The following is a 57,671-nucleotide window of genomic DNA, read 5'->3' as shown; positions in this document are numbered from 1 at the left end:
TACGGTATCCGTTTGGTATATCGACTTGTTCTGGATGCTGTGCAAAAATGACAAGTAATCGGTATCGTCAGAAAAAGCTGTTTCAATATAATTGAAATCGGTCGTCGTATAATAGAAGGAAAAAATCTCGACATCATAGCTTTTGTACAACGTATCGTAACGAAATGTACGATGATTATCGAAAAAATCGCGGTCTCCATAAGCCTTCAGAGCCCCAAACATCGAGCCGTTTTTCATCCGATGTCCATACAATATGGTGTTCATGTCATTCGCCATTATGGTATTGCGATAATCCATAAAAATGCTGCCTGATCTGGAAGCTTCTTTTTTATAATTACGATCCAAATAATAATCGTTGTCCTGCGCCTGAACGATCGGATCATCGACCGATGTCCCCGCTATGTTCAACCAACCTACAGTATCCGTGTTCACATCCAGCAAGCCGCGAAAAGCAGGACGAGTCTCGGGAACAGACACATCCTTTGCAGTTGCTTCAATACGAGTATCCTCCAACGTTTCGCGGTTCGTAACGACTTGCTGGTAGTAAATTTGTCTGGCCTGTGCAGCCAGCTCTTCTTGCTGCTGATAGCCGAGAAAGATACGACCCAGCGCGAACAGGCAAAAAACAAACATGCCCAAACTCAGTATAGTCAGTGCCCTGTGAACACTTACGGTTCTCATCAAGACATAAACCGATTTGTACATATTTCCAGCGCCACCTTCTTAAATGCCAAGCGGCACCATATACAACCCGGCATCTGTGTCCTCTCTGACAATAACATCGACTCCGTATATTTGCTTGATCGTCTCCACGGAAATCACCTCGGCTGGTGAACCTTTCATCACAATTTGTCCGTTCTGCATCACAATGATGCTGTCACTATAACGGATTGCTTGGTTAATATCATGCAGCACCATGACAATCGTCAATCCGTAATCTACATTTAGACTTTTAATTAAATTCAAAACCTCAAATTGGTAATAAATATCCATATAGGTCGTTGGCTCATCGAGAAACAAAAAAGGTGTGCTCTGCGCAAGCGACATCGCTATCCATACTCGCTGCCTTTCTCCGCCCGATAATTGATCAATGGTCAAATTCCTTTTGGCTAGCAGGTTAGTGCGGGTCAGCGCCTGCAAGACTGCTTCAGTATCCTCACCTGAATGGGGAGCAAACATGCTTTTATGCGGCAGGCGTCCAAAACCGACAAGCTTCTCAATAGTTAAATCCGATGGAGCATCGTTGTGCTGATGTACAACTGCAAGTTTTCTGGCGAGTTCCTTGGGTTTGTACGTGTTAATGAACTTGCCATCCAAAATCACATTCCCGCTGCGGGGCTTATGGTTATTGGACATGATGCCAAGAAGTGTCGACTTGCCGCATCCATTCGTGCCGATAATCGTGGTGATTTTCCCGATCTCGATGCTGCTGCTCACGGATTTCAGATGATCGTTTTTTTTGTCATAAGAAAATGTGACCTCTTTAATGTCCATGAGTCTGCCCACTCTTTCTCAGTAAAAATATTAAAAAAGGTCCACCGATTACCGTCATAATAATAGAAGCTGGAACCTCCGAAGGCGCCAATGCGGTACGCCCAAGCGTATCAGCTGACAAAATAAGAAGTGCACCAGCCAGAGCCGAAAAAGGAATCAGCAGCTTATGGTCAGAGCCTACCAATATTCTGGCGATATGTGGAATTAACAAGCCTACAAAGGCGATTAAACCGCCAATGGCTGTTGCGACAGCTGCAAGCATCACCGCTACGATCGAAATCAGCAGACGTGCTTTCGTTACATTAAGGCCAAGGTTCTGGGCGGATTTATCCTGCAGCGACAGCAGGTTGCACCAGGAATACAGCAGCATCGCTAACACCAGTCCGATTGATCCATAGATGACCATGATTTGTACATCGCCCCATGTTTTCATCGCAAAAACCGATGTGGTAGCCTGATTAATGCTCGTAACGGCATAGCTGCCTCTGTAATTGAACGACTGCCCCAGACCCGTAAAGGTTGCATTGACCGCAATTCCGACCAGAATGATTCGAATTGGGGTTAAACCCGATTTCCAGGACAAGGAATACACAAGAAAACAGGCGATAGCCCCTCCTATAAAGGCAGCCAAAGGCAGCCAAAAAAAGAACTGCGGGAACAGGGTTACAAACAGCAGCGACAGAACACCCGCTCCGGAAGAAATCCCGATAACGCCGGCATCGGCCAAGGGGCTCCGCATAACTGATTGCAGCAGCACACCAGACACTGCAAGGGCTGCGCCTACGAATACAGCGATAATAATTCGCGGTAGCCGCAAATCTTTAATGATCTGTACACTTTTATTTGTTCCACTGAACAAGCCCTGTATAAGCTCCATGCTCCCTACCTTGATACTGCCGGTAGTTGCTGATATAAGGGCAGCTGCCACAAGTAAAATGATGACGATAATCATACTCAACCATGCTTTGCTCATTTCAAACTTCCTTTATTGGCAAAATCGTAAACGTTCGTATTCATGGGTACAGCATCGGCATCAAGGCGTCCAGTGCCTGGACAGCAGCTAAATTACCGGTAGTACCAAATAATTCCTCAGGTAAATCGTACACCCTGTTCGTCTGTACAGCTGCAAAATGTTTCCAGATATCATTTTTCTTAAATTCCTTGTCAAACATGATGACCACTTCATCGGGCAGCCCGTGAGCAGCACGTAGAATGACATCGGGGTTGGCCTTCTGCAAATATTCCGTGTTCGAAGCAAGATACTCCACCTTCTCACCCTGAACAATATTTTTGCCTCCTGAAAGCTTGACAAGATCCCCGATATAAGAATTTTCCGTAGCAACCAGGTAGCTGCCTGGAACACCCAGCAATATGAGGACGGAAGGCTGCTTTTTACCCTCAGTTTGTTTCCTAATGGCAGCAAGCTTGTCATTAAACTTCGCTATTATCGCGTCAGCTTGCGCCTTGCGATCATATTTATTTCCAAGCGCCTGAATTGCACTGTTCATTTTGTCAACGCTGGTCAAATCCATAAAGTTCGCTCCGACACCGGCATTTTTAAACACAGGCGCCAAATCATACTCGAGTGTCGTGACCGACAGCACGTCTGTAGGATCAAGCGATTTGACGACTTCCATATTGGGACTCATCGGATTGCCTACCTGTGTTACACCTTCATACCGTTTCGGCAAGCTTTTGTAGCTCTTGGGTATGCCCACCAGATCAACGCCGAGCGCATCCATCATTTCTGTTGCCGCCACGGTTGTCGCAATAACGCGATATGGTGCTGATGAACTCTTGGCATCAGGGGACACTGCTTCCGATACAACATCATTTGTGGAACAGCCTGCGGTTATTAACAATACAAGAGCGATTAATGCTGCGCTTATTCTTGTACGCATTCCAGTTCTTGTCTCCTTTACCGCTGCAGAACGGTCATCGACCCGCCTACAGTTTAAAATTCACGAGGACACCGGATTTCCGGTATCCCCGTTTACTTGCTATTCGCTTTTCAACTTCTATGACTTACTTGGCGTGATCCAACATCGCCAGAATCAGTGTGACAGCTTCCGCTCTTGTCGCTTGATCCTGCGGAGCGAAAATGTTGTTATCCCTGCCGTTAATGATTCCTTTCTTGGCTGCAGCCGCAACCGGGGCAGAAGCCCAGTCCGGAATTTGCCTTACATCTGCAAATGTTGGTGCTTCATTGGTATCAAGTGGGAGCTTTAATGCACGTGCAACCATGACTGCGATTTCCGAGCGTGTAATTTTGCGATCAGCACGGAATGTACGGTCCTCATAGCTGCTAATAATTCCAGCTCCAACCGCTTGTTCCAAATAAGGCTTCGCCCATACTGGGATGTTATTGTTATCAGCGAAGTTGAGCTCTGTACCGCCGCCCTCCAGCTTAAGTGCACGACCCATCATGACAGTAAACTCGGCACGACTGATCTCACCATTAGGACGGAAGCTTCCATCCTCGTACCCGTTGACGATGCCAAGTGATATGGCACGCTCTACGGACGCCTTGGCCCAATGATTCTGAAGATCACCAAAGCTGGAACCAGAAGCTGGCAGTGTACCACCGTTCGGGTTAGTTGCAGCTTGATCCGGTTGTGCACTTACCTTGTTGCCAAGCGCCTCGATATCGAACACAAGATCGATATCTTCCAATTCAACCTTTTTCTTTAGTGTCGGAATATAGCCCTCTTCCGCTTTTTGAGCTTTATCCACCTCGTCCTGGTGCTTCTGCAGCTCTTCTTCTGTATGAGGCACAATGAGACTAAGCTGAGCATGGATAGGCGCAGTCAAGTCCTTAGGTTCAAAGCTGACAACGCGTGAGTCCGCCGATTCGTCCTTGCTTAATACTGCTGCCGCTTGAAGTACCTTTTGCATCGTAGTTTCGGTACCGGATTTGTTAGCAACAGCTTGATCTTCCTCTACCTTGAAATCGTCCACCAGCTTATGCTTGGTTATCGTCAGTTTCACGCTTTTCTTGTCGCCCTTGACTACGAGCTTGGCAGGATACGCGACTACATTGCTATATTTGGATTCAAGGCTGTTCTTGTACTGCAGCATTTTGTAATCCAGATCATATTCACCGTCTTTGAGCGATGCGACAGCCGCACCCGCTCCGCCACCAAGCACTGTATCTGCACTGACCTTCGTCATGCTTGATTTATCAAAAGCAATATCTACATCGTACTCGTGAAAATAGTTCATTTCCGCCCAGTCGATTTTTACCCAGCCTTTGAGCTTCGATGACAAATCCTTCACTTCGAACTGTACAACTCGGGTATTGTTGACATCATCCCTGCTGATCACAGTAGCATCAGTCAATGAACCACCGCTATCCGTCTTAAACGAGGTAATCTCCTTGCTCTGCTTGAGCGTGAATGAAAAATATTGTTTGCCGCCCTGAACGGTCAAAAGTCCTGGTGTGATTACGTAATCCTGCATCACTGAACGTTGGTCGGTTTCATATTTTAAAATCTTATAGTTTACCGTATATTTACCGTCAAGGACCGGATTGGACACGACACCACCGCCGCCACCTCCGGTACCACCTGTGCCGCCCGTTCCTCCGGTACCGACACCACCTGTACCTGGATTAACCGGATCCGGTGTAGTCGCGCTTACCGGAGAAACAGTGCTGAACTGCAGCTTATAGGTTGTTTCTGTTCCGTCAGCAGCCGCCAGTGCAAGAGCATATATAGCAGTCAAATCATCGACTTCCAGCTGTAAGCTGGTCGTAGTATCATTCGCCAACACTTTCACTATACCTGACTGTTTGGCTGCATACTGCGGTGTAATCTCTTTCTTAAAGGTTCCGTCAGAGTTGTATTGCGTAATTTTCTTGGCGGTTACACCGCTTTTTAATTTAAAGGTCGCTGTTTTCTTACCATTCTGTACTTTCAGGCTGCCCGCATTTTCCACATAATTGCCTATCGGGGCCGCCCCAGGATTATCGGAAGTAGCTGAGAATCCGAAGCTGTATTGACCGTCCTTAACTGGCTTCGTCAAATCAATTGTAATGCCCGTGATCCCGATTTCCACATCGTATTCATGATCATAGAGGAAGCTCGGTGTTACTTGCCAGTAGATTTTGACCCAGCCGTCCAACCGCTTTGTCAAATCAGCCACTTCGAATTGTACCACTCTTGTATTTTTCGTTGCATCACTGCTCACCACTACCACTTCAGTTAGTGCTCCATTCTGTTTCGTTTTGAAGCTGGTAATTTCAGCGCTTTGCTTCAGTTCGAACGACGCGATTGCTTTACCGCCTTGAACCGTCAGCTTACCGCTGGTCTTGTCTACATAGTCGTACATAACGGAAGCCTCATCGGTCCCTTTTTTATAAATCTTATAGCTCAACTGGTAATCCCCATCCGGCAAAGTTCCCGATACGTTAATGACCAATGCTTGGAACTGTTCGAATGCACTTTGCAGAGCAGTTTTGGCATCATTCAGCTGCTGCTGCGTTGCCGTCAAATTGGCAGCTACATCCTTTGCTTGTTGAATCGCTGCCAGCAGCGTACTTTTGGAGCCTGCCGGGTATTGACCACCCGCACTTCCCTCGATGGCTGCGTCATGTGCTGACTGGACGCTGGCAATCAGGGAATTCAGTGCGCTTGCTGGTAATGCATCGCTAAACCCAAGCTCAACATCATACTCATTGTCATACAAAAAGGTTGGATTCACCTGCCAATAAATTTTAACCCAGCCGTTTAATCTCTTAGTCAAGTCTTTATTGACTTCGAATTTAATCAAACGGGTGTTGTTAACAGGATCAATACTCACGATTTCCGTTTCCGTCAAAACGCCAGCATTCTCAGTCTTAAACGATTTGATTTCTGCACTTTGCTTTAAAACAAATGAAACATACCTTTTATCACCAGCTACTGTAAGATTCCCGCTTGATCGATCAACGTAGTCATACATAACGGAATTTTCATTGGTGCCTTTTTTGTAAATGGTAAAGTTAATCGGATAGTCACCGTCTGCTAATTCAACGGGTGCAGCGACAACCGATAATTTGAATTTAGCCAAAGCTTGCTGCAAAGCGAGCAGTGCTGTTGCCGTTTGAGCCTGTGTACCCGTAATGTTGGAAGCTTCAGCACTTGCAGCATCAATGGCTGTTTGTATAGCATCTTTAGCAACTGCCGGATACTTACCAGGCTCAGTACCTGCTAACGCTGTTCTATTAAAGGTGGAAGCTTCTGTTACAGCTTGCGATAGCGCACTATTATCCACATTGTTAAAGTTCAAACGAATACTATGGGTTTGATCATAATTTTGTGCTGGTACTACTGCACGCACCTTAGCGTCCAGAAGAGCGGACAAATTATCTGCCTTGAATTTGACTATCCTCGTATTATTCGCTGCGTCCGCACTCACAAGAGTCGTTTCCACGAATTCACCGTTTTGCTTAATCTTGAATTCCGGTACCGTCTTACTATCCTTAATCGTTACGATGGCATAGACAGAGCCGTCTTCCTCGGTTGTTAAGGTAGCCGGGTTCATAAAATAGCTCCCTACAGTCGAAAAGGCGTTATTGGTTGCATGAACGGCTGAGAAATAAATTGTATGCACAGCGCTGGTCTTGAACGCATCGACTGCAGATTGTAGATCTGATGTAGATTTTAAGATTTGCGGCCTTTGAGCAGCTAGGTTGTTTCCAACAATTTCTGCAAGACCGATGGCCTGCTGCAGCTTGGTTTTGGCACTAGCCGGATATTGCCCCATTGCAATGCCTATCACTGCGGAGTTGCTTAACTGCTTAGCAGCTGTGATAGAAGCATTTAAAGCCGTAAGCTGATCAGCGTTGTAGCTGATATAGACATTTTTAGTCACACTGTTAACTGTGTAGTTCAACCATGTAAAGCCTTGCCATTTTGTATCATCGGCAGCACCACTTCTAGAATACACTTGATAAGTTCTATTTTGCGCATCAGAACTTTTATTTACTAAATTTACAGTATAAATATTGCTTAATGCAGTGCCGAACAACCCTGCATCGAGAGGCGTTGGTATTTTTGCAGATGGTTCATTCGCAGGATTTACAAAAGTAATGTTAGAATAGCTTTTAAAATAAGGAGATGTCTGAACAGCCTTATTTCCCACCATTTCCATCATGGTTACTGTTTGCTTAAATTCATTGGAATAAACTGAACGAGTAGCTGTTGCACTGAGCGAGTCGAGAACGATTATACCCGCTGTTACAGCCTTGTATTGCGAATTATTTACTCTATCAATAGCTAATTTTAGGGCATCATATGCATCGGTTACATTTTTGGTGGTAGCACTGATATCATTTACAACATTTGTAGAGTCTATAATATTGCGATAAAGTAAAGTATTAGCTCCGTTAAGAGTAGTAGCCAAAAATGATTTTTCGTATTCGTTGTCGGATACAACGTTCCCTGCTCCTCCTTCCGTTGATCCAAACAATTTCGTAACTGCGACATCAAAAAGCGATTGGGCTTGTATAATCAATTGCTTCAAGCTTTCCTTGTCAACAACGTCTCCGGTAGATGTCGTCTCCAGTTTGCTGATATCCAATTCCAATCCCACGTTATACCAATAGTTATACGTGGGGTTCAGATTAAAAATATTTTCCTTGTCATCGATATGCATTAAAATATCCTGTACTTTCCCGATATCCTCAACATCGACCTGTACAATGATGTTGTTAACATCACTGGCCTGCTTAGTTGTTACGGGTTGATAGCCTTCCATACCGGTAACTACGGGTACTTTACCCGTCTCTTCTTTGATAACTGCCTTATCCTTACCTGCAATACGCGAACCAAAGTACGCAAAAGTGGTGTAGTCCGTCTTCTTAATCTCATGCTCTAGCTTCGCCTTGCCATTACTTACAATTAATTTGCCTGTGTCTTTGATCATAAAATAGTTAGCAGCCGAGGTTTCCGACGTACCGTTCTTGATATATCGGTAGGAAATCGGGTATTCACCATCTGCAACTGTAGTCGCAGCGTTCGCCACCGATACAGGTCCTATATGTATTGTAGACAGCAATAATACGAAGGCAATCAGCATCGCCATTGTTTTCTTAAATAGTTTAGTCAATTCATTTACTCCCCTTAAGTCGTTCTATATGACTCTTGCTCTTACCGGCATAAACGCGAAAAAATCCAATTTTCAAAATGAATCGAAATTCCAACGTACCTTAGTGTAACTGGATAACATCATAAGTAAAGAACGGCTTCAATACTTGCAAGCCATTCTTTACCCCTTACATGGTTACAGCTATTGATTAGCTACCGTATTAGTCTTACAACCATTGAATAAATAAGTCAATATCTCCACTATGAGGACCAGCATTAACTCCAAGCTTCACAGGCAGATTCTCAGTGAAATCAGCAACAGTAAACGTGAACGAAATGACACCGGATACTGATGTATCAGGAGTAAGTGTTACATAACCAGAACCGCTATCTACCTTTAAGCCAGTAACAACAGAGCTGTCATAGGAGACTTTAACTGATGATCCGGTAATAACTGCGTCCGAAGTGAACGAATTAGCATGAGACGAAGGATTTAATGATGAATCCAAAAATTGATAGTTGGAAGCAGCAGCGAAAGCAGGAACAGCCAGAGCAAACACCAGTACGAACAGAGCTAGCATCGATACAACGGATTTTTTCATGGATCTCATCATTAGTAAACACTCCCTTAGATAATTTGGTTTAGTTTTTAATTTGCTACGAATGTACGACGGCAACTGTTATTCTTGCTTTCAAATGAATTTCCCTCTTCGATCCCCCTTTCCTGAATGCAATTATGGATGCCACAGAAAAGTAAGTTTAAAGATAATGATAATCATTATCAACAATGATGTAAAAAAAAACTTCTGCGACTGAGGTACTTGATTACCGCGTTATAAGCAGGCACCTCTTTTACTCATTTCGTCGATAACGTGTACAGCGTCCACCAACAATCCAATTTTATACATAAATAAAATATTATGTCAATCATTAATTTTTTATTGATTTACCTGCCGGATCTTCTTGTTTTTACTGTATACCCTAGGTATAAACCTGACAATAACAGCAGAACAGTCAGTAAAACAACCGGAGCCGTATCTCCAGTCTGGGGATTTGTTATTTGACTACGCGAGCCTGTGGAGTCACCAGCTTCTGCAGTTTTATTGGACGAGTCCTTCGACGAAGCCTGGACCACTGGTGACTTTGGTGCCGGAGTCACTACCTTGGATGGAGCAGTAGTGCTTACGCTGGGCACAGCTGCTGCAGGATTGCTTTGGGGAGATGCTGTTGAGGCCGAAGTGGCCGGAGCTTCCGCCTTGGGGGCTGCTGAACTGTCCGCTGCTACACTTTTAATGCTTTTTTCGTCCACCAAAAAACGAATCGTATAATCATGGTCATAATCGATGGATTCAACAGTCACATGAATTTTTGAAATAATCGGCTTGGACAAATCGGCAACTTGAAAACGGGTGACTCTCTTGTCTTCAGCACTGTCACTACTAATGATTTTCGCATCTGTAAAGCTCGTATTGTTCTGCACCTTAAACTGAGTCACCCATTTGCTGTGATTGATAGTAAGCTGCATTTCGATCTGGCCATTTTTCACAAATACAGTTGCAGGCTTTTCGAAATAATCATTTGCCATCGATGCGGAATCATTTTCCGCTTTGGTTACCGTGTAATTTAACGTGTACGTACCATCCGCCAATGCAGCCTCCGCTTTAGGCAGACTAAACAACATCAACATACTGAGAACTGTAAAGCATACAATTTGCAATCGCCAACTTGTTTTCACAATCTAATCTCCTTCTCGATAATAAAACTTAATAAATACTCACTTTTGGCTGTAGATTCAATTCAATGATACCGATAATCATTATCAATGTAAACACAAAAAAATAACCGATAATCGGTTTATCAGATTTGAATTTATGGTATCAGCCCCCTTATGTACTCATATGTTCACAATATGATACCAGTGGAAAAATAATACAAATTTGATGATAGCTTACTACGCTCTGCCTTGTCAATCCATATCCACCAATATAAATTTGGAACAAATTGCCACAAAACGATTGACAACGATAATGAGATTGATTATCATTCTCCTTGTGAAGGGGCAACGCTACTCGTTTCCCATATTATCATTTGTTCTAATTTTTTGCTAATGAATTCTGAATAGGAGGACGCTTTTTTTATGAGAAAACCTTTGCTGATGCTTGTATTGGCCGCTGCCCTCAACGGACTAACGGCCTGTGCATCGGCTCCGTCTGCGGACCTTGGGTCTGCGCCGGGTGTGAAAGAAGGTTCTACCCCATCGAAGGGGAGTAACCTAATTATCAAGGATTTTGCCGACCGCAGCATAACCTTTCCCAGCGCACCTCAAAAAATTGTCGCTCTAGCAAACGGTGAAATGGATATCGTCTATGCGCTTGGGGGGACGCTGGTAGGACGCCCAACCGCAACAGTTCCCGCAGCGCTGCAAGCGGCCCAAAGTGTAGAACAGGTTGGTTCCACACACGGGCTTGATCTGGAAAAGATCGCGCTCCTCAGTCCGGATGTTGTACTCGGTAATCATCCGTTGAACACCAAAGATATACCGGGTGTTGAGGGTGTAGGCTCCAAGATGGTATTGACCAGCGCCAATTCGATTGATGACATCAAGAAGCAAATCGGTTTGTTCGGTCAGCTGCTGCAGAAAGAAGACAAGGCCAAGGAGTTAACTCAAGCCATTGATCAAAAATTGCAGGAGCTCAAAACCACTCCAAGTACAGCTAAAACGAGGGTACTGATGGTGTATGGGGCACCGGGCACCTATATGGCCGCTCTTAACAATTCATTAAGTGGCGATATACTCGTATCTGCCGGTGGTGAAAATATTGCCGCAGACTACCCCAAGCTTGACAATTATCCCCAGTATGCGCAGATGAATACTGAGAAGATGATGAAATCAAATCCGCAGTTGATCGTTATTATGACCCATGGAAGCCCGGAGAAAGTGAAGGATGGATTTATGAAAGAGATGCAGCAAAATGCGGCCTGGAGCAGTCTAGATGCCGTGAAGAACAACCATATTGAGATACTTCCCGCTGACCTGTTCGGCACGAATCCCGGCACCAAAGTTGTCGAGGCACTCGATCTGATGAGCAAACGGCTGCAGGCGGCCAAGTGACAACGATGAATCAAAAGCAGCGAAGCTCCAGAAGAAAGCTGATCATCATTGTTATTCCCGTTCTTCTTGTCATTGTCTCCTTCTACGGCTTGACCTATGGCTCGGTACCTATATCGCTTCGAGACATATGGGCGGTATTCACCAACGGCGGACAACCGATTCACGAAAAAATCATCATGAATCTAAGGCTGCCCCGTGTATTAATTGGGATTTTAACGGGTGCATGTCTGGCGGTCTCCGGTGCGCTGCTGCAAGGTGTGATGAGAAATCCGTTGGCTGACCCGGGAATTATCGGCGTATCCGCTGGCGGTGGCTTGGCAGCCGTCATCACTATGATCGTACTGCCACAGTTCAGCTATTTGCTGCCGCCTCTCGCCTTTGTCGGCTCTTTTGCGACTGCACTGCTCATTTACGGTCTTGCCTGGGATAAAGGCTCGTCACCACTGAAAATCATTTTGGCTGGTGTTGCAATTAATGCGCTGCTCGGGGCTGTCATGAACGGCATCATGGTATTTTACAGTGATCGCGTTCAGGCCGTTTTGCCTTGGCTGGCAGGGGGACTAAGTGGACGAAGCTGGCACCATCTTGGATTTATGGCCCCGTATGCGATCATTGGGCTTTTGCTGTCGCTGCTGACAATCAAATCGGCCAACCTACTGCTGCTGGGGGATGATTCAGCCAAGCTGCTCGGTATGAAGATTGAGATGCACAGAGTCCTGCTAATCCTGTTGGCTGCTTTTTTATCTGGTATTGCTGTCAGTGTTGCCGGTCTTATCGGTTTTGTGGGTTTAGTGGTGCCACATGCTATCCGCCTGCTTACAGGAGAGGATTACCGCTATTTGCTGCCACTGTCGATGCTTGGAGGCGCCGTACTTGTCGTGTTGTCTGATACGATCGCTCGTTCATGGTTCGATCCCCTGGAGCTTCCTGTTGGTATACTGCTGGCCTGCCTGGGCGCCCCGTTCTTTTTATATTTGCTCAAGAAACGGAGAATCGTATAATGTCGGCAATCCTTACTGACCGAATCCAGCTTGATGTAGGCGCTTTTCAGCTGCAGCATATCACCGTATCGATTCCAAAAGGAAACGTGACTGCCATCGTCGGTCCGAACGGCTCTGGTAAATCAACGCTGCTGAAAATCATAACCCGGCTGCTTGAAGCCGATTCGGGAACTGTGACGATAAACGGCAAACTGGCGCATACTTACAAATCGGCAGAAATGGCGCAAACCGTTGCCATGCTCACCCAGTCGAAAAACGGGCTGCCCGAGATGACAGTCAAGGAGCTTGTCGCTTACGGCAGAGCTCCCTATAAACGATTGTTTGATCGCATGACCGACGAAGACCACGGAATTGTGGACTGGGCTATGCAAACAACCGGAACCAAAAAACACGAGGACCGGATGTTCCATACGTTGTCTGGTGGTGAGCAGCAAAAAGCACGCATTGCTATGGCATTGGCACAAAAAACGACGATTATGTTGTTGGATGAGCCTACCACTTTCCTGGATATTGCCCACCAGCTGGATTTGATGGAAATGCTGCAAACCATCAACCGGGAGTACGGAATAACCATCGTCATGGTGCTTCACGACCTCCAGCAGGCAGCCCACTATTGTGACTACATAATCGCCATGAAAAATGGAAGGATCGCGGAAACGGGCAAACCGACTGAGATTATTTCATCGCATTTTTTGGAAAGTATTTATAACGTTCAGGCGAAAGTCAGATTTGAGGACGACTATCCTGTCATTATCCCTTTAAAAACATTATCAAACTCTAGGAGGCTATAATATGATTATTATTACAAACACATCGCAAATTACGAAAGGAAACGCCCATTTGCTGATCGAACGTTTCGACAAGATCGGTAAAGTGGAGTACATGAGCGGCTTTTTGGGGTTGGAAGTGCTGCTGACTGAAAACACGAAGGAACATGACGAGGTTACGGTCGTTACCCGTTGGGAGAAAAAAGAGGATTTCCATGCATGGACAAAAAGTGACGCCTTTAAAGAGTCGCATGCCCACGGTAGGGAAATTCCGGAATATATCGTCTCCAATAAAATTTCATTCTATGAAGTAAAAATCGTCAGACAGCCGATTGCTGCTGCTCAATAATATGTAAAGTTATCAAAGCCATACAACTTAGATCCTTTCCTAATCAGGAGAGGATCTAAGTTGTATGTTTCTCCAGCAAAATACTAACTTTCAGATTAGCCAATTACTTCACCTTACGTAGAAGATAATCTGACAGCTTCTTCTGTTGGCTCTGTAGTCTCTCCACAATGGCTGCATATTGTACCGCTTTCTCGCCTATATCCTCGGCTGTGTGCACTTGTAATCTTTCTGCAAATTGCACGAATGCTTCTTCTCCTCTTGGAGAAACACCATTCAGCAAATGTTTACAATCGATAAATCCACGCCAAAGCGGCCAAATACATTCCCTTGGATAGCCCATGGAGATCATGGTCTGAATGCCGAGAACATGGTACTCACGCTTAACTAATTGAACCTCTGGGCACAGACTGGCTACATGGGAATATAAATCACTCAACAGCCGATTCCATTCTTCAACCTCTACAGCCGTTATCGCATCTGCTCCCAAACAACGCAATATCGATTCACTAACATCAGGCAAGCCGCACAATAGACTGGTTTGGGTTATTTCCATCAATCCTTTGCGCGCAGCGCTAGGCGGGCGCAAGTCTATTGAATCCAGCAGTCCCACCGTCGGGCCAACAACCGTTCTTACAAAGTCAAATGCATGGTGATTATCTTTATTATTCTTGATATATATGGGGTCTAACCAATTATTCGCATGTACGGTCAACTCCGATAAGGATCGGTCAATCGCTGCCTCTACCCATTGCGCATTTCGCAGCAGCCTTCGCGTTTGTTGCTGAGGATTGGAGAATCTGCCTTCTTTCTCCCACAAAATGTGAGCACGGTTCAAAGATACAATAACCGAAAGACGCATGGTCTCAGGTCGTGACAAATCTCCCCAAAAATAATTGGCCATCTCTATCGTAATTCCCGCCTCCTGAAAGATACTATGTGGATTCAGACGCGGATCGTTGATGCTATCGTTTTTGGTACCATGCCAATTAATATCAATGTCTGAATGGGGCAATTGAGTGTCTGGATTCCAAATGGAACCCGTCAGGATAAATCCGTCGATACCAGGATGAAGTGGAATAATGTCTTGAATTAAGTTCTCGACGAGATGTGCCCGACCAGGTGGTAAAGGTTCAGTGTGGATGAATACTGTCATGTATACTCTCTCCAATTCTAAATGAAAAATATTTTAATTAACTTACTGCCATATGTAACTTCCTTCAATAAACAGCAGTGTACGACGCACTGAACCCGCCTCTTCATCAAGAAAAACATAATTAGAATTCTAACTATATCGCAAAAAAAATTTACTCGGGGCTATTCTTAATGTGTTGAAGATGATTGGACATCTTGTTTAACAACGTGCTCAGCTGTCGCTTTTCTTCCTCCGTAAAACAAGATAAAGGATCAAACTCCTCCTCAGCTTGCAGCGCTTGATTCAAAGACGCTAGCTTGTCTCGTCCTTCCTCCGTGATCGCAATATTAACCATCTTTCTATTAGTCGAATCCTTACTCTTTCTAACCCAGCGCTGCCGCTCCATGTTGTTAATAATGACGGTTGCGGTAGGACGGTCACAATAGAGCAGCTCTGCAATTTGCGAGGGGTTTAGAACCGTTTTAACGACAAGTTTGCGCAGTACATACTGCTGCTTTAATGTGATTTGATGAGGTACAAGCTGCTTTTGTAAATATCGCTGCCACGTTAGGAAATTGACACCTATGCGAGACATTATAGAAAGTTTATCTGACATTTCGTATGGACTCCCCACAGTTAGTGTTCTAATCATAATATACAATATCCTAAATAGGAGAACAAGACGTGAGGAAAAAGAATTGAACGTATAAGCCTGTTTTTACATATATTTAGCCAGTAAAAACTAACTTAAATTGTTAGTCTAAACAGCAAAAAAAGCCTTGATATACAAGACTCTTTTCTTTATATGCGGTCGGCGGGATTTGAACCCGCACGTCCATGGGACACTACCCCCTCAAGATAGCGTGTCTGCCGTTCCACCACGACCGCTTATTCACAATAATGACGAGGATTACCATTTCATCAGTCTGAGCTGTATGCCAAGCGCTGCGCTTACACTTTCTCTTGACCGAATTAGACTATATCATATTTGCTGACACAATAGCAAGGGGACGCATATTAGTTAATGATGGCAAGCCTTTCACACGAATTAGCCCCTGCCTGCCAAACGAACAGGAGGGGCTATCTAATAGTTCCGCTTTATGATGGTCTATCCTAGAATGTGCTATTTGGTGTCGTGCTTGCGCACCAGCGGGAGTCTCGCAGAAATTTCAACAAAATATCCTTAGCCTTATCCGTATTCATACTATATAGAGCATCAACAGCTGTCGCACGTACATATCGATTCTCATCATTCAAAGCATGAGCAATAACCGGTATTGCGTTTTGAGCCTTCGAGCCCATTTTGGTCAGAGCCATCCCCGCCATAAACCTCACTTGGTCGTCCGCATCCTGAATACCAACCTCAAGTCCCTTAACAGATGGCTCGGATGCACTTCCGATGAGACCAATTGCCTCGACTGCGTTCCTGCGGACGATTTCATTCTGGGCATGCATAAGCTCCACCAGCTTCGGTACCGCTTCAGCCGCTGCTTCCCCCATCTCGCCTAGCGCAAACGCCGCGCAGCCCACTGCTTGAACATTGTCGCTATCCAAAATACGCATAAGCCCATTCACAGCCGCCTTGCCTGCCGATGACGCACCATAGGCAGCCGCACGCGATACGTGAGCCGAATCATCAAGCAAAGCCTTAAGCAATTGATTTATTCCCGCTTCGCCAAGACGAGCCAATCCGTAAGCAGCATTCAATGCCACAGGCTCAAAGGCATCATTCAAAGCTTGAGTCAAGCCGTTAATTACTTCATTTGATCCATTACCTGACAAGCCCAATTGATCGGCCGCCCTTACACGAATCGCCTTATCTTCACTTTCTAACTCGTTCAACCAGCCTGCAAGCTGCTCCTGTGAAGCATCACTCAGTGTCACATCGTTCTCTTTGCCAAGCAGCCAATTCCACGTATCCTGCCAGATCACTTCATGCTCATATATGGGAGAGGTGTAGGATTCCGGATTTACCCAAGTGTCAGCATCTTCATGATGATCCCAGCTGGCTTTAGTTGGTGCTAGTCTGCGCATGAATTGGAACTTAAGCATGTAACGATCCTTACCGGCGATGTTAGCATTGGCCCGATGCCATATATCATAATGCACCAAAGCAAAAGTTCCCGCGCGGCCAGTCGCTTTCCGCTCTTCTTGTGTTTCATTTTCGGCAAAGGTCCTGGTTTGATAACACTGTGTACCAGGCATAATTCCGGTAGGCCCCATATCCAGCGTCACTTCCTGCGGATAATAGAAGATCATCGCCCACCAGGGATGATGATTGCGCATTTTGTAATGGCCCCAGTAGCTGTCCTTGTGCCAACCACCCGCTTCCGCGTTTCGGTTAAAATGTCCATGACGGTGCGGATGCATCATATAATCTTCTCCCAGCACACTGCTAAGCGCACCGGAGATCACCGGATGATCGAATACCTTAGCCAAATCCGGAATACGCGGCAAAATATTGTTACCGGGATTGCCTTCCTCTTTATATACCTGATCCAAGGTTTCACTCAGCTTCACATGGAATTCATCAGCAAAATCCGCTTTCAAAAATACATAACCCTCCGTAACAAACTGGCGCATCTGCGCATCCGTTAACAATTGTAAATCCCCCATCGTTCAGCCTCCTATACATGATTAATTCCACAATAAATGAATGAATTCACCATCTGCAACTTATTATAGAACTGCGTCAGCCATAGATAAATTCACAATCATCACCTAAATTTGCACAATACTAAGCTTGTTTTAACAAAAAAATCCCACAGGCATAAGCCCATGGGATCATCTTTATATCAATATCATTAATGAATATCTTTCTTATTGAATCTGCCGCCCTTAACGTCATGAATATTACCAATCGCCAGAAACGCTTGCGGATCAACTTCCTCAACAATCGATTTTAGCTTGGCTTCCTCCAAACGGTTGATTACACAAAAGATAATTCTTTTGGAATCACCAGTAAACCCGCCTTCACCATTCAAAAATGTGACACCACGCCCAAGCCGCGCTGTAATGATATCACCGATCGCTTGATAACTTTCACTTATGATCCACACCGATTTGGACTCGTCAAAGCCCTCGATAATGATGTCCATCATTTTAAAAGCGATAAAGTACGCCATCAAGGAATACATTGCATGATCCCATCCGAATACAAAGCCCGCACTTGCCAGTATAAATAAGTTAAAGAACATGACAATTTCGCCAACTGAGAACGGGCTTTTTTTACTTACTAGAATCGCAACAATCTCCGTACCATCCAGGGATCCCCCTGAACGAATAACCAATCCTACCCCTACCCCAATGATAATCCCGCCAAATACCGACGCGAGCAGCGGGTCAATCGTTAGTGGTGCCACCGGGTGAAGCAGCGATGTACCGATCGACATGATAATTACAGAAAATAGAGTCGAAAATGCAAACGTCTTACCTATTTGCTTATAGCCTAGATACAGAAACGGTAAATTGAAAAGAACCAGATAAACACCGAGCGGCAAGCTGGATAAGGCCGAGGCAATAATTGAGATACCGACAATACCACCGTCAATAATTTTGTTCGGAACCAGAAAAATTTCCAGTCCCACAGCGACCAAAGAAGCACCAAGCGTCATAAAAAGTATTTTCATGAGCAGCTTTGTTTTGGATAATTGGGTGTGCTGTTGGACCCCTTGCTGAGAAGAATGATCAATCATACATTGGTTTCCTCCTGTCGTGTTTGCTAAATGAATTGTGATCAGGCCCCCACTCAACCTTCAAACGAAAACATAACTCAATCCATATATAAGCTATTCTTATATTGTAAGTTAATGTATGCATTTTTGCAAATGAACTTGCCCACTTTTTTTCACAGAACCTTGGTGAGCGGCCATATAAGCACGTCCAATTTATTGGCATAATGAAGCAGCGGTTTCCTTGCAGCACATTGAATGCCTTGACCGCTAGCCATTATATTGGTCCTGATCTCCGCTTCTGCAAGCTGCAGCTCCCAAGGCAGATGATGAATATCTCCACGGTAAATATGATGATTCGCATTTATACTGTACAAACAATATCTCTCTGTCAGCCAATGCTCGAAGGATTGCTTCGTGCTTGTAAAAGGTGCCGATACCGGCATATAGCTGCCTTCAAAAGCAACCTGCGCGCCTCGCTTGTCCTTACGGACACTCTTGTAATAAATTTGCTCTTCGACTTGCTTGGCTTCCATGTCCGCATGGTAATAAGGCAAGTAAAATAACAGTCTCGCCGCTTCGACGGCTATTTTGCTCGCCGCATCCAAACTAAAAAAATACACACCTGGCTTGTCCCCTACCTTAACGTAGGTCCTTACATTCAGCTCGGCGAATTGATTGGTGTATGGAATTTCGGGCATCGCCCTCATTCTGATTCCTTCCATTGAAAATGGAACTACACCTACCCACGCATAACCATCATAAACTTCCAGCTCAAGCTCCTGGGGGACCATTGGCCGCAGCTGCTCATAAGGAACCGGCCAATGGGCAAACAACAATCCTACCCAGGTTTGCTTCATAACCCAAGGTCCATTCGGCAGCGGCCAAGGACGATGAGATTGTGTGGCCAGCAGCGTCTTCATCCGATCACTCCTCTTTCTATGTGACAAACTGACGAAAATGCTTAACTCTGGCCTCATTTTCTATTTGGCAGTTCGACCCAACCTGCAAAATAGAGGAGGTGGAGACCGCCAGTACACGAACACAGTTGACCTGGATGTAATCGCATAGATTCTCCACCTTCATGTCCACCTGCTCATACACCTCAGGGATGGGTATAACGCGGCTGAATAGCTGATAAGCTTCCAGATTTCCCTCATTCTCCTGAAAAGTCGCTACCTGCCGCTGCACTGCCAATGCTTTAGTTTTTGACTTTATAGACTTATTATCCCCTATTTGTAAAATAGACGCCAACGAAATGTTAGTTATATTCATTTGTCGAACTATAGACCAACGGCTCATTCACTTTTCTCCTCCTCTTCAGGAGGCAGTGGCGTTAACGGACCCGACGAGACGGATTCAGGCGGCGTATCGAATATGGAAGAGCAGACGATGGTCTGGGTATCTCCAATCAGAAATACAGAGGAGCTGGATACCCCGATAATTCGAACATCTCCTACGCACAAAGCATGGTTCGTAACTTGAAAATTCATTTGGCTTCTCCACCTTTAGTCGGCATTTTTTGAAAATATTGCTGAAGTGCTGATCGGATATCCTGCTGGGTGCGGAATAATACGGAATCCTTGATCGAGGACACTTGATCCACCGTTACACCTTGGCTCATCTGCCGCAAGTAATAGTCCATCCGGCCGTCAAGCTGCTTGCTTAAATCCTGTTGAACCATCCTTCTATGCCATTCGTCCAACTGCTTGCCGCTTTGCTGCTGTAGCAGATCAATCTGCTTGGGCACCTGCTCTTCCATGAAGTGCTGCATCTCCTTGCTAATATCCTCACGAATACCAAGCGGAGGCATAAAGGGCTGATCACTATTTGTCGTTTGGAATCCATTAGCATTTCCTGTATCCGATGTTATGGCGCTTTTATCGTCATTGTCTCCATTCACAGCAAGGTTTTCAAGCGCTCCGGGAGACATTCCAATATTCATCGTTCCATCAAGCTTCTCCACTTTGAGCTGATCAAATTTATATTCGATTTTATCGATATGAATACGTTTCTGCTCCTTGCAGGCTTTTAACTCGGTTTGCAAAACATCTACAGCCTTTTCGAGCCGTTCTATCTTACCCATCTGCACCTGCATCTGCGCTTGCAGCTGTTTGGCATATGTTACCCACTGCTGGAATTGCTGAAATTGCCATTGCGGACCCACTAACATCCTAAACACCTCCTTACCTATCCTATGCCAAAACCTGCGTCTGGGTGTTAGCCCATTAAACCGCAGCAGCAACCCATGAATAGCTGGCACCTATATATATGTGATCATCAGCGGCTTCACCCGCATTCAGGTTGGACTGGGCAACGGCACCAATGATATTTCATTGCCCGCAGTGGCCAATTGCTCTGCTGGCCCCGTAAAGCCGCCTGTATTATATATATTTGATAAGGACTTGATCAACCCGGCACTGCCGATCTGCAGGACAGAAGAATTGGTCACAGCATCTACACGGAGCTGATGTATAACAATATGCTGATTAACAACGAGATTCATATTATACAACCCCCTGATTGCCCGCTTCTGCAGTTGTGGAATCATTCACATCTTGATCGTTCGTATTGGTACTGCTTACCGCATTATGGGTATTGGCAAAATCCCCTGTATTAAAGGACCCCGAGCCCGCAAAGGTTTTGGAGACACTGCTCGGCGCAAGCTGTACGGCATCCCCAATCTGAACGATCGAACTAGGTCCGACGTTAACTACTTTAAAGTTTCCAACAATCGCTGGCATCGGCAAGCTCCTTTACTCATCATGCTTACAGTAGTGTATGCAGACAGCTGCCCAGATGGCACTTTAGCTTTTCTTATTTGGTTATTGCTGATTTCCTTGTGTCAACTGCCCAGCCTGCTTCATATCCTACTAGCAATCAAGGCAGAAAAGGAGTGTGACGAAATGTCTCATAGTGGCAGTTCCAGTCCACAATCCCGTTGGAAACAAGTAGAAGCCTTACTCGGAACTAAGCTGCCAGAGCTACCAGACGCATCTGATACGTCTCCATTGACTGATACTTCATGGGTGGACGACTACGTCCAGCAAATGTTGAAGAAAACCATGCCTGTGAACGGCATGCTGAGTAGGCATAAAAGCAAAGCCGAAGTATTCGAAACGCATCATTATGTCATCGTCAAGTTCAAGCTGCCGCAGCCAGCGAACCCCATCGTCAGAGCAAGAGCTGACCGTGTCAGCATCGAGGATAGTCCTCTGGTGAAAAAGCAAAATATTAAACTGCCGTGCCTTGTCGTCCCGCGTTTAAGCAAAGCTTCGTACAAAAACGGAATTTTGCAAATCAAAATGCGTAAACAGAAAATAAATCAAACTGCTTATGACATTTATATAAGGTATTTATAAGGCAACTATCTATTAGGTAAGGAGTGAACACATATGATTCGAATCATCATCGACTTATCGGATCGGATGCTCTATCTGCTTGATGACAATAAGGTAACACGCGGTTTTCCTATTGGCATTGGTAAAGTATTAACCCAGACACCGGTAGGCGTGTACACGATCATTAACAAGGTACCTAATCCGGGTGGACCCTTCGGGGCTTTTTGGATGGGCCTATCTCGTCCGCATTATGGCATCCACGGTACCGACAACCCTGCCTCGATAGGCCAGTTAGTTTCACATGGATGTGTACGCATGTATAATCAGGATGTACTCACACTCGCCTCTATGGTATCCGTAGGCACAGAGGTTACAATTCGCCAATAAGCCATCCGAGCTTCCATCATTCCTACAACTCATAATCTGCGTAGTATTAGTTAAATTTATATTTTCATACGTGAATAGAAATAACCACCCTGCCAACCGAGGTCAGCAAAGTGGTCTATTTATTTAATCCTATTAATAATTAACATAGTTTATTTCGAACCTGTTTCTACAGCAACCTTGTCAGATACCGTATCACGAATGATAGACATGACCAGCTGCAACAGATAGTTAATATCCTCTTGAGATTGACGGAACTCATTCACTATTGGAATCGAATCCAGTTGATCCTGCAGCTCGACGATCTCTTTCTCTATCTTTTCCACCATCTTGGCATTATTGAAGGATTCGAAGGCAACGATTTCTTTTTGCTTTTTCTTGATAGCACTGATCAATACTTGAATCGTATCGTTTGAAGAAATTTGCACCTCGGCCTTTTGGAAAAACTGTACTTCATTGGAAGTCGAAATCAGCTCAGCCAATTCTTTGGCCTTGGCCAAAATATCCTCGCGTACGATTAACTCCGTATTTGTATAATGTGCCATTTCATCACAATGAAGATGCTCCTGATCATGGTCGTGATTGTGGTCGTGGTTGTCATGTCCAGACATTGCCGGTCACGCTCCTTACTTTTTTTATGGAAAAGTTGATTGATTATCTATGGATATATTACTGAGCAACAGCAGTAGCTGGAAGCCATTCACCCTTCATGTACCATGTTTGTGAGCCTGTAATTTTCACAGGCACAATTTTACCAATTAATTCCTTGGGACCAACCAGATGCACCAGTTTATTTTTACGAGTACGTCCTGCCAATACGTCAGGGTTATTCTTGCTTTCACCCTCAACCAATACATCCAGAACTTCGCCTACCGAGCCTTCGTTGTCCTCTTTACTATATTGAGCCAATTGATCATTCAAACGGTACAAACGGTTTTTCTTGACCTCCATCGGTACATCATCAACCATACTGGCAGCAGGTGTACCCTCACGAGGGGAATATATAAAGGTATAGGCACCGTCAAATTGAACCTCACGCACCAGAGAAAGCGTCTCTTCAAACTGCTCCTCCGTCTCGCCCGGGAATCCCACGATAAAATCAGAAGTAAGTCCTACACCAGGAATAGCCTGTTTGATTTTGGCAACCAGATTCAGATAATGCTCGCGTGTATATTTGCGGCTCATACGTTTCAGGATTTCATTGCTTCCCGACTGCACAGGCAGATGAATTTGCTCTACCAAATTACCTTTTTTCGCAAGCACTTCTATCAAATGATCGTCAAAATCACGCGGATGCGAGGTCGTAAATCGTACACGCGGAATGTCGATCTTGGAAATATCGTCCATCAAATCCGCAAACCGATAATCACTATCCTCAAAGTCCTTGCCGTAGGCGTTCACGTTTTGACCGAGCAGCATAATTTCCTGGAAGCCCTGCCGCGCCAAATCTCTCACCTCTGCAATGACATCCTGGGGAAGGCGACTGCGCTCCTTACCGCGTGTGTAAGGGACGATACAGTACGTACAGAACTTGTCACAGCCATACATGATGTTAACGGAAGCCTTGATCCCTTCACGCTTCTTGGGAAGGTTCTCAACAATGTCCCCTTCCTTCGACCATACCTCGATGACCATCTCTTTGCTGAAAAATGCCTCCTTCAGCAGAACCGGCAGCCGGTGAATATTGTGCGTTCCAAAAATTAAATCAACAAAAGGATGCTTCTGCAAAATTCGGTTGACAACCGCTTCCTCCTGTGACATACAGCCGGATACACCCAGTACAAGTGACGGCTTCTCAGCCTTCAAATGCTTCAGATGCCCCAGCTCGCCAAATACCTTATCTTCGGCATTCTCGCGAACTGCGCATGTATTCAGCAGAATGACATCAGCCTGACGGCGATCTTCTGTAGCTGTATAGCCCATTTGCTCCAGCAGCCCCATGATCGTTTCCGTATCATGCTCATTCATTTGACAGCCGTAGGTTTGAATTAAATAATACTTGTCCTTCCCGAACTGCTGCATTTCATCGGGAATAACAAAGTCATAATGAACCTTGATATCTTCCTTGCCCCGTTTCTTCGCGTCTGTAAGGGAGGGCGGCTGAAAAAACTTTTCATAGTATTTCGTATCTTTAGGCAATGGAGCACCTTCCTTCTATCCTGACAATAAAGAGATTTTGAACCCTTGACAACATATTATATCATGAGTGTTAACCCAAATTCAATTTATTTTCATGATAAGATCCAGGCCATATCCCCATTCTTGGCTCCTGCAGCATTCGCCTCATCCGTATCAATATGCATATCCAATGCGTATTGGTCAGATACACGGGCTATCACGCCTTCCAGAATGAGTGCGCGCTCGCCATCGATCTTGACGCTCAGCAGTTGTTTGTCCATAATTCCCCATTTGGCTGCATCATCGGTATGAAAATGGATATGCCTGGCTGCCACAATAACTCCCTCAGCAATCGTTACTTCACCAGCAGGACCTATCAATGTGATTCCTGGTGTTCCATTAATGTGACCCGATTCTCGAACCGGTGGGTTTAAACCTACACTAAAGGCATCGGTACGCGATATTTCCAGCTGGGTTTGGCTGCGAGCAGGTCCCAGTATTCTTACTTTGTCAAAACGTCCCTTAGGTCCTACGACGGCAACCGTCTCCGCAGCTGCGAACTGCCCCGGCTGTGACAAGTCTTTTAATACCTGTAATTGATATCCTTCTCCGAACAATTGTTCGATGTGTTGTTCAGATAAATGAATATGTCTGGCTGATACGCCAATGGGTACTTGATTCATGTGAAAGCCACCTCAATTCATAGTATTAACAAAAAAAGCATACGGCATCGCCATATGCTTGTAAAGTCTTTATCGAATTATTTGAATTCTGCCACCAATTTATTAAACTCGTCTTCAGTGATTTGAATATTTTGATTGGCCAATCCTTGCTCTTTAAAGCCTGGAACATGACTTTCATAGCTGGTTTTGGCTGTGTTTTGATAAATCAAGCCAGTCAGCATACTGCCAGTCTCCATAATTTTGGTCATGGCCATCACACGATTGGTTGGATCGTAGTCCGGAGTTTCCTCCAGGTTCACGATATTTTCTTTAAACCAGTCATACGTATTCACCTTGTTGAAGGTAACACAGGGACTGAATACGTTGATAAAGGAAAAGCCTTTGTGCTGCATGCCTTGCTCGATCAAAGAAGTCAGCTGCTTCAGGTTGCTTGAGAAGGATTGAGCGATAAAGGTTGCACCTGCGGCTAGTGCCACTTCCAATGGTGAAAGAGCGGATTCAATGGAGCCTGCCGGTGTACTTTTCGTTTTGAAGCCTTCAGCGCTTCGCGGCGAGGTTTGACCTTTGGTCAATCCATAGATTTGGTTATCCATTACGATATAAGTGATGTCGATGTTACGACGAATCGCATGAACAGTATGTCCCATACCGATTGCAAAGCCGTCACCATCGCCGCCTGCTGCCAATACGGTCAACTCACGGTTAGCCATCTTAACACCTTGTGCGATAGGAAGCGAACGTCCGTGAACACCATGGAAGCCGTATGCATTAATATAACCGGAAATACGTCCGGAGCAGCCGATACCCGAAACGACAGCCAGATCTTCCGGCTCCAACCCTACATTCGCAGCAGCTCTCTGAATTGCGGCTTGAATGGAGAAATCTCCACAGCCTGGACACCAGTTTGGTTTGATATTGTTACGAAAGTCTTTTAGCGTTGCCATACTAGGTTCAACTCCTGACAAAATGTTGTGATTTCTGCCGGTAAAAATGGATTACCGTTGTATTTTAGCAAGTTTTTGATTTTATCGGCATAGCCTACGTTTAGCTTGATCAACGAAGCCAATTGTCCGGTAGCGTTATTTTCAAGAACAACGACGGTTTTGGCCTTTTCCATATAAGGTCTTAGCTCTTCAGCAGGGAACGGGTGCATCAAACGAACCGTTACATGATTTGTAGCGATGCCCTTCTCAGTCAGGCGTCCTCTAGCCTCATCAATGGTACCTCCGGTCGAGCCCATACCGATAATGAGCACATCTGGTTCTTCGTGTGGCGCATCTACAAGGATCGGGTTGGTAACCTTCACATGCTTGAGTTTGTCCATCCGTTTGTCCATCATGCTTTTACGATTCTCAGTGCTCTCGGACGGACGTCCTTCCTGGTCATGCTCTACGCCGGTAACATGGTGAATTCCGTATTTCTGTCCTGGCACAACACGAGGCGAAATACCGTCTTCAGCAAACTCGTAACGTTTGAACAGCTTGTTATCTTCCGTTGGAGACAGCTCACCTGTCATTAATCTTCCGCGTTCAATCTTGACCCGATTGAAATCCAACAGCTCACAGGATTGTTTACCTAACGATAACTGAAGATCCGTCAGCAAAATAACAGGGCATTGGTAAATTTCAGCCAAATTGAACGCTTCAATCGTGTCATAGAAGCACTCTTCTATCGATGACGGCGAAAGCACAATCTTCGGAATTTCACCATGTGTTCCATAAATCATTGCATATAAATCGGATTGCTCCTGCTTGGTAGGGAGACCTGTACTTGGACCGCCGCGCTGTGTATCTACAATAACAACCGGAGTTTCCGTCATACCGGCAAGGCCGATTGCTTCCATCATCAAGGACAAACCAGGACCCGCTGAAGCCGTCATTGTACGCACGCCAGCATAATTGCCGCCGATTGCCATAGTTACAGCTGCGATCTCGTCTTCCGTCTGAATGACGGTACCGCCGAATTTAGGAAGCGTTTTAATTAAGTACTCCATAATTTCCGATGCCGGCGTAATCGGGTAAGCCGGCATGAATCTACAGCCGCCCGTAAGCGCACCCAAACCAATAGCATCATTACCGATCATGAACAGCTTTTGCTTGCCGTCTGCCGGCTCCAATTGGAATTCAAGCATCGGTCCGCCATTTTGTTCCAAAATAAATTCAGCCGCTTTACGAACTGCTTCGATATTTTTCTCTACGACAGCAGCACCTTTACGCCCAAATTCTTCTTCAACCGCTTTATTAAATACTTCCAAAGGCAAACCAAGCAGCGCCCAAGATGCTCCGGAAGCAGCCATGTTTTTGAATAGAGATGTTCCTAAGTCTTCTGCAATAGCTGTAATCGGCACAGGGAACAAACGTGCTTTTACGCCTTCAGGCACAACAGGATTAAATTTTGCATCCGCAACAATAACTCCATTATCACGAAGCTCAAAAGCATTCAGATCGATTGTTTCTTGGTCAAATGCAACAAGGATGTCCAAATCGTCAGATATAGCGCGGATAGGCTTTGTGCTAATTCTGATCTTGTTATTGGTATGCCCCCCCTTGATTCGTGAGGAGAAATGACGGTACCCATACAAATAATATCCAAGACGATTCAATGCCGTCGAGAATATTTTGTCGGTACTTTCCACACCTTCTCCTTGTTGTCCTCCGATTTTCCAAGATAATTGGCTAATCACCGCTGCCCACTCCTTTAAATGTCACTAAACATTGTTCCTAAAAGCTCATTTGCTTAAAACAAAATTCACAAACAGATAAAAAAATTCTTTCAGTCATCACTCAAATTCTATGCTGATAAGAGTTAAAAAGCAAGTATTATAATCAAATATAAAGATAGCTATTTTAGATGAGAATCATACCAAATTGAGATTAATTTACCAACCAACTATATCTAATAAAGATGTAAACGGTTAATAAGTCGGAAGGTTTTGCTGCAGATATCGATGCCAGTTTCCGTGAAGAAAACCTTCAATCGTATCGTCTTTATAGTATTTACTCAAATGCTGCGTCAGCTGATCGAATTGCCCTGCATGCTCAAGTCCAGGTATCCATTGGTCAATGCCATCAAAATCGGAGCCTATAGTAATATGTGCTTCTCCACCCAGCGCACAGATATGCTCGATATGCCTCATCAGCCCTCCAATAGTGGCATTTTGTTTGTCTCCTACAAACCAGGGAACAAAGGTCATACCAATCCGCCCTGACTGGCTGATTATAGCCAGCAGTTGATCGTCATCCAGATTTCTTGGGTGATCACAGACCGCTTTGGCATTGGAGTGAGAAGCTACGAAAGGTTTAGTCGAAGCTTCGGCCAGATCCCAGAACGAGCGTACCGACAAATGGGATACATCTAATAGGATGCCCAAATTATTGCATTCTTTAATAAATATTTTTCCTTTTTTTGAAAATCCGCCTTTTCTCGGCTCCAAAATTCCATCTGCTGCCCAATTCGCATAGTTCCACGTAATTCCGATCATCCGAACTCCGAGATGGTACAAGGTTTGAGTGTATAAAGGGTTATCCTGAATGGCATCCGCGCCCTCCAGGGTCAAAATGGCCCCTCTCTCATCTCCACTCATGACCCGAACCAAATCAGCTTGATTTTTAATAACCGTCAACAAGCCTGACTTTAACACCTTCTGATAAAAAATATTTATGTATTTGAGATAATGCTCAAAGACGGGCTGCCGGATCGATTCGGCCAAATAAATCGCAAAAAATTGAATTTTGATATTGGATTCCACCATTTTAGCGTAGGTCACATCTAGTTCGGTTGTATCTGAATCATAAAAGTCGATCCGCGGATTATCATACATCTTCCACAGCACATCACAGTGTCCATCTATAATCTTCATTTGCTTTTCCCCCGAATTCATCAATTTTGGGCATAAAAAAACCTGTTTACAGGCGTAAACAGGCGTCTTCCGCGTTTTATCATGAATAAGTTAGCTATCTGGGCTCGACAATCAATTTGATGGCCGTACGGTCCTCTCCATCAATTACAATATCGGTAAAGGCCGGAATGCAAATCAGGTCAACTCCGCTGGGAGCGACGAACCCTCGAGCAATCGCCACGGCCTTGACTGCTTGATTTAAAGCACCGGCACCTATGGCTTGCAGTTCGGCCGCGCCGCGCTCACGCAGCACCCCCGCTAATGCGCCTGCTACGGAATTTGGATTGGATTTTGCTGAAACTTTTAATACATCCATGAAAAGTACCTCCTCGAGAATGATGAATGGCTTCCATTTATCCTATTCGGCCCATTTCACGTTAATTCCATCTTCCCAAAGATGATCTCCGCTTCACGCCATGCAGCGTCCATTTCAAGCATTATCCCATTGATTATTCGAATAGAATTTGATCCTCGTCCTTGCGGATCAGCTGAATTTTCTTGGCCAGTCCCGTCGTCGGATCCAGATCGATACAAACCGCATGAAAATGCCATTTACCTTCATCCACGACAAATCTTACAGGCAACTGTGTTTTGAACTTTTGCATAACCGCTACCTTTTCCATTCCCAGTATCCCATCACGCGGGCCCGTCATGCCAACATCCGTCACATAGGCTGTTCCCAAAGGGAGCAGTCGCTCGTCATGGGTTTGTACGTGGGTATGTGTCCCTACAACCGCCGAGACCTTACCATCCAAATGCCAGCCCATCGCCAGCTTCTCCGAAGTCGCTTCAGCATGGAAATCGACGAGAATATGTTTATTCCGTTTCTTCACGGCATCTATGATTTCATCTGCTTTTTCAAAAGGACAGTCCAAAGGCGGCAGAAACGTACGGCCCTGCAAATTAACGATGACCAGTTCATGACCTTTCACTTTAATTGTTGTATAACCTCTGCCCGGTGTTCCCTTGGGAAAATTCGCCGGTCTGACCATACGTTCCTCATTATCGATAAAATCAAAAATTTCTTTTTGATCCCAGGTGTGGTTGCCCATCGTAATACCATGGACTCCCATTTCGAATAACTCCTTCGTAATCGGTAAAGTGATGCCTCTGCCCGCAGCGGCATTTTCACCATTGGCAATAATAAAGGTTGGATTCAGCTTCGTTTTGAGTCCTGGCAAGCAAGCCTTTAAAGCCTTACGCCCAACAGATCCAACAATATCCCCGATAAATAATATTCTCATGTGATACAAGCTCCTCTTCTTCGCCAGCACTTGTAAATGCTCTGCAAGTCAAAAGAAAAGTGGCTTATTCAGCCACTTTTCTCTGATCAAGTATGAAATTCTTTATTTAGCATATTCAACGGCACGCGTTTCGCGAATAACTGTAACCTTGATGTGTCCCGGATAATCCAGTTCACTCTCAATTTTCTTCGTAATATCACGAGCCAAACGGAAAGCTTCCGTATCATCCACCTTTTCAGGCTGAACCATGACACGTACCTCACGCCCTGCCTGGATTGCGTACGACTTTTCAACACCTTCGAAGGACTCTGAAATTTCTTCCAGCTTTTCAAGACGTCTAATGTACGTTTCCAATGTTTCACGGCGCGCTCCCGGACGAGCAGCGGATAAAGCGTCTGCTGCACCTACCAGCATCGCTATGACCGAAGTGGCTTCACAGTCACCATGATGGGAAGCAATACTGTTGATTACGACTGGATGCTCTTTATATTTCTTACCGATCTCTACGCCAATTTCAACGTGAGATCCTTCAACTTCATGATCCAAGGCTTTACCGATATCATGCAGGAGACCGGCACGTTTCGCCAATGTCACGTCTACCCCGAGTTCTCCAGCCATCAATCCAGTTAAATAGGCAACTTCCATGGAATGCTTCAATACATTTTGTCCATAGCTGGTTCTAAATCTCAATCTACCCAATATCTTGATCAGGTCTGGATGCAATCCATGAACGCCGGTTTCAAAGGTTGCCTGTTCTCCGTATTCACGAATCCGTTCGTCCACTTCCTTGCGGGACTTCTCAACCATTTCTTCAATACGGGCAGGATGGATACGTCCATCTGCAACCAGTTTTTCAAGGGCAGTGCGGGCAATTTCACGACGAATCGGATCAAAACCGGACAAAATAACAGCTTCAGGGGTATCATCGATAATAAGATCAATCCCTGTAAGTGTTTCAAGCGCGCGGATATTTCTACCCTCACGTCCGATAATTCGTCCTTTCATTTCCTCATTCGGCAACGTTACCACCGATACCGTTGTTTCCGCTACGTGATCAGCAGCACATCTCTGGATGGCTAACGTGATGATTTCACGGGCTTTCTTGTCGCCTTCTTCTTTGGCTTGCTGTTCGATCTCTTTAATCAATTGAGCTGTTTCATGTCGTACTTCCTGTTCCACATTGGTCAAAATAATTTGTTTGGCATCTTCCGTGGTCAATGCGGAAATACGTTCCAACTCGGTAACCTGGTTCTTATAAATCTCGTCAATGTGTGATTGGGTTTCTTCAATCCGCTTCTCTTTGTTGGCGACTTGCTCTTCTTTTTTCTCAAGAGATTCTAATTTTTTATCCAGCGATTCCTCTTTTTGCAACAATCGTCTCTCTTGTCGTTGTGATTCATTTCGACGATCACGAATGTCTTTTTCAGCTTCGGTTCGGAGCTTGTGAATCTCATCCTTGGCCTCCACAACCGCTTCTTTCCTTAGTGCCTCCGCCTCTTTTTTAGCGCCATCCTTGATTAGCTCAGCGGCTTGCTCAGCACTTGAAATTTTCGCTTCTGCAATGGACTTGCGGATAAAATAACCAATCCCTAAGCAAATAGCACCAACAACGAGAATGATTAAGATCCAGATGGCTGGATGTATGTTCATCCAGTTCACCTCCTCGTTGTTTCTCCAAGGGGTAAGCTTGGGGGTCGTATGGTTTTTAATCCGTTTAACAAGCAGTAAGAAAAGTAAAAATTGGCGATTTTACTTTGCCAACCTTCCTGTTTAGGCATAACAGAGAGGTTGATTGTACAAAATTATACATGCTCATTTTATCTTTTGTCGAAGAAGCTTGTCAAGGTGTATGACATGAGAAATGCTTTACTTTGTAGAAATTATTAATTTCCTGCCAAATTTTAAAGCTAATCCGTACTCAAACCAGGTTTCCTGCCTGATTAGTTTACATTATTAACTATTCGTATCACAAATGAATTTCATTCTTCAAATTCAATCTTCCAGTCCTCATTGTCCATTCCACGACTGACGGCATCCGTTAATTCGCGTACAGCACGATTGGTCACGCTTGAATTGTAGCCTCTTCTTTGCAATAAGGCATAGGCTTTTCTTTTAATATTTTGCACATCTGAGTCCGGCTTTAAACTGGAACCATATTTTTTATATATCAGATTATAAGCATTACTATACTCCATTTGTTCATCAATTTGACCAATCGCACTTGTAATATGTTCAGATTTGAGCCCCTTCTGCTGAAGCTCCTGCTTAATCCAATTACGTCCCTTCTTCGCTGAATGAATGCGCTGCTGTGTCAACTGCTCAGCAAACAAGGAATCATCTATATACTGCTCCCGTCTAAGACGGTCCAGCGTGTCTTCAATTGTGGGAAGCTCATAGTTCTTTTGACGCAAACGTGCCTTTAGTTCATGCTCGGAACGCAGCCTGAACGATAATAAACGAATGGCATCCAAATAAGCCTGCTGTTTGTCTTGAGCATCTACAATCGCTTTCAGCTCTTTTTCATCAATTGCAGTACCCTTGGCCAAACTGTATTTGATCAGCACATCCTCATGTATAGAAAATACATACTGCTCTTCGATATATAAATTGTAACGATCCTTGGCTCTTTTTTGTCGCTCTATTTTGGTTATTACGCCTTCTTTTAAAGGCAGCTCATTCAATTCATTTACTTCTTCATCCATGATCTATCACTCCGAATGCAACGGAAGGGCACCTGAGTAAGGTGCCCTTCATCTGCTTTATTCAACTTCTTCCAAATCTTCATCATCTTCCTCGTTATTCAGCAAGTCGGCATCGACGGTCGCTGACAAGTTGGCATTTTCGCGAATTTTATTTTCAAGAATATCAGCAACTTGCGGATTATCCTTTAAGAATTGCTTGGAGTTCTCACGGCCTTGACCCAATCGGTCACCGTTGAAGGAATACCAGGCGCCACTTTTTTGAATAATATCCATTTCAGCACCGATATCGATAATGCTTCCTTCTTTGGAAATACCTTCGCCATACATAATATCAATATCTGCCTGCTTGAACGGAGGCGCTACTTTATTCTTAACTACTTTAATTCTTGTACGGTTACCAACCATATCATTGCCTTGCTTGATGCTCTCTACACGACGTACATCCAAACGTACGGAGGAATAGAACTTCAATGCTCTTCCGCCCGGGGTTGTCTCCGGATTACCGAACATAACACCGATCTTCTCACGAAGCTGATTGATGAAAATTGCAATCGTGTTCGATTTGTTGATAGCACCGGATAACTTACGCAATGCCTGTGACATCAAACGTGCTTGCAGACCCACGTGGGAATCTCCCATGTCACCTTCAATTTCCGCTTTAGGAACCAGCGCCGCAACCGAGTCAATAACGATAATATCTACAGCTCCACTGCGTACCAATGCTTCGGCAATTTCCAACGCCTGCTCACCCGTGTCCGGTTGGGAGAGCAGCAGTTCGTCTATATTAATTCCAAGCTTACTTGCATAGGAAGGATCTAGTGCATGCTCAGCATCGATAAAAGCCGCTGTTCCGCCTACTCGCTGTACCTCAGCAATAGCATGAAGCGCAACTGTTGTTTTACCCGATGATTCAGGGCCAAAAACCTCTATAATTCTACCACGTGGGAATCCTCCTATGCCGAGGGCAATATCAAGGGCCAAAGATCCGCTGGGAATAACATCAATCTTCATATGGGCGGATTCACCCAGTTTCATAACCGATCCTTTACCAAATTGCTTTTCAATTTGACGAAGGGCATTGTCTAGTGCTGCGCGCCGATCTGACAAAACACTCACTTCCTTTTCCGTATTGGATAAGTATAATAATAACCTATTTTGTTGGTGTTGCCAAGCATTTTTACGAACATACATTCTGTTTATGGTCCAAAGAAAAACCGTAACAAAATGTGATCCATTGTTACGGTTCTTCCGCTTCCTCTATTATATTACATTGGCTGAGCGCTTTCAAGTTCTAATTATATCAATCCCAGCTCTATCAAACCACCAAACGCTTCCACAATTGGTATAATGCCGCCTTTGCAGCACGAAGCTTGATATTGTCCCGATTACCGGACAACTGCAGCCGCTCCACAACCGGCAGCCCTTCTTTGCAGGCAATAGCCAGATACACAAGACCTACCGGCTTTCCTTCGGATTCATCCGGTCCGGCCACCCCAGTGATAGCAACTGCATAATCGGTATCTGCCTTAAGTCGCATCTGTTCTGCCAGAATACCGGCTGTTTCCGCGCTGACTGCACCTGGAGCTCCTGCTCCTTCCAGAATGCTCATCGGCACATCCAGCAGCTTATTCTTCAACATATTTGAATAACAAACGATACCTCCACGGAATACGGCAGAACTTCCGGGGACTGCGGTCAGCATATGGCCGAGGAGCCCTCCTGTACAGCTCTCAGCAGCTGCCAGGAGCAATTTGCGCTCCTTCATGATATGTATGATCTCTTGCTCAATAGGAACGTCTACAGAGGCGTATATGTAGTCTCCAAGCCTGCTTCTGATTTCCTGCTCCAGCGGCTCCAGCTTTACATCCGCTTCCGCTTGTGAAGAGGCGCGAGTGGTAATGCGTATCGTAACCTCCGACTCCTTGGCATAAGGGGCTATGGTCGGATCTGTTTGCGCATGAATAAGGTCTAAAAGTTCATGTTCAAGCGTAGATTCACCAATTCCCGCAAATTTCAACATCCTCGAGAACAAAGGATGAACCCCGCTCATCTTCGACGCAATCCATGGCGCTGCATAATGATCGAACATGGGTTTCATTTCTTTAGGGGGACCGGGTAATAGTATGTAGTGCGTGCCATCCTGAGTCAAAGCGATACCTACGGCCATTCCTGCATCATTCGTTAAAGGATCACTGTGCTCCAGCATTAGCGCCTGCCTACGATTGCTTTCGACCATATGAATGCCCCTCGACCCAAACACTTGTTCGATATGATCCATTGAGGGCTGATGGGTGACTATCTTTTGTCCCAGAAAAGCGGCAAGCGCATCCTTGGTCAGGTCATCCTGAGTCGGCCCAAGTCCGCCAGTACAAATGATTAAATCGGCACGGCTTTTGGCAATTTGCAGGGCGTCCGCCAAGCGGCTTTCATTATCACCGACAACGGTCTGGTAGTATACACTCACACCCAAATCTGCGAACCCTTGGGCCAAATACTGAGCATTGGTGTTCACAATCTGTCCTAGTAAAAGCTCTGTACCAACAGCTATAATCTCAGCTCTCATCCAAATTACCTCCCGAATGGAACAAAAAAACAATAGGAAGCTCCTACTGTTTATTCGTTAAAGTTAATGACATGTTTATTTTTAATAAAATAATCCAAACCGGAATACAAGGTTATGATAGCCGCAACCCAACTTGCAAATAAATCAAAGCGCAGATTAATAAAAGCAAATGGAAAATTATTGATCAGCAGGGCAATAATTGCAGTAATTTGGGCTGCTGTTTTCCATTTACCCCATTTACTAGCCGCAATGACATGACCCTCAAGCAGGGCGATCTGTCGTAATCCTGTAACAGCAAATTCCCGGCTAATAATCACAATCACGATCCATGCGCCGACCTTATCCATCTCAACCAAAGATACGAGCACAGCAGATACAAGAAGCTTATCAGCCAAGGGGTCAAGCAATTTCCCCAGATTCGTTACCAGCTTACGCTTCCTGGCAATATATCCGTCCAGACCATCTGTCCAAGCCGCAATGATAAAAATAAGCGCAGCAATAATTTGGTTATAGGTGATGCTGAACTGATCCATTTCAATTTGAGGAAATTTTAAATTAACAAGCAAAAAAAACATAATGATAGGTACTAAAAAGATCCTCGCCAAAGTGATCCGATTGGCCAGGTTCATGCCACAACCTCCCCGGACAAATCAAACTCGAATGAGTGGGTAATGTGAACCTTGGCTAACTCTCCAATCTTAAGCTGTGTCCCTTTTACAAATACTTCTCCATCAATCTCAGGAGCATCGTATTGGGAACGGCCAATATAGACATCATTTCTGCCGTCATACTTTTCAATCAATACATCCACGGTTTGGCCTACCCGATTTCCGTTACGAATATTAGATATACTACGCTGAATTTCCATGATGGTATTAGCCCGATATTCCTTTACATCATCCTGAACCTGATCCGGCAGACGGGCAGCTGGTGTATCCTGCTCTTGTGAGTAGGCAAACACACCCAAACGGTCAAATTCAACTTCTGTAACAAATCTCTTCAAATTCTCAAAATCCTGCTCAGTCTCACCCGGGAACCCTACAATAAGCGAGGTACGAAGTGAAACATTAGGAATTCGTGAACGAATTTTGTCAATCAATGCTTTGGCATCCTGCTGTCTGCCTGGTCTTCTCATCCGCTTCAAAATAATATCTTCACTATGCTGCAGAGGCATATCGACATATTTGCATACCTTTGGGTTTGAAGCAATCGTGTCGATCAATTCGTCGGTAAAAAATCCCGGATATGCATAGTGCAGTCTGACCCATTCAATACCAGCTACTTCCGTAACCTTGTTCAACAAAGCAGGCAGCATAAAGCCGTCATACAAATCTGTACCATAATTTGTGGAATCCTGTGCAATCAGACTGATTTCCCGAACACCCTGAGAAGCCAATTGCTCAATTTCCGCAATAATGGATTCCATGCTTCTGCTGCGGAACTTACCGCGCATGATCGGAATACTGCAGAACGTACAGGCATTGTCACAGCCCTCGGCAATTTTCACATAAGCGGTATAACGCGGAGTCGTCACACGACGTGGAAGCGGCTTGTCATAGTTAAAAACCGGGTTCCCCACCAAGACCGGCTTTTTCCCAGCAAGTGCTTCTTCAATAATTTCATTGATTTTGTCAAAATCCCCTGTGCCTACGATACCATCAATTTCAGGCATTTCTTCCATGAGCTCTTTCTTGTAGCGTTGAGTCAAGCATCCGGAAACAATCAGTGCCTTCAAATTAGCAGTCTGCTTCAAGTCAGCCATATCCAATATCGTATTAACGGATTCTTCCTTTGCTGCATCAATGAACCCGCAGGTATTAACTATAATTACAGTAGCTTCTTCCTTATCCGATACTAATTCGTAGCCACGTCCAAAAACAAGTCCTGACATGATTTCGGAGTCAACGAGGTTCTTCTCGCAGCCGAGCGTAACTACTTTTACTTTCTCTGTCATATCCATATCCTCCAATAGTGAATCAAGCCTATGGGTCAAGTATAAACGAACCGAATGAATAGTGTCAAAAATGTATATTAACGAAAATTTAAAAATTGCAGATCAAGAGGCAGATCTGCTTTGCGAAGAAGCTGGATAACCTGTTGTAAATCGTCTTTGCTTTTGCCAGAAACTCTGATTTGATCGCCCTGAATTTGGCTTTTCACCTTTAGCTTGGAATCCCGGATCATGATATTGATTTTTTTGGCATTATCCTGATCGATTCCTGACTTGAGCTTCACCTTTTGCCGAACGGTTTGGGATGAAGCCGGTTGAATTTTATCGTATTCGAGGTTTTTCAAGGAAATTCCCCGTTTAGCCATCTTGGAATGCAAAATGTCCATTACGTTTTGCAGCTTGAACTCATCATCGGAGACGATAACTAATTCATCTTTTTCAACTGCGATACTGCTTTTGCTATTTTTAAAATCAAATCGGGTCATAATTTCTTTCTCCGCTTGATTAATCGCATTGTTCAATTCCTGCATATCCATTTTCGAGGCAATATCAAAAAAACTTTCGTCAGCCATGGTCGCACTTCCTTTATATAATTAATTGACTTACACTTTTTGTAAATCGATTTGAACCCGTTTAGCATTTGGAGTGTCGCCTAGCACAATAAGGGTTCCATTCACATTCAATTCAACTGCATTGGAGCGGCCAAAAATCATAAATGCCGAGTTGGTAAGCTCCCAGCTTTGCTCTTTACCCTTGGTGAAGGTGCCTTGCTCGAGCATATCTCGTTGTTCTCCTAATGAGTCAATCTGCATCCAGCAAGCATCGCCTACAACCTTCATTTGGATCATAAGCTTATCTGCATTGGAAACCAAATAGTAATCGGTGCCACCTTGGCTTTTGACAAGCTTCACTTCTGTTTTAACTACAGGAACAGGTGGTGGAGCAGGCACTGCTGGTGCTTTTTTGTCGTAAACGGGTGTAGTCACACTGCCGCTGTTGGCATTAGGATCCACTTTATCCGTGACCCGATTCGGTTCATTTACAGGGTTGGCTTCATGCGGCTTACTATTATAATTCGTTATTATATAATAATAGATGATCCCCAGGATGAGAACAAAAAAGGCAATCATCATAACAGTGGAAACCCATTTGCCCATTCTTTCAGTATTTCGTGTCGTTCTCTTGGAGCGAGTAGGTTCAATATGGTCTGGCTCTGCCGCGGGAATCACATTTTGATATAAGCTCAATATTTCATTAGGCTCCAGACCCACCGCTTCGGCATAACTTTTGATAAATGCTCTGACATAAAAATTACCCGGTAATATTTTGTAGTTTCCATCTTCAATCGCTTCCAAATAGCGCTTACGAATTTTTGTGCTTTCCTGCAAATCTTCTAATGAAATCTTTTTTTCCAACCGTGCTTTTCGCAACAATTGCCCAAGATCAGACATGTTCTCACCCCTTTCGGAACGTTCTTTGTAATGGATTATTAATAATCATTGATACCGTTTGTTATGGCATCGTAATTGATTTCTTCATCAGGTGTATTGCGCAGCTCTACAATGTAATTGAAATGCTCATACGTATATTCCGAATCCCGCACAAAAATATCCGGATGCTCGATGACTTTCGTCGAAGGCATACTCATGATTTGCTGTAAAAGGGAGTGATGCTTTTCATTGGAACGAATGGTCGATACAATACCATCAATAATAAAAATATTGTTCGGGTTCATTTCCTCCTCAGATAATTGACTGCGAACCGTTTGGCGCAACAGTGTTGAGGATACAAAATTCCAACGTTTATTTGAGCAAACGCTCCCGGCTATGATCGATTCCGTCTTTCCTACGCGCGGCATGCCTCTGAGTCCAACGACCTGATTGCCGTCACGCTTGAAAATTTCACCGAGAAAATCGACCAGAAGACCCAACTCATCGCGCGTAAAGCGGAATGTTTTACGATCATCCGAATCTCTTTCAATGTATCTGCCATGGCGAACAGCTAATATATCAACCAATTTGGGCTCTCTGAGTGCCGTTATAGTTATATTATCCACTTTTCGCAACATTTTACCCATCAAGTCAATTTTTTCATTATCATTGGTTTGCAGCAGCATACCACGGGTCCGGTCTTCTACCCCGTTAATCGTAACAATATTAATATCCAGCATCCCCATCAGGGAAGCTACATCCCCCAATAAGCCAGGACGATTTTTATGTATTCTGTATTCCATATACCACTGCTTTGTTTCCATTATAGGCACCTCATATCGATGATAATCACACATCAACTCAAATTTTTGGAGCATGTTACAAAAATATTCTACAATTTTCGAGAAATTCCTTCCTACTTCTTAAAGAAATCTTTATTATTCTTGATTAAGGCTTAATGATTTGTATTTCCTGGGAAGTATATTCCTGATTTCCATTCGCCCATGTCTGGGTTTCTATGGTTTGCAATATCGAGGTCATAAGGAAGCCCCATTGCAGCTCTATGGAAACTGCTGTCATATCGATTACTGGCACCTTCAGGTTTTTAACCCGTTGCAAGGAACTGGCGTCCAAAGGAGAATAAATAGCTATCCAGTTGGGCCCATGCCTCCTGACCTGATTCTGAAATTGCGGGAACCAGCCTTCGGCATCGGACACTCCTATCGTTTCGGCCTCCTCAGAAGGTGCCCACAACGATGGTATCGGCCTGGCGCCAACTGTCACCCATTCAATGGATTTACCCAATATTTGCTGCTGCTTAACCCACTCGTCCCATTGCTTGTCCATAAAACCTTGTCCCGTCTGTTTCCATACGATATGTTTATCCGTGACTGGCGGATTATCACCCGACACCGTATCATCGAGCAAAATCCATTTTTTGTCGGGAATTGCTGTAGCAATAGGCAGTACTTGTCGAGCAAGCTCGTTTCCTATGACAATTATGTAAGTATAGGGTCTCGTTTTCAGAGCGGTAATCTGCGCTTCCTTAAGCACAGCTGTATCCGCCATCCAATCAAAAGCAATATGATGACTGTCACGCCAAGATATCAATGTATTTTGTAAAGTTGATTTTGTAGAATCCGATACATGTTCTTTGGAAATAATTAAAACGGAAACTTTGGATTCCAGTAAAGCGGGGTCAATTGCGGGAATGTTCTTACCACAGCCTCCAAGTACAAATAGTATACATAAAGTAAAGAGCCCAGTTGTCCATCTCTTCTTACTCAACTACCTCTAGCCGCCTTTCCAATCAAATTAAGTTAAGTATACCACAAAAGTAACGAAAAGCCCCCTTGGAAGGAGGCTGCTAACAATTGCATTTAGGTTCCCGGTGTAACCAGCTTTACCATCAGCTTGGCGATTGTTCTCTTTTCCTGCTCATCAGCAACATCCCAGAGCTCTTTAAGCACTCGTTCTTCATTATTTTCCGGGTCCACCTTGTCAGATAGAAACTCCCCGATTTGAAAGGCCAGCTTGTTGATCGTTTCATCCTTCATGCCAGCTTTTTCTGCCTGATCGATGCGTTCATTCAAAAATTGCTTCCAGCGGTCGAATACCTTTAGTACAGTTGCCATTGCTCATAGCCTCCTTGGAGTCAAAGTGTATTACCACTTTTACTATTCGCCAAATCGAGGTCTACTATACCATGCTTATGTTAACCAACCGCCATTAGGACTAATAATCTGTCCGGTAATATAGCCGGATTCCGGAAGTGCCAAAAAATAAACCAAGGAAGCAATTTCGTTCGGCTGGGCAAACCTTCCAGCAGGAATTTCATTCTCTATGGCCGCTTTTTCCTGGGAGTCAAAGTTGGCCATCATCAGTGTGTCAACCGCACCTGGCGCCACCGCATTCACGGTTACTCCAGAAGGGGCTAATTCTTTGGCTAAAGCTTTCGTAAAGGCATTGATACCGCCTTTGGTTGTGGAATATAAAACCTCGCAGGAAGAGCCGGAAATCCCCCAAATTGAAGACACATTAATAATTCTTCCATATTTTTGCCGAATCATCGGTTTCATGAACTGCTGACTGATCAAAAATGATCCTTTCAGATTAATGTTCATGACATCATCCCAGAGCTCCTCGCTCACATCCGAGAGCATCCCGTAATGGGAAACACCCGCATTGTTAACGATAATATCAGGTGTCATCTCATGATGATCCAGTTTCTCCTGCAGCCGTAGAATCTGCTCCTTGCTGCGCAGATCAGCCGTAGCCGTAAGTACCTTTGCACCTGTTTTCATACATCTGCGTGCCGTATCATTAGCCGCCTCATGGGACTGCATATAATGGATCACGACATTCATTCCCACGGAAGCGAATCTTTCGGCAATCGCAGCACCAATACCGCGGCTGCCACCCGTAACAAGTACGGTTTGCTCGTTAAAGGGACGGATCGGATCATTCATTACGCTTCACTTCTGACAATGGATACGGCCAACTGGTTCCAATCAAAATGCTCGTTCAGCATTGTCGTTACATCCTCAATAGTCAATTGCTCATACACAGGCAGTATGTCAAATAAATCGATTTGTTTAAAACGATATTTGGTGAATTCATTGGCAATGGACTCTGGAGAATTCAACTGCCGCAGAAAACCTCCAATTTTCTTTTTACGGCTTCTCTCAAAATCGGTTTGCGCAATCCCGCTCTCCTTCACTTTATCGATTTCCTCACGAACACGTGAAACCAATTTGTCAGGATCTGGCGTATCGCCACCGATGATTGAAAAGGCATAATTTTCTGCAATATTGTACTCACTTCCGAAGCTGTCGGAAATGATTTGTTCCTCGTATAGCTTTTGATAAATAGCCGAGCTTGGACTGAGCAAAATATCCAGTAAAACCTTCATAACCAGTTCCCGCTTCAGCAGTTCCTTGCCATTAGCATCCTGCTTCGGTTCCTTGCAGCCGAACAAGCATTTGGGAAGAGAAACCGGCAGTACGGTTACTTTCTCCTTGTTCCTTACGGTGGTTGGCTCCTGCTCAAATAAACGATGAATTTCACCCTGGGGCTTATACTCCTTGGCAGCCTGATTGCTCCTGATCAACTCCATCGTTTCCTCTGGATCGACGCCTCCGACCACAAACAAACTCATATTGCTGGGATGATAAAAAGTGTGATAACAATCATACAGCAGCTCTTTGGTAATCTTGGCAATAGACTCTACGGTACCAGCGATGTCAATATGTATCGGATGGTGGTGATACATCGTCTCTATCAAACCAAAATAAACGCGCCAATCCGGATTATCCTGGTACATTTTGATTTCCTGACCGATAATGCCTTTTTCCTTGTCTACGTTCTCATCCGTAAAATATGGATTTTGCACAAAATTTAACAAGGTAGTCAAATTTTCAAGAACATGCTCAGTTGCCGAAAATAAGTAGGCTGTCCGGTCAAAGCTCGTAAACGCATTGGCAGAAGCACCATTGGAGGCAAATACGGAAAAAATATCGCCGGTCGGCTCCTCAAACATTTTATGCTCCAAAAAGTGGGCAATTCCATCAGGGACTTTAATCTCGGAAGCACCCTCCACACGAAAATGGTTGTCAATCGATCCGTAGTGGGTAGAAAAGGTTGCATAGGTTTTGGAGAACCCTTCTTTTGGAAGTATAAAAACGGTCAATCCGTTAGGAAGCTGCTCTGTGTAAATAGTTTCCTTCACATGAGGATACGGTATCGCCTTCATATTCTACACCCCCTCCTTTCGATCACGTAAGAAGTAAATCGTATCGAGCTTGACCTTGCCTGCTGCTGCTTGAATTTGCGCTTTGTCGACAGCAAGAACATCATTAATCAAGTCAGGTACCGTACGCTCTACACCGGACAATATATTGTTAAAATCAAAAGAAATCAGTTCGAAAGCGGAATCCTGAAGCTGACGCAGATGTCCCGTAATCATAGCCTGGGTCTGCTGAAGCTCGATGTCATTGATATCACCCGCAGTCATCGCGTCCAGCTGCTGGCGGATAATCGCCACTGCCTTCTCGTAGTTTTCGAGTTCAATCCCTGATTGTATCGTAAGTATTCCCTTATGCCCATCCAGCCTTGAAGAGGCATAATAAGCGAGACTTTCCTTTTCCCGCACGTTGATAAACAGCTTGGAGTGCGGATAGCCTCCTAAAATGCCATTATACATTAGCATCGTTGGATAAGCCGTGTCCGCATAGGTGGTATAAGTTCGCAAACCCAAATTCAGCTTGCCCTGCTTGACGTCAAGCTCTTCTATAACCTCGCGAACCTCAGCTTCTTTGGATTGACCTTGAAGCGTGGAATAACCTCCAGCAACCTCTCTTTCTCCACCAAAACTGTTTTCTACGAGAGCCATGACTTCCTTAAGCGTGGTTTTACCCACTACATAAATGTCGATAGGCGATTCTTTCAGCCATTGCTTGTAATACGTATACAGCTCCTTGCTGGTTAGCTTCTTTAAGGCTTCAATTGTACCAAGTGGGTGCAGACGATAGGGCTCACCCTTACACATTTCCTCTATACAGCGCTCGGCTGCATATTTTACCTTATCATTAATGATCGATTCGATACGTTTTTGCAGTGTTGTTTTTTCGGAATCCACGTATTTGGAGGCAAATGCGCCATCTTGGGCAGCAGGTTGGGTAATCGCCTCTCCAACAAAACGCATGCCTTGCTCCAAAAGCGATTCGTTGCTGTTCACGAAGTCATCCTGTATCAGATCCATCCGAAACTGTACCATCTGATAATCGCCGCGCTTATAAATATCAAACCCAAAGCCCGCACCGTATAAATCGTCCAGACGTTCCCGGAACTGCTTGGTTTCTGGATAAACCTTTGTACCGCGACGCAATACAAATGGAATTAATGCTGTCGGTGTTACCGTTTCTTCCTGTAAGCGACTTCCGACATAAACCGATATGGCATATGTTTTAAATTGCTCTGTGGGCAGCACGTGCACCCTGATATTATGAACCGTACCACGTTGAAATTGAACATTTTTCAAAAGGGAGCAGCTCCTTTCAGCCTGTAATCGAACTCCATACCATTATATTCCTTCATAAACAGAAGAAGCAAACGAACTTCGTTTGCATCCCCTTTTCTGCTTATCCATTTATTTGCAAAAAATATGCTTGCCGATGGTTTTGACCTGCGGACGTCCCCATATCCATTTGGAGGTTGCTGTTTCCGGATTAAAATAGTATATGCAGCCTCCCGATGGATCCATGCCATTTAACGCTTCCTGTACGGCCTTCTTGGCATTTTCATTAGGTGTCAGCCATATTTGTCCATCAGCTACTGCTGTAAACGCACCAGGCTGAAATATGACACCTGATACGGTGTTAGGAAAGCTTGCCGATTTAACTCGATTCAATATGACAGCAGCTACAGCAACTTGACCAATATAGGGCTCACCTCTTGCCTCGCCATATACCGCATTGGCCATCAAATTCAAATCCTCTGTGGATAAGCCCATATGATTGTTCGGCGCCAGGTTGGCATTCTTATCCGGGGCAGGCTGGGCATTTCCTCCGCCATCTGCAGTATTTGAGGATGGGAGTTCATTGGCTGTCGGCTTGTAATCCTTGGTCGCTTCCCATAGTTTCAGCTTCGTTTTAGAACCAGCTATACCGTCAACCTTCATACCGAATTCGGATTGAAACCATTTTAATGATCGCAGTGTATTGTATCCAAAGTCCCCATCTACAGCACTGTTATAAAAGCCGAGGAATTTCAATCGTCCCTGCAGCTCGTACACATCTTTCCCTGCTGCTCCATATGCAATATCATTCTTGCTGAAGGTTTGCATGGTTTCAAGCTTCTGTTTTAATTGATAGCCTGTAAACAGCACGAGTAATAAAGCTGCAGTTATAAGCACCAGTCGTTTGTTCATTTGCATTGCGTGCACACTCCCACTTCATAATGGTAAACATTTATGGTTATTATGAGAAAGGCGGCACGCTTATATGCATACGGAAGCTTAAAAGCAAAATGAACAAAAAAACATGCCGGATCCATCATCCGACATGCTCATTTTACGAACTCATCCTGCCTTGATACTGTTCCAAGGAAACCAGCACCTCACGCGGTTTACTGCCTTCATAGGGCCCTACAACACCCTTGGCTTCCATCGAATCAATTAATCTGGCAGCCCGTGTGTAGCCTACGCGCATCCTGCGCTGAAGCAAAGATACCGATGCCTGCTTGGCCTCCAAAATAATTTGCACGGCCTGGTCGTATAATTCATCCTCAACCTGATTGGTTCCCTCAGCCTGCTCTTCAACCTGCGGAACCATATCCTCTACATAATTGGCCTGCTCTTGATTCCTCACGAAGTTAACAACATCTTCCACTTCATTGTCGGACAAAAAGGCACCCTGTACACGCACAGGCTTTGAAGCTCCCATAGGCAGATACAGCATATCCCCACGACCCAACAGCTTCTCAGCACCAGCCATATCCAATATCGTACGGGAATCCACATTAGACGATACACCAAATGCGATACGAGATGGAATATTAGCTTTGATAACACCCGTAATGACATCAACAGATGGCCTCTGTGTAGCAATAATTAGATGAATACCCGCGGCACGCGCCATTTGCGCTAATCGACAGATCGCATCCTCCACATCATTCGCAGCTACCATCATTAAATCGGCAAGCTCATCTACGATTACGACAATATAAGGGAGCGGGGCTCCAGATTTGGTTTCCAGCAGCATCGCATTGTAGCCTTCTAAATTACGCGTACCGCTTTTGGAAAATAGCTCGTATCGTTTTTCCATTTCAACAACGACCTTTTTCAAAGCAAGCGAGGCCCGCTTCGGGTCAGTAACAACAGGGGCAAGCAAATGGGGAATTCCATTATAAACGTTCAATTCCACCATTTTCGGGTCAACCATCAAGAAGCGTACCTCGTTAGGTTTTGCCTTGTACAAAATGCTCGTAATGATCCCGTTAATACAGACTGATTTACCTGATCCCGTTGCTCCTGCTACAAGTAAATGCGGCATACGTGCCAGATTTCCGACTATTGGCTGTCCGGCAATATCGCGCCCTAATGTGATCGACAGCTTGGCACTCGAATCCTGGAAAACAGCGGTTTCCATAACCTCTCGCATCGTAACTATCGACACCTCAGCATTCGGCACCTCAATCCCGATTGCAGCTTTACCTGGAATAGGTGCCTCCATCCGGATATCCTTAGCTGCCAGAGCTAAGGCAATATCGTCCGTAAGGCTTACAATCCGGCTAACCTTGACACCAACATCCGGCTGTATTTCATATCGAGTTACAGAAGGTCCGCGTACAACCTCCAGTACCTTCGCCTTCACTCCAAAGCTTTCCAGTGTAGCCTCCAGCTTGCGGGCAACCGCTTTATAATCCAGTGAATCGGCACCCTTGAGAAGGCTTGGCTTGGCCAACAGATCCAGAGATGGTAGCACATACGGCTTCTGAGGCTTGACTGGGGTATCCATAGTAGCTATATCCCCTGATTCTTCCCCAGCTACTTCATTGTTTTCGTGAGTTGGAGACGGGTCTAGCGAAGGAGCCGTGGTTACCGTTGGTATTGGCATGTTCGATATTTCCTGCTGTACCTGCTCTTGAAAATCACGAATAATCGGTATTGGAGACTCCTGCTCGACTTCTCTTTTGTAAACCGTCTCTTCCACAATATTCGGTTCACTCACCGCTTCAGGCTGAGCCGATACCGGAAGTTCGTCATCGAAACCTTCAGGCTCAAATCCCATAGCCGTGGTTGGCTTTGGCTTCGGATGTACCCGATCCATGAATGAAGTAAAGGCTTTATTCGGCCTCTTTATTTTACGCTCCGGCTTCAACGTTTCTTCATCAAATTCATTATCATCAGGCATGAGCGGAGCCACATAGGCTTTCTTCTTGACAGCAACGACCTCAGCTGCTGCTGCTTTCTGATTCCGTTCTTCCCACCAACGACGTATGTATTGGCCAAGTGCTGTGTCTGCGAACGTTTTCTTTCCTTTTATTTTTCCCATCATATCGCCTAGAGTAAGACCGGTAAGCAAAATAAACCCGATAATGAAAAGCGTGTACTGGATCAATTGGGCACCTATTTTTACGAATAGAAAATATAGGGTTCCATATAACGCAGCTCCGAGCATTCCGCCGCCAACCTGATGAGTAAGAATAGCCTGTCCTTTGTCAGTCGCACTGAAGCCATCCACCATACTGGCCCATGTTTGTGACCAAATCATACCGGCTGTATATGTACCTTTCGGGTAGAGCTGCTCAAACAAGCTGATGTGACTCATAATGAGCAGGGCGATAATCATCAGCAAAATTCCCGTCTTGCGGAACGTCCGCCAATTCGGCCATTGCCGTTTCACCATTACATACAAGCCTGCATAAATAAAAACAAGCGGAATGATGAAATCCCACGTCCCGATTAAAAATCGAAACAGATAGCTTAAAGCACGAGCAACCGGACCTTCCCGGGAAAGTGCGATTACCGATAGCGTTAATATTATAATTCCATAGAGCTCATACTTTAAATTCGTTTTTATCGATTTTACAGAAGCCTTACGTTTCTTCTTTGGCCTGGCCAAGACGGCTCACCCCCAAGAATAAAGTATACCATACTTTGGGGATAAGCTTAATCGTCTTGTAAAAATCGGACTTCAGAACTAAAAGACAGGTCGAAATTCGACAATTTTGCCAGGACTGTAGTTTGGATTCAGATAATCCTGCGGATTTCCACTTCTTAATCTCACAATGGTTGCTTGTGTAGCATTCAACTGCTGAACCTCCAGTTCAACTCCGTTAACCTTAATGTCCATACTTGCAGTATCCATAGAGTCCAAGCCGCTCATCACTACCTCCATAGGCATGATCGTATATAGTGTCACTGTACCACTCCTCCGGGCATCAGCTTTCTGTTCGCCTCAATACGTCGATTCAGCTCTCTGATTCCATCACCCACACCACCTATGGTGTCGATAAGTCCATATTTAACGGCATCAGCGCCAATAACGGTCGTTCCGATGTCACGGGTTAATTCTCCGGTTTTAAACATCAATTCCTTCAGCTTTTGTTCGGAAATTTCGGAATGGCTGGTTATAAACCGGATTACCCGTTCCTGCATTTTATCCAAATATTCAAAGGTTTGTGGGACGCCGATGACAAGTCCATTCAATCGGATAGGATGGATCGTCATCGTAGCGGTTTCCGCAATGATCGAAAAATCTGACGAAACTGCGATCGGAACGCCTATGGAATGCCCTCCACCCAATACGAGCGTAACTGTAGGTTTGGATAATGTCGCGATCATTTCTGCAATGGCAAGTCCTGCTTCCACATCTCCGCCTACGGTGTTCAGCACGATAAATATGCCTTCAATCTTGGGATTCTGCTCAACGGCGACTAGCTGCGGTATTAAATGCTCATATTTGGTAGTCTTATTTTGTGGCGGAAGTACCAGATGCCCTTCTACCTGTCCAATAATCGTCATACAAAATATATTGGATTCGCTTGCAGGTACCGCCGTTTGGCCTAGCTGCTGTATCGTATCCAAAACGGACGGCTTTTTCAGTTCTTCATTCGGGCCGGGATTTACAGGCTCCTGCTCTTGCTGCTTGGAATTGTCCAACTGGGATACCCCCTTCAAATTCTGTTGATCTTTCGTAGTATGGATGAATGCTGCCGAAAACATGCAAAAAAACCACCCAAGTCGCCGTAATCGGCGTCTTAAGTGGTTTTGATATTTCGCGCATACAATGGATTTCAATAATTGGTTTATTGTGAAAGGTATCAAGTATAGACTGGTGGTCTTGGATCAAACTTCCATAATAATTGGAAGGATCATAGGTCTTCTTTTGGTTTGTTCATACAAGAATCGTCCTAAAGCATCTTTGACATGAGTCTTCAGCGAAGCCCATTCATTTACATTTTCGCTCATTAACCGTTTCAGCGTACTAGCTACAATACGGTTGGCTTCATCCAGCAAGCCTTCGGATTCTCTAACGTATACAAATCCTCTGGATATAATATCAGGTCCAGACAAAATAGCGCCATCTTGCTTACTTAATGTAACGACTACGACCAAAATACCATCCTGAGACAACAGTTTGCGATCTCTGAGTACGATATTACCTACATCGCCAACACCCAGTCCATCGATCAAAATGTTCCCTGCTGTTACCTTCGAGCCTTTACGAGCAGCACCGTCAAGAACCTCCACAACATCTCCGTTATCTACAACAAAAATGTTTTCCTTAGGAATTCCAACCGATTCTGCAAGTATCGCATGCTGACGAAGCATCCGGTACTCACCATGGATAGGGATAAAGTATTTCGGTTTCATTAAATTAAGCATCAGCTTCAATTCTTCCTGTGAACCATGTCCGGATACGTGAACGCCTGTAATCGAACCAGGACCATAGATAACATGAGCGCCTATGCGCATCAATTCGTCAACCGTTCTTCCGACATACCGCTCGTTACCAGGAATCGGTGTTGCTGCGATAATGACAGTATCTCCAGGCAGAATATCAACCTTGCGATGTGTGGACCGTGCCATACGGGTTAGTGCCGACATCGGCTCTCCCTGCGAGCCTGTCGACAATACGACAACACGATCTGCAGCCATTTTATTAATTTCTTCAGGCTCAATGAGCATACCTTCAGGAATTCTCAAATAACCTAACTCCCCAGCAATCGAAACGACGTTCACCATGCTGCGACCGATAACGGTTACTTTTCTCTTCGTAGCTTCAGCTGCATCAATTACCTGTTGAATCCGATGTATGTTAGAAGCAAATGTAGCAATGATTACTCTTTGCTTGGCTTTACGGAAAACATCCTCAATCTCGGTACCTACGCTTCTTTCTGATCCGGTATAACCAGGACGCTCTGCATTCGTACTATCGGATAGCAGTGCTAGAACTCCCTTACTTCCCAATTCAGCCATGCGATGAATATCCGCATATTGTTCATTAACCGGAGTTTGGTCAAACTTGAAATCTCCTGTGTGAACTACATTGCCTTCAGGTGTGGCGATGCATACACCTACAGAATCAGGAATACTATGATTCGTTTTGAAGAACGACGCAGTCATGCAGCCAAGAACCAATTCAGATTCTGAATTGATCAGGTTTCGTTTGGTATCTCCCAGTAAACCGGCTTCCCTTAGCTTGGTTTCGATAAGACCCAAAGTCAATTTGGTTGCATAGATAGGAACATTCAGCTGTCTCAGCACATACGACAGACCACCGATGTGATCCTCATGTCCGTGTGTGATAATAATGCCTCTAACCTTGTCCCGATTCTCAAGTAAATAACTAATATCCGGTATAACAATATCGATGCCGAGCATGTCCTCTTCAGGAAATTTCAAACCGCAATCAATTACAACAATGTCATTTGCATACTGAACCACATACATATTTTTTCCGATTTCACCCACGCCGCCCAGGGCAAAGATCGAGAGTTTATCTACAGTTTTCTTAGACAATTAAAAATACCTCCTATTTTAAGATTGACGACGAATTTGTATGAACCTTTAACCTAAACCAAAACCGCACCAGTCACTTGCCACCATTATACATGAACAAAAAGTACAAATACAAGCTACCGCGTTTGCATCCTCAATTATTGCCTAAATAAATAAAACCGATGCTTAAAGAAAGCACCGATTTCAAGAATTTCATTTTAACAAGGAGTCAATGAATCTTCCTTCTTCTTCGGTTGCGTTCAATAATGGCAGACGTACTCCGCCTACCTCCACACCTTTGCTGTTCAAAGCATATTTGACGGGGGCAGGATTCGGAACTCGGTGAGGACAATTAAATAACCCCTTCATTACGGGGTGTATCTTAGCATGAACTTTTGCCGCTTCACGAGTATCGCCTTGTAAGTAACAGTTTATCATACTTTTCATTTCTTTACCAACTACATGACTGGCTACGCTAATAATGCCATGTCCGCCAACGGATAATACGGGTAATGCCATCGTATCGTCACCACTGTATACCAGAAATCCAGGTGCTGCACCACTAACAATTCTTGTGATCTGATCCAGATCTGCACAATCTTTGGTAGCTACAATATTCGGTATTTGCGATAGTCGAATTGTAGTATCGGCATCAATATTAACACCTGTTCTGCTTTCTACATTGTACAAAATACATGGTATCGAAACCGACTCGGCAATGGCTTTAAAATGCTGATATAAGCCTTCCTGAGATGGACGGTTATAATAAGGAGCCACCAGTAACAGCGCGTCAACTCCAAGCTTCTCGGCTTCCCGGGATAAATGAATGGAATGAGCTGTATCGTTGCTGCCTGTTCCTGCAATGATCTTGCAGCGCCCATTGGCACGTTTGATAGCGAATGCAAAGAGCTCCAGCTTTTCCTCTTCCGTTAACGTAGGTGATTCACCTGTTGTCCCACTAATAACCAAACTGTCGTTACTTTGCTCTTCCAGTAAATAATCAATTAAAATTCCAGTTTGAGTCCAATCGATTTGCAAGTTGGAATCAAAGGGTGTAACCATTGCTGCGATTAATCTTCCGAAATCCACGGCAAACTCCTCCTAGGTTTATTATAGATGCAATTGAAATTTTTTGTGCAGCGCACGAATCGCCGTCGCCATATCCGATCCTTGTACGAGCACCCATATCGTCGTATTGGAATCCGCTGACTGTAAAATTTGGATATCTTCCTCTGTCAAAGCTTCAACGATATGTGCCATGATGCCTGGGACACCGTTCATACCTCCACCAATGATTGAAACCTTGGCACAATTGGACATTAATACAGGCTGATAACCCAGCTCGCCCAAGATGGCTTCGGTTCTTGTCGCCTCATCGTCAAAGACGGTGTAAGTAACTCCAGATGGATTTACATTGATGAAATCCACACTAATATGATGCTTGGCCATAGCTTTAAAGACTGTAAGCTGTAAATCATAAATGCCTTCCGCAGCAAAAACCTGCACTTGTGTGAGGTTAGCGAAATTGGCAATTCCAGTTATTACTCGATCCCCAATACAATCCGTATCAGGTACAATTGCCGAAGGGTGAGTCACCAGTGTCCCGAGTGATTTACTAAATGTAGATCGAACACGGACAGGTACATTGCCACTCATGGCGACTTCTACTGCCCTTGGGTGAATAACTTTAGCACCGTTATGGGCCATATTACATATTTCCATATAGGATACCTGAGACAAGGGACGCGCTTCTTTAACGATCCTTGGATCTGCTGTTAAAATCCCGTCCACATCGGTAAAAATATCTATGAACTCTGCATGAAGCGCTACACCGAGTGCCGTTGCCGAAGTATCACTACCACCTCGTCCGAGAGTCGTAAAGTCCTGATTGGAGGTTTGACCTTGAAAGCCAGCCACTATGACAACGTTTCCCTGATCCAGCAAATCCAGGATTCGCCTTGGCTGTATAGACACAATTTGCGCATTGCCGAAGTTGTCGTTAGTGATAATTCCTGCCTGTGCACCCGTAAGAACTGTAGCCGCTATATGGTGTGCTCGCAACAAGCTGCATAAAGTGGCAGCTGAAATAAGTTCACCACAGCATAGCAGCATGTCTTGTTCTCTTGGAGGCAGCTGGTTCCCGTTATTATGGATCCAATCCAATAAAGTATCTGTTGCATAGGGCTCGCCTTTTCTCCCCATCGCCGATACAACGACTACTAGTTTGAATTGTTGTTTCAATGCATCCTGGATATGTTCAATGACGTGTGCTCTGGCTTCGACGCTGGAAAGGGACGTGCCTCCGAATTTCTGCACGAGAATTTTCATGAGGTCCCCTTTTCCGTTGGAAACTTAATTATAGATTTATATATGAAAATAGGCTTCCCTTAAGAAGCCATCTCACATTTAGTTTTGTTCGATTGCAATATATTCAGCAATCTGCACAGCATTCCAAGCAGCACCTTTGAGCAGGTTGTCGGAAACAATCCACATATTAAGTGCACGTGGATTGCTTAAGTCGCGACGAACGCGCCCCACAAAAGTATCCAGCTTTCCTGCTGCATCTGTAGCTAACGGATATTGCTGTTCTGCCGGATTATCAACTAATACAATTCCAGGAGCGTCAGCAAGCAGCTGCTTAACTTCTTCAATATCAAAGTCCTGCTTAAGCTCTACATATACGGATTCCGAATGACCATAAATAACAGGGATACGAACGCAGGTTGTTGTAACCTCCAAAGTATCGTCACCCATAATTTTTTTTGTTTCATTGATCATTTTCATTTCTTCGTAGGTGAAGCCATTTTCCGTAAATTTGTCAATTTGCGGAATCGCATTAAAAGCAATTTGGTGTTTCACAGGTAAAGAAGCTGCCGGTAAAATCTTTGGATCAACCGCATTCCCTTCCAATACTTCTTTAGTTTGACGAAGTGTTTCTTCAATAGCAAGTGCACCCGCACCAGATACAGCCTGATATGTCGATGCAATAATTCGTGAAATCCCATAACGATCATATAATGGCTTTAAAGCTACTACCATCTGTATGGTTGAGCAATTCGGATTGGCAATAACACCTTTATGCTCGCTGATCTTATCTATATTCACTTCGGGAACGACAAGTGGAGTCTCTGCGTCCATCCGATAAGCACTCGTATTATCAATACAAACCGTACCGCGTTTAATCGCTTCTGGAATTAAATCCAGGCTGACACTTCCACCAGCACTGAATAATGCTATATCAACACCTTCGAAGCTGTCCGGTGTGGCAACTTCCACTTCAACAGGATTACCTTTAAAATTAAGTTTGATTCCAGCGGAACGTGGAGAAGAAAGTAACTTTAGAGTTTGAATGGGGAAATTGCGTTCTTCCAACAAACGAAGGATTTGCTCTCCTACGGCACCTGTTGCTCCAACAACAGCAACATTGAATAATTTCTGATTCGACATCTGTTCGTCTCTCCCCTGTGCATAATAAGCAGTAATTAATTATTAATAATTAAAACGTTCAATCACCATAGGTTGAAGCTGCTTTCCTTGAAGTGCATCCTCACAGGTTTCCATAATCAAATCCATACGAGCTACCAGCGAGTTCGGCTTTAAGGCAGGTGCATCCTGACCGAATGGAACAAAATATATGTTTTTGGTAATTAACAATTTACTAATATTCATGGCATTGAGCCCTAAGCCATCATTGGTGGAAATCGCCAATACCAACGGTCTGAGATTGCGCATCTGTGCTTTGGCGGCCATCAATACAGGACTTTCCGTCATTGCATTGGCTAGCTTGCTGGTCGTATTGCCCGTGCAAGGAGCGATAACAAGCACATCCAGCAGCTTTGAAGGTCCTAATGGTTCAGCATCCACAATTGAAGTAATGATATCATTACCTGTAATCTCTTTCAACTGCTTCTGCCAATCTTCAGACTTGCCAAATCGCGTATCCGTTGTAAGTATCGTGTAGGAAACGATGGGAATGACCCGCGCACCTGCATCAACAAACCGCCTGATTTGCGGCATGACCTCTTCAAATGTGCAATGTGACCCCGTTAAAGCGAAGCCTACCGTTTTCCCTTGCCAATTCATTCCGCTTTCCTCCCTTGTCCTGCATCCTCAAGAATCATACGACTCAAGGTATCAGCAATGATGCGACCGGCTGTCTTCGGTGCAACAATTCCGGGGAGTCCAGGTGCGAGCATTGCTTTGATACCTCTCTTCTCGGCAAAACGAAAATCCGTTCCCCCGGGTTTGGAAGCCAAATCAATGATCACAGCTCGATGTGGAATATTGGCAATAATTTGCGCTGTGACTATCATAGACGGAATTGTGTTAAAAAGCAAGTCAATATTAGCTACCTGAGCGTACAAATCATGGGTGTAAAAAGGTAAAAATCCCATCTCTAAAGCTCTCGCAAAATACTCTGGTTTGTTGACACCTACCTTAACTTTTGCGCCAAGTCCATGCAGCGTCCTGGCGAGTGTGATCCCCGTTCTTCCGAAACCGAGCACCATGGAAACCGATCCGTGAATCGTAAAATCGGTATTTTGAATCGCCATCATAATGGCGCCTTCAGCTGTTGGAATGGAGTTGTAAATGGCGACCTCGTTCAAGTCGAACAACTCTATGAGCTGGATCGAGGCTTGCGCACACAAATTACGCAAATACGGCTTTGCCATACCCGTGAATACTTTGGCATTCTTCGGCAGCGCCTGAATATGCTGCTCAGTTAGCTGCAGCTCGGATGTGGAAAATATACTTTCGACATAGCCCTTGTCATCGGTGCCTACAGCAGGCAAAATAACCGCGTCCATCGTCTCCAGTACCTTGGGACTCAGCTCTGCTTTGGTAATTCCGCTGAAAACGTTTTGTAAATTATCAAATCCGATTAGAACAACGGAAGCATCCAACTCGGTGCATTTATTTATGACTTCAAGCTGCCTGGCGTCACCGCCGATCAAAGCCACTTGAATTCCTGTAAGCATGCGTTCTCACCTCTTTCTAATCGCTGTCGCTAACTCATCTTATGCGCTGGCCTAATGATGGGTTACTGTACGCAAAAAACACCTTTTCGCCCGATGAATCATCAAGGCAAAAAGGTGTTTATGGTTTCACAATTATTGGGTACCTGTATGTCCAAAGCCACCAGCACCACGTTCTGTGTCTGTAAGCATATCCACTTCTATGAGTTGTACAGAAGGCACGATCTGGAATACCATTTGAGCAATCCGTTCGTTTCTTTGAATGATAAAGGTCTCTGATCCATGATTGATCAACAGTACCTTCACCTCGCCGCGATAGTCTGCATCAATCGTTCCTGGTGAGTTTAAACATGTGATTCCGTGCTTTAAAGCCAAGCCGCTGCGCGGACGAATTTGCGCTTCGAGCTCGGGCGGCATGGCCAAAGTCAACCCTGTAGGAATCAATATCCGTTGACCTGGCCCAATCTCTACAGGGGATGTTACTGCTGCATAAAGATCAAAGCCGCTGGCTGAAAGCGACATTTTTTGTGGCAGCTGTACATCCTCGTTACCTGGCAGCCGTTTCAATTGAACATTAAACAAGCTGATCCCTCCTGAAGCCTTCCAATACTTTATCCGTTTGTCCAACCATCGAAAGTGCAAACGGGGTCGCTAGCATTTCCAGCGTAAGCTCTTGAATCTGATCAAGCTGTACACTTTCTATACGCTCTATAATTTCATCCATATCATAATGACGATCAAGCATCAGCTCGTTTTTACCTAACCGATTCATGCGACTGCTGGTGCTCTCCAGACTCAGGATCAAGCTTCCTTTCATTTGCTCCTTGCCTTTTCTGAGCTCGGCAGCCGTCAGTCCCTTGTCCTTAAGTTCGCTTAACAGCTCCATCGTCACTTTCAATACATCTTCAGTCTGTTTAGGTGCTGTTCCGGTATAAATCGTGAACATCCCACCATCCTGGTAAGAAGTATGATAAGAATAGACGGAATACGCCATACCGCGTTTTTCTCTGATCTCTTGAAATAATCTGGAGCTCATACCACCACCAATTGCATTGTTCAGCAGCACCATAGCATACACACGATCATCCTTGGCAGACAAACCTGGTAAAGACAAGCAGATGTGGTTTTGTTCCGTTTTCTTCTCGTGATATTTCAGATTACTGTGAAAGGTTGGCGGTGTATATAAGACTTCCGAACCCTTGTTCTGAAAGCCGGAAAAATGCTGCTCCATGAGCTGCACAATCGAATCATCAATATTACCTGCTATCGCAATAACCGTATTTTCAATCGTATATTGATTTTTCATATATTGCTTTAAGGTATCCGAATTCATCGCCGTCAAATTCTGCTCAGTTCCAATAATCGTGTAACCGAGCGAATGATCCTCATAAGCAGCACTTGCAATTAGATCATGAACCATATCGTCAGGTGTGTCTTCATACATCGAGATTTCTTCAAATATTACATTTTTTTCCTTTTCCAGCTCCGTTGGATCAAACGTTGACCGAAAGAACATATCGGCTAGCGCTTCCACTGCGATGGGCAGATGCTCATCCAACACTTTGGCATAATAACAGGTATATTCTTTTGAGGTAAAAGCGTTCACATTGCCACCTATGCCATCGAACAGCTCTGCAATATCTTTGGCAGAATACTTATCTGTACCCTTAAATAGCATGTGCTCGATAAAATGGGAAATTCCGTTGTGGTGCTGCTGCTCGTTTCGAGAGCCTGTTTTGACCCAAATCCCAAAGGCTACAGAACGGCACGTGGGGATAGGCTCC

General features: G+C 44.6%; 57 protein-coding genes and 1 tRNA gene (2 of these 58 running past the window's edge). 6 read left to right on the top strand and 52 right to left on the bottom strand.

Annotated features, from left to right (window positions below; all coding sequences use genetic code 11):
* The 7 genes from srtB to isdC form a co-directional block, all read right to left on the bottom strand.
* Nucleotides 1-681, bottom strand: the 5' portion of a protein-coding gene (gene srtB, locus BK127_RS18470; protein ID WP_076233018.1) for a class B sortase. 111 nt of this gene lie to the left of the window's left edge; 681 of the gene's 792 nt are visible here — the first part of the coding sequence; it begins with the start codon at nt 679-681; its stop codon lies off the left edge, out of view.
* A gap of 42 nt (nt 682-723) precedes the next feature.
* Entirely contained in the window at nt 724-1,494 is a 771-nt protein-coding gene (locus tag BK127_RS18465; protein ID WP_076232971.1) for an ABC transporter ATP-binding protein, read from the bottom strand.
* Nucleotides 1,484-2,467, bottom strand: a complete 984-nt coding sequence (locus BK127_RS18460; RefSeq protein ID WP_076232970.1) for a FecCD family ABC transporter permease — start codon at nt 2,465-2,467, stop codon at nt 1,484-1,486. Before BK127_RS18460 ends, BK127_RS18465 begins: the two co-directional genes overlap by 11 nt.
* 40 nt (nt 2,468-2,507) lie before the next feature.
* Nucleotides 2,508-3,395 carry a heme ABC transporter substrate-binding protein IsdE gene (gene isdE, locus BK127_RS18455; RefSeq protein WP_076232969.1) on the bottom strand — a complete coding sequence of 296 codons (888 nt, stop codon included), beginning with the start codon at nt 3,393-3,395 and terminating at the stop codon, nt 2,508-2,510.
* A 124-nt stretch (nt 3,396-3,519) separates the two neighbouring features.
* On the bottom strand, nt 3,520-8,583 hold the full coding sequence (locus BK127_RS18450) for an NEAT domain-containing protein (RefSeq protein WP_144026493.1): 5,064 nt from the start codon (nt 8,581-8,583) through the stop codon (nt 3,520-3,522).
* Nucleotides 8,584-8,788: 205 nt separating this feature from the next.
* Nucleotides 8,789-9,175: a hypothetical protein gene (locus tag BK127_RS18445; RefSeq protein WP_076232967.1), complete on the bottom strand. Its 387-nt coding sequence runs from the start codon at nt 9,173-9,175 to the stop codon at nt 8,789-8,791.
* A 332-nt stretch (nt 9,176-9,507) separates the two neighbouring features.
* Nucleotides 9,508-10,296 (bottom strand): heme uptake protein IsdC, encoded by a 789-nt coding sequence (gene isdC, locus BK127_RS18440; protein WP_083689393.1) that lies wholly within the window; start codon nt 10,294-10,296, stop codon nt 9,508-9,510.
* 402 nt (nt 10,297-10,698) lie between these two features.
* Between isdC and BK127_RS18435 the strand changes: the two genes are divergently transcribed.
* The 4 genes from BK127_RS18435 to isdG are packed head-to-tail and all read left to right on the top strand — an operon-like array spanning nt 10,699 to nt 13,790.
* Nucleotides 10,699-11,673 carry an ABC transporter substrate-binding protein gene (locus BK127_RS18435; protein WP_076232966.1) on the top strand — a complete coding sequence of 325 codons (975 nt, stop codon included), beginning with the start codon at nt 10,699-10,701 and terminating at the stop codon, nt 11,671-11,673.
* A gap of 5 nt (nt 11,674-11,678) precedes the next feature.
* On the top strand, nt 11,679-12,674 hold the full coding sequence (locus BK127_RS18430; RefSeq protein ID WP_076233016.1) for a FecCD family ABC transporter permease: 996 nt from the start codon (nt 11,679-11,681) through the stop codon (nt 12,672-12,674).
* Nucleotides 12,674-13,465 carry an ABC transporter ATP-binding protein gene (locus tag BK127_RS18425; protein ID WP_076232965.1) on the top strand — a complete coding sequence of 264 codons (792 nt, stop codon included), beginning with the start codon at nt 12,674-12,676 and terminating at the stop codon, nt 13,463-13,465. Before BK127_RS18430 ends, BK127_RS18425 begins: the two co-directional genes overlap by 1 nt.
* A 1-nt stretch (nt 13,466) precedes the next feature.
* On the top strand, nt 13,467-13,790 hold the full coding sequence (isdG, locus tag BK127_RS18420; RefSeq protein WP_076232964.1) for a heme oxygenase: 324 nt from the start codon (nt 13,467-13,469) through the stop codon (nt 13,788-13,790).
* 103 nt (nt 13,791-13,893) lie between these two features.
* Here the strand turns inward: isdG and BK127_RS18415 are convergent, their stop codons facing one another.
* The 11 genes from BK127_RS18415 to BK127_RS18365 all read right to left on the bottom strand — a co-directional run bounded on the left by BK127_RS18415 (nt 13,894) and on the right by BK127_RS18365 (nt 21,337).
* Nucleotides 13,894-14,943, bottom strand: coding sequence for a hypothetical protein (locus BK127_RS18415; protein ID WP_076232963.1), 1,050 nt, complete (start codon nt 14,941-14,943; stop codon nt 13,894-13,896).
* 151 nt (nt 14,944-15,094) lie between these two features.
* Nucleotides 15,095-15,538 carry a MarR family winged helix-turn-helix transcriptional regulator gene (locus BK127_RS18410; RefSeq protein ID WP_076232962.1) on the bottom strand — a complete coding sequence of 148 codons (444 nt, stop codon included), beginning with the start codon at nt 15,536-15,538 and terminating at the stop codon, nt 15,095-15,097.
* A gap of 190 nt (nt 15,539-15,728) precedes the next feature.
* Nucleotides 15,729-15,810, bottom strand: a tRNA-Leu gene (locus tag BK127_RS18405).
* A 225-nt stretch (nt 15,811-16,035) separates the two neighbouring features.
* Nucleotides 16,036-17,538 (bottom strand): HEAT repeat domain-containing protein, encoded by a 1,503-nt coding sequence (locus BK127_RS18400; RefSeq protein WP_076232961.1) that lies wholly within the window; start codon nt 17,536-17,538, stop codon nt 16,036-16,038.
* 188 nt (nt 17,539-17,726) lie between these two features.
* A complete protein-coding gene (locus BK127_RS18395) occupies nt 17,727-18,551 on the bottom strand; it encodes a YitT family protein (protein ID WP_372237360.1) in 825 nt (274 codons plus the stop codon).
* Nucleotides 18,552-18,769: 218 nt separating this feature from the next.
* Nucleotides 18,770-19,516 carry a YqjF family protein gene (locus BK127_RS18390; protein ID WP_076232959.1) on the bottom strand — a complete coding sequence of 249 codons (747 nt, stop codon included), beginning with the start codon at nt 19,514-19,516 and terminating at the stop codon, nt 18,770-18,772.
* Nucleotides 19,517-19,532: 16 nt separating this feature from the next.
* Complete coding sequence (locus BK127_RS18385) at nt 19,533-19,895, bottom strand: spore germination protein GerPE (RefSeq protein WP_076232958.1); 363 nt, start codon at nt 19,893-19,895, stop codon at nt 19,533-19,535.
* A complete protein-coding gene (locus BK127_RS18380; protein WP_076232957.1) occupies nt 19,892-20,086 on the bottom strand; it encodes a spore gernimation protein GerPD in 195 nt (64 codons plus the stop codon). Before BK127_RS18380 ends, BK127_RS18385 begins: the two co-directional genes overlap by 4 nt.
* A complete protein-coding gene (gerPC, locus tag BK127_RS18375) occupies nt 20,083-20,766 on the bottom strand; it encodes a spore germination protein GerPC (RefSeq protein ID WP_076232955.1) in 684 nt (227 codons plus the stop codon). Before gerPC ends, BK127_RS18380 begins: the two co-directional genes overlap by 4 nt.
* 126 nt (nt 20,767-20,892) lie before the next feature.
* Nucleotides 20,893-21,099 carry a spore germination protein GerPB gene (locus tag BK127_RS18370; protein ID WP_076232952.1) on the bottom strand — a complete coding sequence of 69 codons (207 nt, stop codon included), beginning with the start codon at nt 21,097-21,099 and terminating at the stop codon, nt 20,893-20,895.
* Nucleotide 21,100: 1 nt separating this feature from the next.
* A complete protein-coding gene (locus tag BK127_RS18365; RefSeq protein ID WP_076232949.1) occupies nt 21,101-21,337 on the bottom strand; it encodes a spore germination protein in 237 nt (78 codons plus the stop codon).
* 21 nt (nt 21,338-21,358) lie between these two features.
* On the opposite strand from BK127_RS18365, the gene BK127_RS18360 reads away from it, so the two are divergent.
* Nucleotides 21,359-21,955, top strand: coding sequence for an Hsp20/alpha crystallin family protein (locus tag BK127_RS18360; protein ID WP_179097525.1), 597 nt, complete (start codon nt 21,359-21,361; stop codon nt 21,953-21,955).
* Between the two features lie 33 nt (nt 21,956-21,988).
* Entirely contained in the window at nt 21,989-22,321 is a 333-nt protein-coding gene (locus tag BK127_RS18355; RefSeq protein WP_076232944.1) for a L,D-transpeptidase, read from the top strand.
* Nucleotides 22,322-22,470: 149 nt separating this feature from the next.
* On the opposite strand, the gene BK127_RS18350 is transcribed toward BK127_RS18355, so the two are convergent.
* The 34 genes from BK127_RS18350 to BK127_RS18185 form a co-directional block, all read right to left on the bottom strand.
* Nucleotides 22,471-22,863, bottom strand: coding sequence for a YlbF/YmcA family competence regulator (locus BK127_RS18350; RefSeq protein ID WP_076233015.1), 393 nt, complete (start codon nt 22,861-22,863; stop codon nt 22,471-22,473).
* A 124-nt stretch (nt 22,864-22,987) separates the two neighbouring features.
* On the bottom strand, nt 22,988-24,457 hold the full coding sequence (miaB, locus tag BK127_RS18345) for a tRNA (N6-isopentenyl adenosine(37)-C2)-methylthiotransferase MiaB (RefSeq protein WP_076232942.1): 1,470 nt from the start codon (nt 24,455-24,457) through the stop codon (nt 22,988-22,990).
* 92 nt (nt 24,458-24,549) lie between these two features.
* Nucleotides 24,550-25,119, bottom strand: a complete 570-nt coding sequence (gene pduL, locus BK127_RS18340) for a phosphate propanoyltransferase (RefSeq protein WP_076232939.1) — start codon at nt 25,117-25,119, stop codon at nt 24,550-24,552.
* A gap of 77 nt (nt 25,120-25,196) precedes the next feature.
* The gene (locus BK127_RS18335) at nt 25,197-26,063 is read right to left on the bottom strand and encodes a 2-oxoacid:ferredoxin oxidoreductase subunit beta (protein WP_076232937.1); all 867 of its coding nucleotides are present in this window, start codon (nt 26,061-26,063) and stop codon (nt 25,197-25,199) included.
* A complete protein-coding gene (locus tag BK127_RS18330; protein ID WP_076232935.1) occupies nt 26,051-27,802 on the bottom strand; it encodes a 2-oxoacid:acceptor oxidoreductase subunit alpha in 1,752 nt (583 codons plus the stop codon). Before BK127_RS18330 ends, BK127_RS18335 begins: the two co-directional genes overlap by 13 nt.
* A 231-nt stretch (nt 27,803-28,033) precedes the next feature.
* Nucleotides 28,034-28,978 carry a dipeptidase gene (locus tag BK127_RS18325; protein WP_076232933.1) on the bottom strand — a complete coding sequence of 315 codons (945 nt, stop codon included), beginning with the start codon at nt 28,976-28,978 and terminating at the stop codon, nt 28,034-28,036.
* Between the two features lie 94 nt (nt 28,979-29,072).
* On the bottom strand, nt 29,073-29,333 hold the full coding sequence (locus BK127_RS18320) for a stage V sporulation protein S (protein ID WP_028597363.1): 261 nt from the start codon (nt 29,331-29,333) through the stop codon (nt 29,073-29,075).
* A 133-nt stretch (nt 29,334-29,466) separates the two neighbouring features.
* Nucleotides 29,467-30,261, bottom strand: a complete 795-nt coding sequence (locus tag BK127_RS18315; protein ID WP_076232930.1) for a TIGR00282 family metallophosphoesterase — start codon at nt 30,259-30,261, stop codon at nt 29,467-29,469.
* A 102-nt stretch (nt 30,262-30,363) separates the two neighbouring features.
* Nucleotides 30,364-31,911: a ribonuclease Y gene (gene rny / locus BK127_RS18310; RefSeq protein WP_275900822.1), complete on the bottom strand. Its 1,548-nt coding sequence runs from the start codon at nt 31,909-31,911 to the stop codon at nt 30,364-30,366.
* 329 nt (nt 31,912-32,240) lie between these two features.
* On the bottom strand, nt 32,241-32,963 hold the full coding sequence (locus BK127_RS18305) for a RecX family transcriptional regulator (RefSeq protein ID WP_076232928.1): 723 nt from the start codon (nt 32,961-32,963) through the stop codon (nt 32,241-32,243).
* 57 nt (nt 32,964-33,020) lie between these two features.
* A complete protein-coding gene (gene recA, locus BK127_RS18300; protein ID WP_076232926.1) occupies nt 33,021-34,070 on the bottom strand; it encodes a recombinase RecA in 1,050 nt (349 codons plus the stop codon).
* A 208-nt stretch (nt 34,071-34,278) separates the two neighbouring features.
* On the bottom strand, nt 34,279-35,526 hold the full coding sequence (locus BK127_RS18295; RefSeq protein WP_076232924.1) for a competence/damage-inducible protein A: 1,248 nt from the start codon (nt 35,524-35,526) through the stop codon (nt 34,279-34,281).
* A gap of 50 nt (nt 35,527-35,576) precedes the next feature.
* Nucleotides 35,577-36,155 (bottom strand): CDP-diacylglycerol--glycerol-3-phosphate 3-phosphatidyltransferase, encoded by a 579-nt coding sequence (pgsA, locus tag BK127_RS18290; RefSeq protein WP_076232922.1) that lies wholly within the window; start codon nt 36,153-36,155, stop codon nt 35,577-35,579.
* On the bottom strand, nt 36,152-37,480 hold the full coding sequence (gene rimO / locus BK127_RS18285; protein WP_076232919.1) for a 30S ribosomal protein S12 methylthiotransferase RimO: 1,329 nt from the start codon (nt 37,478-37,480) through the stop codon (nt 36,152-36,154). Before rimO ends, pgsA begins: the two co-directional genes overlap by 4 nt.
* A 77-nt stretch (nt 37,481-37,557) precedes the next feature.
* Nucleotides 37,558-38,049, bottom strand: coding sequence for a YajQ family cyclic di-GMP-binding protein (locus BK127_RS18280; protein WP_076232917.1), 492 nt, complete (start codon nt 38,047-38,049; stop codon nt 37,558-37,560).
* Between the two features lie 30 nt (nt 38,050-38,079).
* A complete protein-coding gene (locus BK127_RS18275) occupies nt 38,080-38,928 on the bottom strand; it encodes a helix-turn-helix domain-containing protein (protein ID WP_076232914.1) in 849 nt (282 codons plus the stop codon).
* A 38-nt stretch (nt 38,929-38,966) separates the two neighbouring features.
* Nucleotides 38,967-39,731 carry a DUF3388 domain-containing protein gene (locus tag BK127_RS18270; protein ID WP_076232911.1) on the bottom strand — a complete coding sequence of 255 codons (765 nt, stop codon included), beginning with the start codon at nt 39,729-39,731 and terminating at the stop codon, nt 38,967-38,969.
* 124 nt (nt 39,732-39,855) lie between these two features.
* Entirely contained in the window at nt 39,856-40,695 is an 840-nt protein-coding gene (locus BK127_RS18265) for a type 1 periplasmic-binding domain-containing protein (protein WP_076232909.1), read from the bottom strand.
* A 92-nt stretch (nt 40,696-40,787) separates the two neighbouring features.
* A complete protein-coding gene (locus BK127_RS18260; RefSeq protein WP_076232906.1) occupies nt 40,788-41,042 on the bottom strand; it encodes a DUF3243 domain-containing protein in 255 nt (84 codons plus the stop codon).
* Nucleotides 41,043-41,117: 75 nt separating this feature from the next.
* On the bottom strand, nt 41,118-41,876 hold the full coding sequence (ymfI, locus tag BK127_RS18255) for an elongation factor P 5-aminopentanone reductase (RefSeq protein WP_076232903.1): 759 nt from the start codon (nt 41,874-41,876) through the stop codon (nt 41,118-41,120).
* A complete protein-coding gene (gene yfmH / locus BK127_RS18250; RefSeq protein ID WP_076232901.1) occupies nt 41,876-43,159 on the bottom strand; it encodes an EF-P 5-aminopentanol modification-associated protein YfmH in 1,284 nt (427 codons plus the stop codon). The genes ymfI and yfmH overlap by 1 nt, the downstream gene beginning before the upstream one ends.
* A gap of 3 nt (nt 43,160-43,162) precedes the next feature.
* Nucleotides 43,163-44,446, bottom strand: coding sequence for an EF-P 5-aminopentanol modification-associated protein YfmF (gene yfmF, locus BK127_RS18245; RefSeq protein ID WP_076232898.1), 1,284 nt, complete (start codon nt 44,444-44,446; stop codon nt 43,163-43,165).
* Nucleotides 44,447-44,554: 108 nt separating this feature from the next.
* Nucleotides 44,555-45,334 (bottom strand): spore cortex-lytic enzyme, encoded by a 780-nt coding sequence (sleB, locus tag BK127_RS18240; RefSeq protein WP_076233013.1) that lies wholly within the window; start codon nt 45,332-45,334, stop codon nt 44,555-44,557.
* 142 nt (nt 45,335-45,476) lie between these two features.
* The gene (locus BK127_RS18235; RefSeq protein ID WP_076232896.1) at nt 45,477-48,029 is read right to left on the bottom strand and encodes a DNA translocase FtsK; all 2,553 of its coding nucleotides are present in this window, start codon (nt 48,027-48,029) and stop codon (nt 45,477-45,479) included.
* A gap of 78 nt (nt 48,030-48,107) precedes the next feature.
* Nucleotides 48,108-48,329 (bottom strand): YlzJ-like family protein, encoded by a 222-nt coding sequence (locus BK127_RS18230; protein WP_076232895.1) that lies wholly within the window; start codon nt 48,327-48,329, stop codon nt 48,108-48,110.
* On the bottom strand, nt 48,326-49,069 hold the full coding sequence (locus BK127_RS18225; RefSeq protein WP_076233012.1) for a ClpP family protease: 744 nt from the start codon (nt 49,067-49,069) through the stop codon (nt 48,326-48,328). Before BK127_RS18225 ends, BK127_RS18230 begins: the two co-directional genes overlap by 4 nt.
* A gap of 186 nt (nt 49,070-49,255) precedes the next feature.
* Nucleotides 49,256-50,932, bottom strand: coding sequence for a ribonuclease J (locus BK127_RS18220; protein WP_076232893.1), 1,677 nt, complete (start codon nt 50,930-50,932; stop codon nt 49,256-49,258).
* 192 nt (nt 50,933-51,124) lie between these two features.
* Nucleotides 51,125-52,000 (bottom strand): 4-hydroxy-tetrahydrodipicolinate synthase, encoded by an 876-nt coding sequence (gene dapA, locus BK127_RS18215; RefSeq protein WP_076232890.1) that lies wholly within the window; start codon nt 51,998-52,000, stop codon nt 51,125-51,127.
* A 21-nt stretch (nt 52,001-52,021) separates the two neighbouring features.
* Entirely contained in the window at nt 52,022-53,239 is a 1,218-nt protein-coding gene (gene dapG / locus BK127_RS18210) for an aspartate kinase (protein ID WP_076232888.1), read from the bottom strand.
* 78 nt (nt 53,240-53,317) lie between these two features.
* Nucleotides 53,318-54,358 (bottom strand): aspartate-semialdehyde dehydrogenase, encoded by a 1,041-nt coding sequence (locus BK127_RS18205; RefSeq protein WP_076232886.1) that lies wholly within the window; start codon nt 54,356-54,358, stop codon nt 53,318-53,320.
* A 42-nt stretch (nt 54,359-54,400) separates the two neighbouring features.
* Nucleotides 54,401-54,994, bottom strand: coding sequence for a dipicolinate synthase subunit B (locus BK127_RS18200; protein WP_076232884.1), 594 nt, complete (start codon nt 54,992-54,994; stop codon nt 54,401-54,403).
* Entirely contained in the window at nt 54,991-55,890 is a 900-nt protein-coding gene (dpsA, locus tag BK127_RS18195) for a dipicolinate synthase subunit DpsA (RefSeq protein WP_076232882.1), read from the bottom strand. The genes BK127_RS18200 and dpsA overlap by 4 nt, the downstream gene beginning before the upstream one ends.
* Before the next feature lie 132 nt (nt 55,891-56,022).
* Nucleotides 56,023-56,469 carry a dUTP diphosphatase gene (dut, locus tag BK127_RS18190; RefSeq protein WP_083689391.1) on the bottom strand — a complete coding sequence of 149 codons (447 nt, stop codon included), beginning with the start codon at nt 56,467-56,469 and terminating at the stop codon, nt 56,023-56,025.
* Nucleotides 56,462-57,671: the 3' portion of a M16 family metallopeptidase gene (locus tag BK127_RS18185; protein ID WP_076232879.1), read on the bottom strand. It continues 41 nt past the right edge of the window; 1,210 of the gene's 1,251 nt are visible here — the last part of the coding sequence; its start codon lies off the right edge, out of view; the stop codon is at nt 56,462-56,464. Before BK127_RS18185 ends, dut begins: the two co-directional genes overlap by 8 nt.

The organism is Paenibacillus sp. FSL H7-0331 (genome assembly GCF_001956045.1).
This window is presented reverse-complemented; position numbering and strand designations above follow the sequence as displayed.

Bases quoted from the DNA above. Each gene is read 5' to 3' on its own strand.
- dapG (WP_076232888.1), bottom strand. From the start codon at position 53,239: ATGAAAATTCTCGTGCAGAAATTCGGAGGCACGTCCCTTTCCAGCGTC.
- isdG (WP_076232964.1), top strand. From the start codon at position 13,467: ATGATTATTATTACAAACACATCGCAAATTACGAAAGGAAACGCCCAT.
- BK127_RS18205 (WP_076232886.1), bottom strand. From the start codon at position 54,358: ATGTCGAATCAGAAATTATTCAATGTTGCTGTTGTTGGAGCAACAGGT.
- BK127_RS18200 (WP_076232884.1), bottom strand. From the start codon at position 54,994: ATGAATTGGCAAGGGAAAACGGTAGGCTTCGCTTTAACGGGGTCACAT.
- rimO (WP_076232919.1), bottom strand. From the start codon at position 37,480: ATGACAGAGAAAGTAAAAGTAGTTACGCTCGGCTGCGAGAAGAACCTC.
- BK127_RS18320 (WP_028597363.1), bottom strand. From the start codon at position 29,333: ATGGATGTATTAAAAGTTTCAGCAAAATCCAATCCAAATTCCGTAGCA.
- isdE (WP_076232969.1), bottom strand. From the start codon at position 3,395: ATGCGTACAAGAATAAGCGCAGCATTAATCGCTCTTGTATTGTTAATA.
- gerPC (WP_076232955.1), bottom strand. From the start codon at position 20,766: ATGTTAGTGGGTCCGCAATGGCAATTTCAGCAATTCCAGCAGTGGGTA.
- BK127_RS18270 (WP_076232911.1), bottom strand. From the start codon at position 39,731: ATGGAAACAAAGCAGTGGTATATGGAATACAGAATACATAAAAATCGT.
- BK127_RS18355 (WP_076232944.1), top strand. From the start codon at position 21,989: ATGATTCGAATCATCATCGACTTATCGGATCGGATGCTCTATCTGCTT.
- BK127_RS18435 (WP_076232966.1), top strand. From the start codon at position 10,699: ATGAGAAAACCTTTGCTGATGCTTGTATTGGCCGCTGCCCTCAACGGA.
- ymfI (WP_076232903.1), bottom strand. From the start codon at position 41,876: ATGAATGATCCGATCCGTCCCTTTAACGAGCAAACCGTACTTGTTACG.
- BK127_RS18260 (WP_076232906.1), bottom strand. From the start codon at position 41,042: ATGGCAACTGTACTAAAGGTATTCGACCGCTGGAAGCAATTTTTGAAT.
- yfmH (WP_076232901.1), bottom strand. From the start codon at position 43,159: ATGAAGGCGATACCGTATCCTCATGTGAAGGAAACTATTTACACAGAG.
- BK127_RS18295 (WP_076232924.1), bottom strand. From the start codon at position 35,526: ATGAGAGCTGAGATTATAGCTGTTGGTACAGAGCTTTTACTAGGACAG.
- BK127_RS18275 (WP_076232914.1), bottom strand. From the start codon at position 38,928: ATGTCTGATCTTGGGCAATTGTTGCGAAAAGCACGGTTGGAAAAAAAG.
- BK127_RS18350 (WP_076233015.1), bottom strand. From the start codon at position 22,863: ATGGCACATTATACAAATACGGAGTTAATCGTACGCGAGGATATTTTG.
- BK127_RS18365 (WP_076232949.1), bottom strand. From the start codon at position 21,337: ATGCCAGCGATTGTTGGAAACTTTAAAGTAGTTAACGTCGGACCTAGT.
- BK127_RS18395 (WP_372237360.1), bottom strand. From the start codon at position 18,551: ATGAAAATACTTTTTATGACGCTTGGTGCTTCTTTGGTCGCTGTGGGA.
- pduL (WP_076232939.1), bottom strand. From the start codon at position 25,119: ATGAATCAAGTACCCATTGGCGTATCAGCCAGACATATTCATTTATCT.
- BK127_RS18385 (WP_076232958.1), bottom strand. From the start codon at position 19,895: ATGAGCCGTTGGTCTATAGTTCGACAAATGAATATAACTAACATTTCG.
- BK127_RS18370 (WP_076232952.1), bottom strand. From the start codon at position 21,099: ATGAATCTCGTTGTTAATCAGCATATTGTTATACATCAGCTCCGTGTA.
- BK127_RS18280 (WP_076232917.1), bottom strand. From the start codon at position 38,049: ATGGCTGACGAAAGTTTTTTTGATATTGCCTCGAAAATGGATATGCAG.
- BK127_RS18430 (WP_076233016.1), top strand. From the start codon at position 11,679: ATGAATCAAAAGCAGCGAAGCTCCAGAAGAAAGCTGATCATCATTGTT.
- BK127_RS18410 (WP_076232962.1), bottom strand. From the start codon at position 15,538: ATGTCAGATAAACTTTCTATAATGTCTCGCATAGGTGTCAATTTCCTA.
- BK127_RS18315 (WP_076232930.1), bottom strand. From the start codon at position 30,261: ATGAGAATATTATTTATCGGGGATATTGTTGGATCTGTTGGGCGTAAG.
- BK127_RS18380 (WP_076232957.1), bottom strand. From the start codon at position 20,086: ATGAATTTTCAAGTTACGAACCATGCTTTGTGCGTAGGAGATGTTCGA.
- BK127_RS18390 (WP_076232959.1), bottom strand. From the start codon at position 19,516: ATGAAGACGCTGCTGGCCACACAATCTCATCGTCCTTGGCCGCTGCCG.
- rny (WP_275900822.1), bottom strand. From the start codon at position 31,911: ATGAACATACATCCAGCCATCTGGATCTTAATCATTCTCGTTGTTGGT.
- BK127_RS18445 (WP_076232967.1), bottom strand. From the start codon at position 9,175: ATGATGAGATCCATGAAAAAATCCGTTGTATCGATGCTAGCTCTGTTC.
- BK127_RS18335 (WP_076232937.1), bottom strand. From the start codon at position 26,063: ATGGCAACGCTAAAAGACTTTCGTAACAATATCAAACCAAACTGGTGT.
- BK127_RS18325 (WP_076232933.1), bottom strand. From the start codon at position 28,978: ATGAAGATTATAGATGGACACTGTGATGTGCTGTGGAAGATGTATGAT.
- BK127_RS18465 (WP_076232971.1), bottom strand. From the start codon at position 1,494: ATGGACATTAAAGAGGTCACATTTTCTTATGACAAAAAAAACGATCAT.
- dpsA (WP_076232882.1), bottom strand. From the start codon at position 55,890: ATGCTTACAGGAATTCAAGTGGCTTTGATCGGCGGTGACGCCAGGCAG.
- BK127_RS18425 (WP_076232965.1), top strand. From the start codon at position 12,674: ATGTCGGCAATCCTTACTGACCGAATCCAGCTTGATGTAGGCGCTTTT.
- BK127_RS18400 (WP_076232961.1), bottom strand. From the start codon at position 17,538: ATGGGGGATTTACAATTGTTAACGGATGCGCAGATGCGCCAGTTTGTT.
- pgsA (WP_076232922.1), bottom strand. From the start codon at position 36,155: ATGAACCTGGCCAATCGGATCACTTTGGCGAGGATCTTTTTAGTACCT.
- BK127_RS18360 (WP_179097525.1), top strand. From the start codon at position 21,359: ATGCTTACAGTAGTGTATGCAGACAGCTGCCCAGATGGCACTTTAGCT.
- sleB (WP_076233013.1), bottom strand. From the start codon at position 45,334: ATGAACAAACGACTGGTGCTTATAACTGCAGCTTTATTACTCGTGCTG.
- BK127_RS18415 (WP_076232963.1), bottom strand. From the start codon at position 14,943: ATGACAGTATTCATCCACACTGAACCTTTACCACCTGGTCGGGCACAT.
- BK127_RS18305 (WP_076232928.1), bottom strand. From the start codon at position 32,963: ATGGATGAAGAAGTAAATGAATTGAATGAGCTGCCTTTAAAAGAAGGC.
- BK127_RS18460 (WP_076232970.1), bottom strand. From the start codon at position 2,467: ATGAGCAAAGCATGGTTGAGTATGATTATCGTCATCATTTTACTTGTG.